Annotated in this window: 52 protein-coding genes and 1 pseudogene (2 of these 53 running past the window's edge); 22 read left to right on the top strand and 31 right to left on the bottom strand. The window is 61.1% G+C overall.

The annotated features are described in order from the left end of the window. Together ACGJAX_RS08050 and ACGJAX_RS08045 are read right to left on the bottom strand one after the other, a co-directional pair. Positions 1-37 carry the 5' end (the start) of a DUF6124 family protein gene (locus ACGJAX_RS08050; RefSeq protein ID WP_247257848.1) on the bottom strand. 227 nt of this gene lie to the left of the window's left edge, so 37 of the gene's 264 nt are visible here — the first part of the coding sequence; its start codon is at positions 35-37; its stop codon lies beyond the left edge, outside the window. Between the two features lie 485 nt (positions 38-522). Continuing rightward, entirely contained in the window at positions 523-1,425 is a 903-nt protein-coding gene (locus ACGJAX_RS08045) for a LysR family transcriptional regulator (RefSeq protein WP_090328284.1), read from the bottom strand. A 119-nt stretch (positions 1,426-1,544) separates the two neighbouring features. Between ACGJAX_RS08045 and ACGJAX_RS08040 the strand changes: the two genes are divergently transcribed. Next, on the top strand, positions 1,545-2,825 hold the full coding sequence (locus ACGJAX_RS08040) for an MFS transporter (RefSeq protein ID WP_390958285.1): 1,281 nt from the start codon (positions 1,545-1,547) through the stop codon (positions 2,823-2,825). Here the strand turns inward: ACGJAX_RS08040 and gspM are convergent. The 23 genes from gspM to ACGJAX_RS07925 form a co-directional block, all read right to left on the bottom strand. Continuing rightward, positions 2,818-3,276: a type II secretion system protein GspM gene (gene gspM / locus ACGJAX_RS08035; protein WP_390958283.1), complete on the bottom strand. Its 459-nt coding sequence runs from the start codon at positions 3,274-3,276 to the stop codon at positions 2,818-2,820. The genes ACGJAX_RS08040 and gspM overlap by 8 nt on opposite strands. Further along, positions 3,273-4,379, bottom strand: a complete 1,107-nt coding sequence (gene gspL, locus ACGJAX_RS08030; RefSeq protein ID WP_390958281.1) for a type II secretion system protein GspL — start codon at positions 4,377-4,379, stop codon at positions 3,273-3,275. Before gspL ends, gspM begins: the two co-directional genes overlap by 4 nt. Next, complete coding sequence (locus ACGJAX_RS08025) at positions 4,376-5,224, bottom strand: type II secretion system protein GspK (protein ID WP_390958278.1); 849 nt, start codon at positions 5,222-5,224, stop codon at positions 4,376-4,378. Before ACGJAX_RS08025 ends, gspL begins: the two co-directional genes overlap by 4 nt. Further along, complete coding sequence (gspJ, locus tag ACGJAX_RS08020; protein WP_390958276.1) at positions 5,221-5,763, bottom strand: type II secretion system minor pseudopilin GspJ; 543 nt, start codon at positions 5,761-5,763, stop codon at positions 5,221-5,223. The genes ACGJAX_RS08025 and gspJ overlap by 4 nt, the downstream gene beginning before the upstream one ends. Next, positions 5,756-6,139, bottom strand: a complete 384-nt coding sequence (gene gspI, locus ACGJAX_RS08015) for a type II secretion system minor pseudopilin GspI (protein ID WP_390958274.1) — start codon at positions 6,137-6,139, stop codon at positions 5,756-5,758. Before gspI ends, gspJ begins: the two co-directional genes overlap by 8 nt. After that, positions 6,132-6,599: a type II secretion system minor pseudopilin GspH gene (gene gspH, locus ACGJAX_RS08010; RefSeq protein WP_390958272.1), complete on the bottom strand. Its 468-nt coding sequence runs from the start codon at positions 6,597-6,599 to the stop codon at positions 6,132-6,134. Before gspH ends, gspI begins: the two co-directional genes overlap by 8 nt. 3 nt (positions 6,600-6,602) lie before the next feature. Next, entirely contained in the window at positions 6,603-6,998 is a 396-nt protein-coding gene (gspG, locus tag ACGJAX_RS08005; RefSeq protein ID WP_247257874.1) for a type II secretion system major pseudopilin GspG, read from the bottom strand. 56 nt (positions 6,999-7,054) lie between these two features. Continuing rightward, positions 7,055-8,263, bottom strand: coding sequence for a type II secretion system inner membrane protein GspF (gspF, locus tag ACGJAX_RS08000; protein ID WP_390958270.1), 1,209 nt, complete (start codon positions 8,261-8,263; stop codon positions 7,055-7,057). Positions 8,264-8,266: 3 nt separating this feature from the next. Next, a complete protein-coding gene (gene gspE / locus ACGJAX_RS07995) occupies positions 8,267-9,748 on the bottom strand; it encodes a type II secretion system ATPase GspE (RefSeq protein ID WP_390958268.1) in 1,482 nt (493 codons plus the stop codon). Then, on the bottom strand, positions 9,745-11,670 hold the full coding sequence (gspD, locus tag ACGJAX_RS07990; protein WP_390958266.1) for a type II secretion system secretin GspD: 1,926 nt from the start codon (positions 11,668-11,670) through the stop codon (positions 9,745-9,747). The genes gspE and gspD overlap by 4 nt, the downstream gene beginning before the upstream one ends. A gap of 8 nt (positions 11,671-11,678) precedes the next feature. Next, positions 11,679-12,209, bottom strand: coding sequence for a type II secretion system protein N (locus ACGJAX_RS07985; protein ID WP_390958264.1), 531 nt, complete (start codon positions 12,207-12,209; stop codon positions 11,679-11,681). A gap of 96 nt (positions 12,210-12,305) precedes the next feature. Beyond that, positions 12,306-13,772 (bottom strand): N-acetylglucosamine-binding protein GbpA, encoded by a 1,467-nt coding sequence (gene gbpA, locus ACGJAX_RS07980; protein WP_390958262.1) that lies wholly within the window; start codon positions 13,770-13,772, stop codon positions 12,306-12,308. 294 nt (positions 13,773-14,066) lie between these two features. Then, a complete protein-coding gene (gene hemE, locus ACGJAX_RS07975) occupies positions 14,067-15,134 on the bottom strand; it encodes a uroporphyrinogen decarboxylase (protein ID WP_090328253.1) in 1,068 nt (355 codons plus the stop codon). 246 nt (positions 15,135-15,380) lie between these two features. After that, positions 15,381-16,799 carry an FAD-dependent oxidoreductase gene (locus tag ACGJAX_RS07970; protein ID WP_090328250.1) on the bottom strand — a complete coding sequence of 473 codons (1,419 nt, stop codon included), beginning with the start codon at positions 16,797-16,799 and terminating at the stop codon, positions 15,381-15,383. Between the two features lie 33 nt (positions 16,800-16,832). Beyond that, positions 16,833-21,278, bottom strand: coding sequence for a glutamate synthase large subunit (gene gltB / locus ACGJAX_RS07965; protein ID WP_090328247.1), 4,446 nt, complete (start codon positions 21,276-21,278; stop codon positions 16,833-16,835). A 349-nt stretch (positions 21,279-21,627) separates the two neighbouring features. Continuing rightward, positions 21,628-23,232: an AAA family ATPase gene (locus ACGJAX_RS07960; RefSeq protein WP_390958259.1), complete on the bottom strand. Its 1,605-nt coding sequence runs from the start codon at positions 23,230-23,232 to the stop codon at positions 21,628-21,630. A gap of 10 nt (positions 23,233-23,242) precedes the next feature. Continuing rightward, complete coding sequence (gene aroB, locus ACGJAX_RS07955; RefSeq protein WP_090328241.1) at positions 23,243-24,343, bottom strand: 3-dehydroquinate synthase; 1,101 nt, start codon at positions 24,341-24,343, stop codon at positions 23,243-23,245. 152 nt (positions 24,344-24,495) lie between these two features. Further along, on the bottom strand, positions 24,496-25,014 hold the full coding sequence (gene aroK, locus ACGJAX_RS07950; protein ID WP_090328238.1) for a shikimate kinase AroK: 519 nt from the start codon (positions 25,012-25,014) through the stop codon (positions 24,496-24,498). A gap of 4 nt (positions 25,015-25,018) precedes the next feature. Then, on the bottom strand, positions 25,019-27,091 hold the full coding sequence (gene pilQ, locus ACGJAX_RS07945; RefSeq protein ID WP_390958257.1) for a type IV pilus secretin PilQ: 2,073 nt from the start codon (positions 27,089-27,091) through the stop codon (positions 25,019-25,021). A gap of 13 nt (positions 27,092-27,104) precedes the next feature. Further along, positions 27,105-27,632, bottom strand: a complete 528-nt coding sequence (locus tag ACGJAX_RS07940) for a pilus assembly protein PilP (RefSeq protein WP_390958255.1) — start codon at positions 27,630-27,632, stop codon at positions 27,105-27,107. Then, complete coding sequence (locus ACGJAX_RS07935) at positions 27,629-28,252, bottom strand: type 4a pilus biogenesis protein PilO (protein ID WP_390958253.1); 624 nt, start codon at positions 28,250-28,252, stop codon at positions 27,629-27,631. The genes ACGJAX_RS07940 and ACGJAX_RS07935 overlap by 4 nt, the downstream gene beginning before the upstream one ends. Continuing rightward, entirely contained in the window at positions 28,249-28,815 is a 567-nt protein-coding gene (locus ACGJAX_RS07930) for a PilN domain-containing protein (protein ID WP_390958251.1), read from the bottom strand. The genes ACGJAX_RS07935 and ACGJAX_RS07930 overlap by 4 nt, the downstream gene beginning before the upstream one ends. Next, on the bottom strand, positions 28,815-29,876 hold the full coding sequence (locus tag ACGJAX_RS07925; protein ID WP_390958249.1) for a type IV pilus assembly protein PilM: 1,062 nt from the start codon (positions 29,874-29,876) through the stop codon (positions 28,815-28,817). The genes ACGJAX_RS07930 and ACGJAX_RS07925 overlap by 1 nt, the downstream gene beginning before the upstream one ends. 214 nt (positions 29,877-30,090) lie before the next feature. On the opposite strand from ACGJAX_RS07925, the gene ACGJAX_RS07920 reads away from it, so the two are divergent. Then, positions 30,091-32,529 (top strand): PBP1A family penicillin-binding protein, encoded by a 2,439-nt coding sequence (locus ACGJAX_RS07920; RefSeq protein ID WP_390959818.1) that lies wholly within the window; start codon positions 30,091-30,093, stop codon positions 32,527-32,529. A gap of 209 nt (positions 32,530-32,738) precedes the next feature. On the opposite strand, the gene ACGJAX_RS07915 is transcribed toward ACGJAX_RS07920, so the two are convergent. From ACGJAX_RS07915 to rpmE, 3 genes are all read right to left on the bottom strand, one after another. Continuing rightward, entirely contained in the window at positions 32,739-34,007 is a 1,269-nt protein-coding gene (locus ACGJAX_RS07915; RefSeq protein ID WP_090328218.1) for a malic enzyme-like NAD(P)-binding protein, read from the bottom strand. Between the two features lie 182 nt (positions 34,008-34,189). Next, positions 34,190-34,978 carry a thermonuclease family protein gene (locus ACGJAX_RS07910; RefSeq protein ID WP_390958247.1) on the bottom strand — a complete coding sequence of 263 codons (789 nt, stop codon included), beginning with the start codon at positions 34,976-34,978 and terminating at the stop codon, positions 34,190-34,192. 35 nt (positions 34,979-35,013) lie between these two features. Beyond that, the gene (gene rpmE / locus ACGJAX_RS07905; protein WP_008047849.1) at positions 35,014-35,232 is read right to left on the bottom strand and encodes a 50S ribosomal protein L31; all 219 of its coding nucleotides are present in this window, start codon (positions 35,230-35,232) and stop codon (positions 35,014-35,016) included. 289 nt (positions 35,233-35,521) lie between these two features. On the opposite strand from rpmE, the gene ACGJAX_RS07900 reads away from it, so the two are divergent. The 10 genes from ACGJAX_RS07900 (at position 35,522) to ACGJAX_RS07855 (ending at position 48,514) form a co-directional block, all read left to right on the top strand. Then, positions 35,522-37,741, top strand: coding sequence for a primosomal protein N' (locus tag ACGJAX_RS07900; RefSeq protein ID WP_390958245.1), 2,220 nt, complete (start codon positions 35,522-35,524; stop codon positions 37,739-37,741). A gap of 212 nt (positions 37,742-37,953) precedes the next feature. Further along, a complete protein-coding gene (gene argS / locus ACGJAX_RS07895) occupies positions 37,954-39,690 on the top strand; it encodes an arginine--tRNA ligase (protein ID WP_090328208.1) in 1,737 nt (578 codons plus the stop codon). A 1-nt stretch (position 39,691) separates the two neighbouring features. Continuing rightward, positions 39,692-40,405 carry an SPOR domain-containing protein gene (locus ACGJAX_RS07890; protein ID WP_090328206.1) on the top strand — a complete coding sequence of 238 codons (714 nt, stop codon included), beginning with the start codon at positions 39,692-39,694 and terminating at the stop codon, positions 40,403-40,405. Between the two features lie 173 nt (positions 40,406-40,578). Next, positions 40,579-41,109: an ATP-dependent protease subunit HslV gene (gene hslV / locus ACGJAX_RS07885; RefSeq protein ID WP_007975582.1), complete on the top strand. Its 531-nt coding sequence runs from the start codon at positions 40,579-40,581 to the stop codon at positions 41,107-41,109. A gap of 55 nt (positions 41,110-41,164) precedes the next feature. Continuing rightward, positions 41,165-42,502: an ATP-dependent protease ATPase subunit HslU gene (hslU, locus tag ACGJAX_RS07880; RefSeq protein ID WP_390958243.1), complete on the top strand. Its 1,338-nt coding sequence runs from the start codon at positions 41,165-41,167 to the stop codon at positions 42,500-42,502. Between the two features lie 204 nt (positions 42,503-42,706). Next, a complete protein-coding gene (locus ACGJAX_RS07875; RefSeq protein WP_090328200.1) occupies positions 42,707-43,087 on the top strand; it encodes a gamma-butyrobetaine hydroxylase-like domain-containing protein in 381 nt (126 codons plus the stop codon). A gap of 261 nt (positions 43,088-43,348) precedes the next feature. Further along, entirely contained in the window at positions 43,349-45,028 is a 1,680-nt protein-coding gene (phaC, locus tag ACGJAX_RS07870) for a class II poly(R)-hydroxyalkanoic acid synthase (RefSeq protein WP_090328197.1), read from the top strand. Between the two features lie 155 nt (positions 45,029-45,183). Continuing rightward, a complete protein-coding gene (phaZ, locus tag ACGJAX_RS07865; protein ID WP_090328195.1) occupies positions 45,184-46,038 on the top strand; it encodes a poly(3-hydroxyalkanoate) depolymerase in 855 nt (284 codons plus the stop codon). 113 nt (positions 46,039-46,151) lie between these two features. Further along, positions 46,152-47,834, top strand: coding sequence for a class II poly(R)-hydroxyalkanoic acid synthase (phaC, locus tag ACGJAX_RS07860; RefSeq protein ID WP_390958240.1), 1,683 nt, complete (start codon positions 46,152-46,154; stop codon positions 47,832-47,834). A gap of 59 nt (positions 47,835-47,893) precedes the next feature. Further along, positions 47,894-48,514 carry a TetR/AcrR family transcriptional regulator gene (locus tag ACGJAX_RS07855; RefSeq protein ID WP_090328189.1) on the top strand — a complete coding sequence of 207 codons (621 nt, stop codon included), beginning with the start codon at positions 47,894-47,896 and terminating at the stop codon, positions 48,512-48,514. A gap of 189 nt (positions 48,515-48,703) precedes the next feature. On the opposite strand, the gene ACGJAX_RS07850 is transcribed toward ACGJAX_RS07855, so the two are convergent. The 3 genes from ACGJAX_RS07850 to ACGJAX_RS07840 all read right to left on the bottom strand — a co-directional run bounded on the left by ACGJAX_RS07850 (position 48,704) and on the right by ACGJAX_RS07840 (position 50,519). Continuing rightward, positions 48,704-49,567, bottom strand: coding sequence for a phasin family protein (locus ACGJAX_RS07850; protein ID WP_390958238.1), 864 nt, complete (start codon positions 49,565-49,567; stop codon positions 48,704-48,706). A gap of 10 nt (positions 49,568-49,577) precedes the next feature. Next, entirely contained in the window at positions 49,578-50,000 is a 423-nt protein-coding gene (locus ACGJAX_RS07845; protein ID WP_390958236.1) for a phasin family protein, read from the bottom strand. Positions 50,001-50,243: 243 nt separating this feature from the next. Next, the gene (locus ACGJAX_RS07840; protein WP_390958234.1) at positions 50,244-50,519 is read right to left on the bottom strand and encodes a polyhydroxyalkanoic acid system family protein; all 276 of its coding nucleotides are present in this window, start codon (positions 50,517-50,519) and stop codon (positions 50,244-50,246) included. Between the two features lie 155 nt (positions 50,520-50,674). On the opposite strand from ACGJAX_RS07840, the gene ubiE reads away from it, so the two are divergent. The 10 genes and pseudogenes from ubiE to ACGJAX_RS07790 form a co-directional block, all read left to right on the top strand. Continuing rightward, complete coding sequence (gene ubiE, locus ACGJAX_RS07835; protein WP_007989286.1) at positions 50,675-51,445, top strand: bifunctional demethylmenaquinone methyltransferase/2-methoxy-6-polyprenyl-1,4-benzoquinol methylase UbiE; 771 nt, start codon at positions 50,675-50,677, stop codon at positions 51,443-51,445. Further along, positions 51,445-52,068, top strand: coding sequence for an SCP2 domain-containing protein (locus ACGJAX_RS07830; protein ID WP_090328177.1), 624 nt, complete (start codon positions 51,445-51,447; stop codon positions 52,066-52,068). Before ubiE ends, ACGJAX_RS07830 begins: the two co-directional genes overlap by 1 nt. Then, positions 52,065-53,669 carry a ubiquinone biosynthesis regulatory protein kinase UbiB gene (ubiB, locus tag ACGJAX_RS07825; RefSeq protein WP_090328174.1) on the top strand — a complete coding sequence of 535 codons (1,605 nt, stop codon included), beginning with the start codon at positions 52,065-52,067 and terminating at the stop codon, positions 53,667-53,669. Before ACGJAX_RS07830 ends, ubiB begins: the two co-directional genes overlap by 4 nt. An 81-nt stretch (positions 53,670-53,750) precedes the next feature. Then, positions 53,751-54,152, top strand: a complete 402-nt coding sequence (gene hisI, locus ACGJAX_RS07820) for a phosphoribosyl-AMP cyclohydrolase (protein ID WP_247257819.1) — start codon at positions 53,751-53,753, stop codon at positions 54,150-54,152. Beyond that, complete coding sequence (locus ACGJAX_RS07815) at positions 54,145-54,477, top strand: phosphoribosyl-ATP diphosphatase (protein WP_090328169.1); 333 nt, start codon at positions 54,145-54,147, stop codon at positions 54,475-54,477. The genes hisI and ACGJAX_RS07815 overlap by 8 nt, the downstream gene beginning before the upstream one ends. 25 nt (positions 54,478-54,502) lie before the next feature. Further along, the gene (locus ACGJAX_RS07810; RefSeq protein WP_090328167.1) at positions 54,503-54,775 is read left to right on the top strand and encodes a twin-arginine translocase TatA/TatE family subunit; all 273 of its coding nucleotides are present in this window, start codon (positions 54,503-54,505) and stop codon (positions 54,773-54,775) included. Between the two features lie 10 nt (positions 54,776-54,785). Next, the gene (gene tatB, locus ACGJAX_RS07805; protein ID WP_390958231.1) at positions 54,786-55,241 is read left to right on the top strand and encodes a Sec-independent protein translocase protein TatB; all 456 of its coding nucleotides are present in this window, start codon (positions 54,786-54,788) and stop codon (positions 55,239-55,241) included. Next, positions 55,238-56,032: a twin-arginine translocase subunit TatC gene (tatC, locus tag ACGJAX_RS07800; protein ID WP_247257817.1), complete on the top strand. Its 795-nt coding sequence runs from the start codon at positions 55,238-55,240 to the stop codon at positions 56,030-56,032. The genes tatB and tatC overlap by 4 nt, the downstream gene beginning before the upstream one ends. After that, positions 56,029-56,736 (top strand): 16S rRNA (uracil(1498)-N(3))-methyltransferase, encoded by a 708-nt coding sequence (locus ACGJAX_RS07795; RefSeq protein WP_247257816.1) that lies wholly within the window; start codon positions 56,029-56,031, stop codon positions 56,734-56,736. Before tatC ends, ACGJAX_RS07795 begins: the two co-directional genes overlap by 4 nt. 113 nt (positions 56,737-56,849) lie before the next feature. Then, positions 56,850-57,671 (top strand): annotated as a pseudogene (locus tag ACGJAX_RS07790) (methyl-accepting chemotaxis protein); its annotated part runs 216 nt beyond the window's last position; the annotation flags it as partial.

The raw sequence follows: 57,671 nt of genomic DNA, 5'->3' as shown, positions 1-57,671 counted from the left end.
GCGGATCGGTGTCCGGTGAGTGTTCTGAATCGGTCATGATTGAGCGTCCTGTAGCAGATCGGGCCGACACCTCATCGCGACTCTTCAAAAGGGTGGCAGCTGTACGCAGGTTAGTAGACCGGACCACGACGAAGCCGGCGCGCCAAATGGCGCCCTGCGCACAGCTACCGTCAAGGGCAGGTACGGACATACCTGCCTATCAGGAGCGCAAATGCGCTTAGTCGAGGTACGGGCTACTAAACCCGATCACTGACCATCAGTGACGCGGATCAAGTTAGCGATAGCCCACGAAGCGCACAAGCCGGCGGATTCTGGAGTAGTTGCAGGCAACGTCGCAAGGCGCTGTAGCCTATCCTGGGTAGTTCAGAAATGTCCCACGGGCAGCGGCGAAAACTCTGATGTGTAGGAGCGAGCTTGCTCGCGATGGTCCTTAACGATGACACGTGCTTCCTGGATGCACGCGGTGTTCTTTAGTCCATCGCGAGCAAGCTCGCTCCTACAGGGAATATTGTGTTCACACCGTCACGGCTTCAACGGCTCAACCTTCCTCGTCAACAACTCCACAAACGCCCTCGCCATCGGCGATTTCTGATCCTTGCGCTGCACCAGCCACACCGCCGACACCGCCGCCGGGTCGAGCAAAGGTCGGTAGACCACGCCATCTATGCGCATCCGCTGGTAGGACGCCGGCAACACCGAGACACCGAGCCCCGCCGCCACCAAGCCGATGATGGTCATCGCCTCGCCGGCCTCCTGGGCGAAGTGCGGGCTGAAACCGGCGTCGCGGGCCAGGCTGAGGAGTTGTGCGTACAGACCACTGCCGTAGCTGCGCGGGAAAAACACGAAAGGCTCCAGGGCAAGGGCCGACAGGAACAAGCCTTCTTCACTGTCCTTGACCAACGGGTGCTTGGCGCTGAGCACCGCCACCAGCGGTTCGCGCATCAGCTCTACCACACTCAGGCAATCCGGCAGGCCCAATGGCCGCATGATGCCGACCTCGATCGATTCGTCCACCAGCGCATCGGCCACTTGGGTGCTGCTCATTTCCCGCAGGTTCAGGTGCACTGCCGGGAAACGCTGGCGAAACGAGAAAATCGCCTGGGGAATGGTCGAGTTGAACGGTGCAGACGAGGTGAAACCGATTTTCAATTCACCCAACTCACCGAGCTGGGCCCGTCGGGCGACATCCGCCGCTTTGTCGACCTGGGCCAGCACCAGCCGCGCCTCTTCGAGAAACAGCCGACCGGCCTCGCTCAGCTCGACCCGACGATTGGTACGTTCGAACAATCGCGCCCCGACCTCCTGCTCCAGTGCCTGAATCTGCTGGCTCAGCGGTGGTTGCGAGATGCCCAGCACCTGTGCGGCGCGGCCGAAGTGCAGTTCTTCGGCGACGGCGATGAAGTAGCGCAGATGACGCAATTCCATGAAATTCCCATTAGGTCGTAGAAGCTATCAAACAGGTCGAACAATATATTGGATTGAATCATTAGCCAGCTATATGCTTTTTTCATTGCCTGACCGGCTGCGCCCCTCCGAGGTCCAACGTGAAAACTGCTGTCGCCCCACTTGCCCATGAAGTTCCACCTGCCGTACAGGACGATGTCGTCGCTGAACTCAAGGAGATCTACATCGAAAAAGGCACGCCGGCGTTCATGCGCACGGTGCTGGCGTTGTTCTGCGGCGGCTTCGCGACCTTTGCCCTGCTGTACTGCGTGCAGCCGATGATGCCGCTGTTGTCCCACGAATATTCGATCAACGCCGCACAGAGCAGCCTGATCCTGTCAGTGGCCACCGGCATGCTCGCCATCGGCCTGCTGATCACCGGTCCGATCTCCGACCGTGTGGGGCGCAAACCGGTGATGGTCGCGGCATTGTTTGCCGCCGCTCTGTGCACCATCGCCAGTTCGATGATGCCCAGCTGGCACGGTGTGCTGCTGATGCGTGCGCTGATTGGCTTGTCGCTGAGCGGTCTGGCGGCGGTGGCCATGACCTACCTGAGCGAAGAAATTCACCCGCAACACATCGGCCTGGCGATGGGCCTGTACATCGGCGGCAACGCCATCGGCGGGATGAGCGGGCGACTGATTACCGGGGTGTTGATCGATTTCGTCAGTTGGCACACGGCCATGCTGGTGATCGGTGGCCTGGCGCTGATCGCAGCGGCGGTGTTCTGGAGAATCCTCCCGGAATCACGCAACTTCCGCGCCCGCTCGTTGCACCCGCGCAGCCTGCTTGACGGCTTCACCATGCACTTTCGCGACGCTGGCCTACCGCTGCTGTTTCTCGAAGCCTTCGTGTTGATGGGCGCGTTCGTCACGCTGTTCAACTACATCGGCTATCGCCTGCTGGCCGAGCCGTACCACATGGAGCAGGCCTTCGTCGGGCTGCTGTCGGTGGTGTACCTGTCGGGTATCTACAGTTCGGCGAAAATCGGCTCGCTGGCCGACAAACTCGGCCGCCGCAAAGTGCTCTGGAGCACCATCGTGCTGATGCTCGCCGGCCTTGCCCTGACGATGTTCACAGCGCTGCCGCTGGTGATCTTCGGCATGCTGGTGTTCACCTTCGGCTTCTTCGGCGCCCACTCGGTGGCCAGCAGCTGGATCGGCCGCCGCGCCACCCTGGCCAAGGGCCAGGCCTCGTCGCTGTACCTGTTCAGCTACTACGCCGGGTCGAGCATTGCCGGCACGGCGGGCGGGGTGTTCTGGCACCTGGGCGGCTGGAACGGCATCGGTTTGTTCATCGGCGGTTTGTTGGTGGTAGCGCTGCTGGTGGCGCTGAAACTGGCGAAGTTGCCGCCGTTGCCGGGCGCCGGCGCGACTATCTGAGCACCAGCCGCGCCTCGAGCACCGCGTCACGCTTTTCCAGGGTCAGCGATTGCAGCGCAATACCGTCACGTTCGATGCCGTCCAGCCATGGCAGCAATGTCATGGCGTCGCCGCTGACGGTCAGGCGCAGCAGGTCGTTGTCGCTGTTCATCTGCTGCAACTCAAGCCCCGCCGTGGCCGCGCTTTCGCTGATGCGCAACGACAGGGGCTGATCGACCGGGCCGGGTACATGGCTGCGCGGTTGCGCCTGTTGCAGTCGGGCCGCCAGCGCCAGTTGCTGTTGATACTGACGCTCGGCCGTTATCAGTCGTTGTTGCGTCGGCTGCCAGACCAGACTGAACGCCGCGACACTCAGGACAAACACACTCAGTCCCCCCAGCAGTCGCTGCTCTCGAATGGACAGACGCTGCCAGCGTTGCAACGTCGCCGCTTTGAACTCGCTGGGTTTCATGCCTCTTGCTCCACCGTCAGCGTCGCCTGCACCCGGTTTTGGTCCTTGCTCGCGTTGTCGATCCGTATGGGCGTTCCTTGTTGCCGCCCCCGCTCGCGCAACAACTCCAGTTCGGCAAAGCTGTTGGCGGTCAGCTGGATTTTCCAGCCGTCGCCCTGGCGAAACTCGATGCGCTGGACGTCGACCGGACTGGCGCCAATGACGTGTTCGACCAGTTTGACCAGGCCGGCGATACGGCTGACCTCTGGCGCCGTACCCTGGTTTTGCAGGGCGCCGAGCTGGGCCGCCAGGTCGACGATGCGTGTCTGCTGCGAATAAAGCGCCTTGAACTGCTGTTCGTTACGACTGTAAAGTTCACGGCCCTGGCTTTCGAGAAAGTGGATTCGCGCTTCACTGGCCCCCCAGTTCAGCGCCAACAACAGTGCCATGGCCAACCCGCCGAGACGCCAGGGCAGACGTTTGCGTTGCCGGGCAAAATCACCGTGCAGCAGATTGATGGCCTGTGGCGACGCCAGGGTCAGCCATTGATCCGCATCGCCCATCTCCTGCCGCTCGTCATGCCACTCAATATCGATGGGCAACCCCGGTTTAAGCAGTGTCAGCCCATCCTCCGTCAACGTCAGACGAGCGGGCAAACCGCCACCGAGCATCCAGCGGCCGAACCACCAGACGCCGAGCGCCTGGTCCTGGGGCAACCGGTCGGCATCGACGAAGACTGAACGCACTTCAATGCCCGCCTCCTTCAACAGCTGAAGCACGGCGGCGAAGCGTTCGCGGTCGATCACCATTACCGGATAACTCCCTTGCGGGTCGCGAGCGCCGACGCTCAGGTGCAGTTTTTCCAGCGGTTCCCCCAGTTGCTCCTCAACGGCGAAGGCGATGGCTTGTGCAGCGGGTCGACGCCTGGCGGGCCAGGGCTCGCTGCGCACCCAACTGCAGAGTTCCATGGGTAACAACAAGTCGACCGCCTGCTCCTGGAGCGCCTGCGCGGCCTGGTTCAACGGCTGGAGTTGGCGTTGGCCGGTCGACGACCAGACACAACAGGGCCAGTCGAGCGACGGCGCGGCCAGGCCTTCGGCCGTCAAGTAGAGCCAGGTTTTCATGGGATTATCTCGTGGGTATTCGACGGCAGCACACGCCGTTGCAAGATCTTCAGTTGGCGTGTTTTGGGATCGCGTTCGACGTCGGTGGCCAGGCGCAAACGGCTTTGCCCTTGGGTTACCTGGACCGTGATCCGGTACCAGCGGCTATCGATGCCCAGGCCGTGGCTGCTCAAGCCCAAACCTTCAAGCATCGGGTCTTGGGTGAAGGCCTGAACGCTCGGCCAAGGCGTTGTCGAGCGCTGACGCAGCAATGCGGTTACCGTTGCCGCGTCGAGGCCATCGATTGAGCGCAAGACTATTTCCGGGGCCGTATTGATATTCAGCGCGGCTTCTTTGGGCAAGGTGGCGATCCAAGGTTCCAGCCGACGCAACCGTTCACCGTCGATACCCGGCAGCAGGCGCAGTTGACTCACTTCTCGCAACGCGCCCACTTGCTCCAATGGCAATGCAGGCAATTCGAGCATCTCCAGCAAGCGATGCCAGCGATTGAGCGTGACCTGATCAATCTGGCCCTGAATCAACAGGGCATTGACGTTGAAACGCCCGGCCAGGTCCTCGACCGCCACCCGTACGTGGGTGTCTTCAATCTCGTAACCACGGACCGTTGCCCAATCCTGAGTCAGGTCGACCGTGGTCTCTGAGGTTTGCCCGGCGTCCTGCAACCGCAGCAACGTCCAGGTTTCGTTGGCCAGGGCGAGTTGCTTCAAGTGCATCTGCTGCAGCTGCTGAGCGCTGCTTTGCAGCAACAGCCGATGGCTGCGCAGCACCCCGCCGATGATCAACAGGGCCAGACTCATGACCAGCAAGACACTGATCAAGGCCACACCACGCTGCTTCGCCCTCATGGCCAGGCCCCCGGCAGCAACAGCACCCGGCGGATCGACTCGAAGCGCCCTGTCGACAGTTGCAGTTCCAGCGCCAGCGGCGCATCGACCGCCTGGCCGGTCGGCCAATCGCTGCGCCAACCGGCCTGGCGATCAAACAGGCGCCAGCTCAAGTGCCGGACATCATCGAGCAGTTTTTGCCGTTGCACGATCGGCGTGCCCTCGCCTTGGCTGTCGCGCCATAGCGCTGTGTTTTCGAGGCGATAGGTCAGCGCTTGTCGTTCGCTGCGCGCTTGATCCAGCGGGTTGCGCCAGTTGCCGCGCTGCACTTGCAGCTGCGTTTGCTCAAGCCTGATCGGGTGTTCGGTGACGTGCAGCAGATCGCGCTCGATCACCGCCACGGCGCGTTGCAGGCTCCTGAATTCAGCTTCATGGGCCATGGTGCTGCGCTGAACGCGCACTACCCCATCGAACAGCGTCCAGCTGGCCAGCCCCAACAGGGCGAAGATCGCCAAGACGATCACCAACTCCAGCAAGGTGAACCCGGCCTGCTTATTCATGGCGATTGGGTATCCAGCCACTGGCGCGGTGCAGCACTTGCTCGCGACCGGCAAGGCTGATCTCGATATCGACTTCCAACAGACGCGGGTCGCTGCCGGCGCGGGCGCGCTGACGGACGACCCAGTCACGACCATCCATGCGCACAAGCCGTTGCAGCGGCCCAATGGCCGGCGTCGATTGCAGGCGCCATTCGGCCAAAGCGTTGTCCGCCACCCAGGCCGCCAACAGGCGCTCTTCGACCACCGCAGCCTGCTTCACGACGTACTGACCAGCCGACAGAACGGCCGTTGCCAGGGTGGCGAATATCGCCAGGGCCACCATGATTTCCAGCAGGGTGAATCCGTCCATGCGAGGCATGATCGACGGCCTAGCCATCGATCACCACCTCACTGATACCGTCGCTGGACAGGCTCAACCAGGCCCTGCCCCTGGTCTCGAACGTCAGGGTGAAGGTGCTGGTTTCATCGCTGCTGAGCATCAGCAATTGCGGGGGACCTTCGTCGGCGCCGAGGCTCACGGAATAACCGTCGTGTTTCAGGCGCAGGCGCAGATTGTCGGGCCAACGATAAAAGGCCGACACCGGCTCCCAGCCGCGCACGCCGAGCCGCATCGCCCGATAGCCATCGGCACTCAGGCGCACACCGTGTTCCTGGCTTTCGAGCACCGCCTGTTGGCGTAGCTGTCGAATCAGGCCCGCGAGCGCATCCGCTTCCTGCCTGGCCTGACGCGCCGGGTTCATGCCGGTAGCGAAACTCACCATGCCCACCAGCACGCCGATCAATACGATCACGATCATCAATTCCAGCAAGGTAAACCCCCGACAGCGACGTGGCATGGCTCACTCACCCCAGTTGCCGATGTCAGCCGCATGCCCTTCGCCACCGACCACGCCGTCGGAACCCAGGGAGTACAGGTCATAGCCGCCATTGGCCGATTTCACACCGGGGTTGAGGTACTGATAGGGCGTGCTCCAGGGATCGACAGGCAGACTTTTCAGGTAGCCCTGAGGGTTCCAGTTCCGCGCGGCCGGCTGCCCGGACGGACGCTTGACCAAGGCTTCCAGCCCTTGCTGGGTCGAGGGGTAGTGGAAATTGTCGAGGCGATACATTTCCAGGGCGGTGGCAATGGCCTGGATATCGACTTTGGCGGCGGTGACCTTGGCTTGATCGGGGCGGCTCATGAACTGCGGCACCACGATGGCCCCGAGAATGCCGATGATGACCACCACCACCATGATTTCGATCAGGGTAAAACCGCGCTGGAAGGTTCTGCGATGTAGGGCGTTCAAGGTCAATTCACCAATTGGTTGAGGCTGAGAATCGGAAGCAGGATGGCCAGCACGATGAGCAGCACGACGCCGCCCATCAGCACGAGCATGGCGGGTTCGAACAGGCTCACCACCAGGGCGATACGCGCTGCCAGGCTGCTTTCCTGTTGTTCGGCGGCGCGGGCCAGCATGCGGTCGAGTTCGCCGGCCCGTTCGCCACTGGCGATCATGTGCAGCATCATCGGCGGGATGTCGCCGCTCAGTTCCAGGCCACGGGTCAGGGTCCCGCCTTCGCGGACCGAGCGGGCCACGTCGGCCATGCGTGCGCGAATGGTCAGGTTGCCGATGACGGCGGCGGCGATTTCCAGGGCGTCGACCAGCGGCACTGCACTTTTACCGAGGATGGCCAGGGTGCTGGCGAACCGCGCGGCTTCCATTGCCCGCAACACTTCGCCGATCACCGGCAGGTTCAGCATCAGGCGATGCCAACGCAGCTGCCAGGTCGGCTGACGCAGGCTCCAACGCCAGAAACCAACCACCATCGCGATCACGCCGAGCAACGTCAGGCCGTGGCTGCGCAGTCCGTCACTGGCGCTGATCAGCGCTCGGGTCAGCCACGGCAATGCCTGACCGCTGTCGACAAAAATCTTCACCACGTCCGGCACCACGTAACCGAGCAGAAAACCGACGATCAGCACGCTGGCCAGCATCAGAATCGCCGGGTAGACCAAGGCCATCTGGATCTTTTGCCGCGAGGCCTGGCGGGCCTGGGTGTACGCGGCCAGTTGCTCCAGCACATGGCCCAGATGACCGGAGCGCTCACCTGCGGCGACCGTGGCGCGGAACAGTTCGGGGAAGGCCTTGGGAAATTGAGCCAACGCCGTGGCCAGCGCATGCCCCTCCATCACTCGACTTCTGACGGCCGATAACAGCCCCGCCACCCGACGCTTGGCACTTTGTTTGGCCACCGCATCGAGGGCTTCCTCCAGCGGCAGACCCGCCTGGACCAACGTAGAGAGTTGCAGCGTCAGCAATGCCAGGTCGGCGGCACTCAAGCGGCCGCTGCCAAGGGACGACTTCGTGCCCCCAGCGACCCGGATTTCACTCACATCACGGGGCCACAAGCCGCGCTCGCGTAACAACTGCCGGGCATGTCGAGGGCTGTCAGCCTCCAGCCGCCCCTTGCAAGGGCGGCCCTGGGCGTCGTCGGCGCGGTAATCGAAAGTCGGCATGCCTTAGTCCTCCCGAGTCACACGCAGTAACTCGTCGAGGCTGGTCAGGCCGTCGATCACCCGTTGCCGACCGTCCTGAAACAGACTGAGCGACGCCTTGCGCGCCTCGCCGAGCAATGCCTGCTCGCTGCCCCCCTGATGAATCAGCGCAGAAATGGCTGGCGTCACACTGATCAATTCGTAGATGCCGATGCGCCCGCGATAGCCGTGCTGGCACTGTTCACAGCCCACGGCCCGGAATAACTGCAAGGGCGCCGTCGCGTCATACCCCAGCCGCCGGCGGGTCGCTGCATCTGCGCGGTAAGGCGTCTTGCAATGCGGACACAAGGCGCGCAGCAGGCGTTGGGCCAGAATGCCCACCAACGAAGACGCCAGCAGGTAGGCGTCGACGCCCATGTCCACCAGCCGCGTGACCGCGCCGACCGCGCTGTTGGTGTGCAATGTCGAGAGCACGAGATGACCGGTGAGCGAGGCTTGCACGGCGATTTGCGCCGTCTCGCGATCACGGATTTCGCCGACCATCACCACGTCCGGGTCCTGGCGCAGGATCGCCCGCAAACCGCGGGCGAAGGTCATGTCCACCTTCGGATTGACCGGCATCTGGCCGACGCCCGGCAGGTGATATTCGATGGGGTCTTCGACGGTGAGGATGTTGCGCGTCTGGTCGTTCAGGCTGCTCAACGCCGCGTACAGACTGGTGGTTTTGCCGGAACCGGTGGGCCCGGTGACCAGCAGGATGCCATGGGGTTTGCCGAGCAGTTCGCGCAGGGCCGCCAGCGTACTGTCCGGCATGCCCAGGCGCGGCAATTCGAGGCGCCCGGCCTGTTTGTCGAGCAGGCGCAATACCACTCGCTCACCGTGCGCCGATGGCAGGGTCGAGACCCGCACATCCACTTCATGCCCGGCCAGCCGCAGGGCCATGCGGCCATCCTGGGGCACGCGCTTTTCAGCGATATCCAGCCGCGCCATGACCTTGATCCGCGACACCAGCAGGGTCGCCAGTTCACGCCGTGGCCGGAGCATTTCGCGCAATTGCCCGTCGACGCGCATGCGCACCGACAGGTACTGCTCGAAGGTTTCCAGGTGCACATCCGAGGCCTTTTCGCGTACGGCTTCGCTGAGCAGCGCGTTGATCAGGCGAATGATCGGCGCATCGCCCTGCTGCTCCAGCAAATCGGCGGTTTGCGGCACCTGATCCACCAGGCTGAGCAAGTCCAGGTCGTCATCCAGTCCTTGGGCGACCTGTTCCGCCGCGCTCTGGCCTTCGCGGTACGCCGCCGCCAGACGTTCGGCAAATACTGGCGGTGGCAACAGTCGCAGCGGCAGTTCCCGAGCGCATAGCCGCTGCGCTTCGGCCAGCGCGGTGAGTGGCGTATCGGCACGCAGCGCCAGCCCCCACTCGTCACCGTCGCGCTCCAGCAAGACGCCGAAACGCCGGGCGAAACCGAACGGCAGCGGCTGGAAATCATCGCTCACGCCGGTCATGGCGTACTCGTCGCAGGCTTGCGCAGATCGAACAGCGGCGCGTCGGAAACCGGTTCGAACAACTGACGCGCATCGGCCGGCAACAGCAACGAGTTGTTGCCCTGCGCCCCACGCTGACTCAAGTCATGCAGCGCGTTGTAACGCTGCCGGCTGACTTCAACCAGGTCTTCCTTGCTGCGCACGATGGTCGGTCGCAAGAACACCATCAGGTTGCTTTTGGTCTGGGTTTCCCGGTTCCAGCGAAACAGTGCGCCGAGGTAGGGAATGTCGCGCAGCAGCGGCACACCGCTTTTCTGTGTGCGCACGCTGTCGCGGATCAGGCCGCCTATCACGATGATTTCGCCGTCGTCGGCCAGGATGGTGCTCTTGAGCGCTCGTTTGTTGGTGATCAGGTCCGAAGAGTCGATGCCCGATACCGAGGGCGCGATGTCGGAGACTTCCTGCTCGACTTCCAGGCGCAAGGTCGAGCCTTCATTGATGTACGGCTTGATCTTCAGGCTGATGCCCACGTCCTTGCGTTCGACCGTGGTGAACGGGTTATCCGCGCCGCTGCTGTTGGTGGCGTAGGAACCGGTTTTGAACGGCACGTTCTGGCCGACGATGATTTCCGCTTCCTGGTTGTCCAGCGTCAACAGGCTCGGCGTGGACAGCAGGTTGCTGCGGGTGTTGCTGGCCAGCGCGGAAATCAATGCGCCGAAACGGTCGCTTCCCAGACGCAATAGCGCACCTTCGGGCGCTGATTTTTTCTCGTCGAACGTCAGGCCGCTGACAATGGGAATGTCGGTGCCGGGGAAGTTGATGAAGCCTTTGGCATCACCGGTATTCAAACCCCACTGCACACCCACGGCTTCGGCGATGTCGCCGGAGATTTCGACGATGGCCGCGTGGATCAGCACCTGTGCCCGTGGTTGATCCAACTGACGCACGATGCTTTCGATGGTCCTGACCTGCGCCGGCTCGGCGATCAACACCAGCGCGTTCTGGCTTTCATCGGCCTTGATCATGAACGTCGCACCGGAGGCCGTTTCTTTGCTGCCGCTCAGGGTCGGCGCGGCTTTGCGGCCCTGGCCCAGGGTTTCCAGAATTTCTGCCAGCTGCCTGGCGTCGCTGTGGCGCAGGCGGATCACCCGGGCGTTGTCAGGCAGCTCGGTGGCCGGAATGTCGAGACGGCGCGCCAGATCGGCCAGGCGTTGGCGAACGGCGGTCGGGCCAATGAGTATCAGGCGATTGGTTCGGCTATCGGCCAGCACCTGGATCGGCATATCGACAGTCCGCTTGCCCAGAGAGGCCTCCATGACCGGAGCCACGTCGCTGGCCAGGGCATGACGCAGTTGAACCACCGCATGCAGGCTGTTCTTTCCGGCATCCAGTTGCCGCACCACTTCGACAATTCGGTGCACATTGGCGGTCGTGTCCGTGATCACCAGCGCATTGGTCGATGCCGAAGGGCCGACATAGCCGTTGACCGACACCAGGGGCCGGACCAGGCCGGCAATATCGTTGGCGCTGCTGGTGTTCAGCTCGATGACCCGGGTGACGAATTGCGAAGCCGTGGCATTTTTTGCCGAGCCGCTGGCGCGGGTCCTGGCCTCGGTCACCGGCGTGATGAGGATCCGGTCGCCCTCGTCGATCACCGTGAAGTTGTGGGCGTCCAACACCGAGTAGAACAACCGGCGAACGCCCTCACGGTCGAGGGCCTGCCGGGACATCACCGTGATACGCCCGGAAACCCTGGGGTCCAGAACCACGGTGGTGCCGAGAATGGATGAGATTTCTTCGACAATGTCGCGCAGCTCGGCGTTGTTCATCGCCAACTGCCACTTTTCTTCCGCGGCCTGAAGTGCACCGGCAAGAGGCGCCGTCGCCAAAGCGACAACGAGAAACATGGAACGCAAGGCTTGCGCGCCAGTGAAGCTGTTCATGGGCTTGATCACTCTGACGGCCCGGCAATCGGGCGTAGATAACGCGTAGAAATAACGGAAGGCTGTGCATCGACGGACGATTCGAATGGGCGCAGCAATCGCGCGGCAGGTGGTTGCAGCATCAACCGCTCCTCGCGCCCCTTGTTCCACAACACCACTTGATTGGCCTCGACGCGGCGCAGAACACTGCCACCGGGCAAGCGATCGCCCACTTGATACATGCGCGAGCCTTGGGCATCGGCCAGCAAGGCACGGGACAGGCCACTGCTGACGACGAAGCTGGCCTGCAGGGTCAGCGGTTCGGCACTGGCGAGCAGCGCGGTTTGGGTCGTCAAGCCGAGCACGGTGGCCACAGCGGTGGCATCGAGAGCATGACCGAGGGTGGCGGGTGCTGGCGTTATGGTGGTCACTGTCAGGGGTGGCCGAGCGAAGAGTTCACGAAAGCGCCACTCCTGCCATGCCAGAAACACGGCGTAGCCCACCGGCAAAAGCAATAGGCCAACGTTGCGCAGGCGCCAGCCGAAACGGGTAACCGTCATCAGTGAAAACGTCACGACTGGTTCACTTGATTTTCCAACGGAAGAGTGAGCCTTCAGACGACCCTCAGGAGGTCGCCTGAAGTACGGCGGCGGGACTTAGAGCTTGTTCCACGCCATGTGCCAGTGCGCACCTACGCCAGGCTCATAGCCGTTGGCGGACGGGCTGAATTGCTTGCAGTAGCCCGACTCCGGGAACGGCTTGCATTCAAAGACTTCGTTGGTCTTTGGCTGCAGCACTTTGGTGCCGGCGGTGTAGCCGCTGATGCCTTCCGGGAACACGAAGTCATAGTCGGCACCGGCGCCTTCACCGGTCAGCTGGGTGGACTGGGTGTCCTGGCGAGTGGTCCGGCCATCCAGGGTGGTGCCCACCAGTGTCAGGGTGTGTTTGCCCGGGTTGCTGCGCACATCCAGGGTCAGCGATGTCGAACCGCTGTCGACCTGTGCCGAAGTGGAGCCGACCAGCTTGTTGTGCTCGTCGTGCAGGGTCGCCTCGACGTTCATCTTGCGGTTGGAAATCATGCTGAACTCGACCTTGGCCTGGCCTTTGTCCAGTACGTATTCCGCCTGCTGTGACGCCACCGACATGCGCGCGGCAGTGTCTTCCCTCATGTCCAGCTGCACTTCGTAGCGGATGACGCCGCTTTCTTTCTGCGCATACAGGCTGTTGTTGCCCTTGACCGGCTCAATCGCGCCGTTTTCATCGCGAACGCCAGCCCGGACCTGTGTGTGAGCCTTGTTGATAGCCTCGGCCAGCTTGAACGACCAATTGTTTGGCGAACCTTCTTCGGCGTTATCGATAGAGATTTCAACGCTGTAGTTCGAGCTCTCGCCGTTGGCGGAGAAGGCACGGGCCTTGACCTTGTCACCCGCCAGCAATGAGGTCGAAGGCGCGATGCTGCCCACGGAAGACCAGCCGCCCGGCAACTCGGCCTCGGCAATGATGTTCACGTCCGCTGCGTTGTAGAACGCCGCATCGGTGTCACCGACGGTCCAGATCGCCAGAATCACGTGGTGGCCGGTTTTGTCGGCGGGGATGTTGCAATTGTGCTTGTCGGTGTTTGACGGCTTCTGATTGCCGCCGTCGATGGTGCAGAACGGCGTGCTTTCGAAGGTGGCGCGTTTCAGCGCTTCGTTCGGGTTCCAGTTGTTGCGGGTAATGAAGTACTCGTGCTTGGTGGCCGGGTGTACGGCCGTGTAATGCCATTGGAAATCGATGTTGCGATCCTTGATTTCCGTCAGGTGCCAACGCGTGGCGGACTGAGCGTCCATGGCAGAGAACAGCGAGTGACCGCCACTCGCGATCTTGCCGTCGACGGGGCCCTGCAAAGGAGCACCGCCGACACCGGCCGGGAAGCCCTTGAAGGTTTCGCCAACACTTTGTGGCTCGTATTGCGCACCGCCACAGTTGGTGTTCAAGCCTTTCTGGCAAGCCAGTGCACGGGAAGGCGGTACTTCCAGATAGCCGTGAGCGGAGGCACTTTGAGACGCCAACATTGCCGATAACAGGATCATTGAGGAGGTGCAGGCAGCCAACGCACTTCCCTTATAAGACGTATTTTTCATCAAATGAATTCCAGACTACTTATCGAAGATCAAGACGCGCAGAACAGGCGCCGATTTTTGCGACATTGCTCAGCGAGGGGCTGGGCAAGGGTCCGAAACCTTACTTGGATAAATTCGTTTGCTATGTAGGGAAAATCGCTGCTTAACGCAGGATCAGTCTCTATAAGCCTCTGTCCGACAAAGAATGAAAAAGCTCTTACAAGAAACGCCCCCTCACTAAACGCAAAGTTGAAAGACATAAAAAAAGCCTGTCCGGCACCAGGCCGGACAGGCTTCTGATCATTGCAGAATCAGTTACTCGTGATACTGCGCCGACAACTCATGCACCGCGCGCAGGAAGGCACCCGCGTGTTCCGGGTCGACTTCCGGCGTGATGCCATGACCGAGGTTGAACACGTGACCACTGCCCTTGCCATAGCTTGCGAGAATGCGCCCGACTTCGGCGCGGATCGCCTCTGGCTTGGCGTAGAGCACGGTCGGGTCCATGTTGCCCTGCAGTGCGACTTTGCTGCCGACACGCTCACGGGCGTTGCCGATGTCGCAGGTCCAGTCCAGGCCCAATGCATCGGCGCCGGCATCGGCAATGCTTTCCAGCCACAGGCCACCGTTCTTGGTGAACAGGATCACCGGCACCTTGCGACCTTCGTGCTCGCGGATCAGGCCGCTGACGATTTTGCGCATGTAGGCCAGGGAGAATTCCTGATAGGCCGCCGCCGACAGGTTGCCGCCCCAGGTGTCGAAGATCTGCACCGCTTGCGCACCGGCCATGATCTGGCCGTTGAGGTAGCTGGTGACCGACTGCGCCAGCTTGTCCAGCAGCAGGTGCATGGCTTGCGGGTTGTCGTAGAGCATGGCTTTGGTCTTGCGGAAGTCTTTCGACGAGCCGCCTTCGACCATGTAAGTCGCCAGGGTCCATGGGCTGCCGGAGAAACCGATCAGCGGCACACGGCCGTTCAGTTCGCGGCGGATGGTGCTGACCGCGTCCATCACGTAGCCCAGGTCTTTCTGCGGATCGGGAATCGGCAGGGCTTCGATGTCGGCCAGGGTGCTGACGACTTTCTTGAAGCGCGGACCTTCGCCGGTTTCGAAGTACAGGCCTTGGCCCATGGCATCGGGGATGGTCAGGATGTCGGAAAAGAGGATCGCCGCATCCAGTTGTGGATAACGATCGAGCGGTTGCATCGTGACTTCGCAAGCGAACGACGGGTTCATGCACAGGCTCATGAAATCGCCGGCCTTGGCACGGCTGGCGCGGTACTCCGGCAGGTAGCGACCGGCCTGACGCATCATCCACACGGGCGTGACGTCTACGGGTTGCTTGAGCAGGGCGCGAAGGAAACGGTCGTTCTTCAGGGCAGTCATGTCGGCATCCGGAAAAAAAGTGCGGGCATTTTCTCAGAGCCGGGCGCAAAAGGCACGGATGCAGGTCAGCCTTTTGTCTATCGGGTCAATTTGTCGCAATGAAATGCAGGCTTTGCAGCAGCACAAAACACTGTGGGAGCTGGCTTGCCGGCGATGCAGACACTTCGGTTTGTCAGGTAGACCGAGGTGATGCTATCGCTGGCAAGCCAGCTCCCACAGGTATTGCAGTGCTGTGTCTAACGCAGCTTAGACGCCCAGGTAATCCAGGATCCCTTCAGCCGCAGTGCGGCCTTCGAAGATCGCCGTCACCACCAGGTCGGAACCGCGGACCATATCGCCACCGGCGAAGATCTTCGGGTTGCTGGTCTGGTGTTTGTACTGGCCTTGTTCCGGGGCCACTACGCGGCCCTGGCTGTCGGTCTGGATGCTGAACTGTTCGAACCACGGCGCCGGGCTCGGACGGAAACCGAAGGCGATGACCACGGCATCGGCCGGGATGATCTCTTCGGAGCCCGGGATCGGCTCAGGGCTGCGACGGCCACGGGCGTCCGGTTCGCCGAGACGGGTCTCGACCACTTTCACGCCTTCGACCTTGTCTTCGCCGACGATGGCGATCGGCTGGCGGTTGTAGAGGAATTTCACCCCTTCTTCCTTGGCGTTCTTCACCTCTTTGCGCGAGCCCGGCATGTTCGCTTCGTCACGACGATAGGCACAGGTCACCGACTTGGCGCCCTGGCGGATCGACGTACGGTTGCAGTCCATCGCCGTGTCACCACCGCCCAGTACCACGACCTTCTTGCCCTTCATGTCGACGAAATCTTCCGGCGACTTTTCAAAGCCCAGGTTGCGGTTGACGTTGGCGATCAGGAAGTCCAGCGCGTCATACACGCCCGGCAGGTCCTCACCGGCAAAGCCGCCCTTCATGTAGGTGTAGGTGCCCATGCCCATGAAGACCGCATCGTATTCTTCGAGCAGTTGCTCCATGGTGATGTCCTTGCCCACCTCGGTGTTGAGGCGGAACTGGATGCCCATGCCGGTGAACACTTCGCGGCGATTGCTCAGCACGGTCTTTTCCAGCTTGAACTCGGGGATACCGAAGGTCAGCAGACCGCCGATTTCCGGGTTCTTGTCGAACACCACCGGGGTCACGCCACCGCGCACCAGCACGTCGGCACAACCCAGGCCCGCCGGGCCCGCACCGATGATCGCGACACGCTTGCCGGTCGGCTTGACCTTGGACATGTCCGGGCGCCAACCCATGGCGAACGCGGTGTCGGTGATGTACTTCTCCACCGAACCGATGGTCACCGCGCCGAAGCCGTCGTTGAGGGTGCAGGCACCCTCGCACAGACGATCCTGCGGGCACACCCGGCCGCAAACTTCCGGCAGGGTGTTGGTCTGGTGCGACAGCTCGGCGGCCTGGAGGATGTTGCCCTCGGCCACCAGTTTCAGCCAGTTGGGAATGAAGTTGTGCACCGGGCACTTCCATTCGCAATACGGGTTGCCGCAACCCAGGCAGCGGTGGGCCTGGTCGGCCGACTGCTGGGGTTTGAACGGTTCGTAGATTTCCACGAACTCTTTCTTGCGTTGACGCAACAGTTTCTTCTTCGGATCCTTGCGCCCGACCTCGATGAACTGGAAGTCATTATTCAGACGTTCAGCCATTGTTAAAACCTCATCAAACTCTTCAGGCGCATATCACTGCGGGTTGGCACGGGTGCTGGAAAGCAACGATTTCAGGGAGGCAGCCTTGGGCTTGACCAACCAGAAACGGCGCACGTAATCGTCGAGGTTTTCGGCGAGTTCACGACCCCACTCGCTGTCGGTTTCCTCGACGTACTCGTTCAGCACGCGCTGCAGGTGGCTGCGGTAGGCTTCCATCGCCTCGCCGCTGATCCGCTGGATTTCCACCAGTTCGTGGTTGACCCGGTCAACGAAGGTGTTGTCCTGGTCGAGCACGTAGGCGAAACCACCGGTCATGCCAGAGCCGAAGTTGTAACCGGTCTTGCCCAGTACACAGACGAAACCACCGGTCATGTACTCGCAGCAGTGATCGCCAGTGCCTTCCACGACGGTGTGGGCACCGGAGTTACGCACGGCGAAACGCTCACCCGCGGTGCCGGCGGCGAACAGCTTGCCGCCGGTGGCGCCGTACAGGCAGGTGTTGCCGATGATGGCACTGTCCTGGGTCTTGTAGACGCTGCCCTTCGGCGGAACGATGACCAGCTTGCCACCGGTCATGCCTTTGCCGACGTAGTCGTTGGCATCGCCTTCCAGGTACATGTTCAGGCCGCCGGCGTTCCACACGCCGAAGCTCTGACCGGCAGTCCCTTTGAAACGGAACGTGATCGGTGCATTGGCCATGCCCTGGTTGCCGTGCTTGCGGGCGATTTCACCGGAGATCCGCGCGCCGATGGAACGGTCGCAGTTGCAGATATCCAGGGCGAACTCGGCGCCGCTCAGGTCGTTGATCGCCGAGGTGGCCATGTCGACCATTTTCTCGGCCAGCAGGCCCTTGTCGAACGGCGGGTTACGGTCAACGCCACAGAACTGAGGCTTGTCAGCCGGCACGTGATCGCTGCCGAGCAACGGGGTCAGGTCCAGGTGATGCTGCTTGGCGGTCTGCCCTTCGATGATTTCCAGCAGATCGGTACGGCCGATCAGCTCTTCGAGGGAGCGCACACCCAGTTTGGCCAGCCACTCACGGGTTTCTTCGGCGACGTAGGTGAAGAAGTTGACCACCATGTCGACGGTGCCGATGTAGTGATCCTTGCGCAGCTTCTCGTTCTGGGTCGCAACGCCGGTGGCGCAGTTGTTCAGGTGGCAGATGCGCAGGTATTTGCAGCCCAGGGCGATCATCGGCGCGGTGCCGAAGCCGAAGCTTTCAGCGCCGAGGATGGCCGCCTTGATCACGTCGAGGCCGGTTTTCAGGCCGCCATCGGTCTGTACCCGGACTTTGCCGCGCAGGTCGTTGCCGCGCAGGGTCTGGTGGGTTTCGGCCAGGCCGAGTTCCCACGGGGCGCCCGCGTATTTGATCGAGGTCAGCGGCGATGCACCGGTACCGCCGTCGTAGCCGGAGATGGTGATCAAGTCCGCGTAGGCCTTGGCCACACCGGCGGCGATGGTGCCGACGCCCGCTTCAGCCACCAGCTTCACCGAAACCAGCGCCTTCGGGTTGACTTGTTTGAGGTCGAAAATCAGCTGCGACAAGTCTTCGATCGAGTAGATGTCGTGGTGCGGCGGCGGCGAAATCAGGGTCACGCCCGGCACTGCATAACGCAGCTTGGCGATCAGACCGTTGACCTTGCCGCCCGGCAGTTGACCGCCCTCGCCCGGCTTGGCGCCCTGGGCAACCTTGATCTGCAGCACTTCGGCATTGACCAGGTATTCCGGGGTCACACCAAAACGGCCAGTGGCGACCTGCTTGATTTTCGAGCTCTTGATGGTGCCGTAGCGCGCCGGGTCTTCGCCGCCTTCGCCGGAGTTGGAACGCGCACCAAGGCGGTTCATGGCTTCGGCCAGGGCTTCGTGAGCCTCCGGCGACAGGGCACCCAGCGAGATACCCGCGGAGTCGAAGCGCTTGAGCACCGATTCCAGCGGTTCGATTTCGCTGATGTCCAGCGGCTTGTCGAGGGTTTTGACTTTCAGCAGGTCGCGGATCATCGACACCGGACGGTTGTCCACCAGCGACGTGTATTCCTTGAACTTGCTGTAGTCGCCCTGCTGCACGGCGGCTTGCAGGGTGTTGACCACGTCCGGGTTGTAGGCGTGATATTCGCCACCGTGGACGAACTTCAGCAGGCCGCCTTGCTGGATCGGCTTGCGCGGGCTCCAGGCTTCGGTGGCCAGGGCCTTCTGCTCGGCTTCGATATCGACGAAACGCGCACCCTTGATGCGGCTTGGCACGCCACGGAAGCTCAGGTTGCAGACTTCCTCGGACAGGCCGATGGCTTCGAACAACTGCGCACCACGGTACGACGTGATGGTCGAGATACCCATCTTCGACAGGATCTTGAGCAGGCCCTTGGTGATGCCTTTGCGGTAGTTCTTGAACACCTCGTAGAGGTCGCCCAGCACTTCACCGGTACGGATCAAGTCACCCAGCACTTCATAAGCCAGGAACGGATAAACGGCAGAGGCACCGAAACCGATCAACACGGCGAAGTGATGCGGGTCACGGGCGGTCGCGGTTTCCACCAGGATGTTGGAGTCGCAACGCAGGCCTTTTTCGGTCAGGCGATGGTGCACCGCGCCAGTGGCCAGGGAAGCGTGGATCGGCAGCTTGCCCGGGGCGATGTGACGGTCACTCAGCACGACCTGGGTACGACCGGCGCGCACGGCTTCTTCAGCCTGATCGGCAACGTTGCGGATCGCCGCTTCGAGGCCGACGCTTTCGTCGTAGTTCAGATCGATGATCGCGCGCTCGAAGCCCGGACGATCGAGGTTCATCAGCGAGCGCCACTTGGCCGGGGAAATGACCGGCGAGCTGAGGATCACGCGCGAGGCGTGTTCCGGCGACTCCTGGAAAATGTTGCGCTCGGCACCGAGGCAGATTTCCAGCGACATGACGATGGCTTCACGCAGCGGGTCGATCGGCGGGTTGGTCACCTGCGCGAACTGCTGGCGGAAATAGTCGTACGGCGTGCGCACGCGCTGGGACAGCACGGCCATCGGCGTATCGTCGCCCATGGAGCCCACGGCTTCGTAGCCTTGCTCGCCGAGCGGACGCAGCACCTGGTCGCGCTCTTCGAACGTGACCTGGTACATCTTCATGTATTGCTTGAGCTGATCGACGTCGTAGAACGCCGAACCGTGGTCGTTGTCTTCCATGGTCGCCTGGATGCGCAGGGCGTTCTTGCGCAGCCATTGCTTGTACGGATGACGAGACTTCAGGCGGTTGTCGATGGCATCGGTGTCGAGGATCTGACCGGTTTCGGTGTCCACGGCAAAGATCTGGCCTGGGCCCACACGGCCCTTGGCGATCACGTCTTCAGGCTGGTAGTTCCAGACGCCGATTTCCGAGGCCAGGGTGATGAAGCCGTTCTTGGTGGTGACCCAGCGCGCCGGACGCAGACCGTTACGGTCGAGCAGGCACACCGCGTAGCGACCATCGGTCATGACCACGCCGGCCGGGCCGTCCCACGGCTCCATGTGCATCGAGTTGTATTCGTAGAATGCACGCAGATCCGGGTCCATGGTCTCGACGTTCTGCCACGCTGGCGGAATGATCATCCGCACGCCACGGAACAGGTCGATGCCACCGGTGACCATCAGTTCGAGCATGTTGTCCATGCTGGAGGAGTCGGAACCAACGCGGTTGACCAGCGGGCCGAGTTCTTCCAGGTCCATCAGATCGTTGGTGAACTTGGTGCGACGGGCCACGGCCCAGTTGCGGTTGCCGGTGATGGTGTTGATCTCGCCGTTGTGCGCCAGGAAGCGGAACGGTTGGGCCAGCGGCCATTTCGGCAGGGTGTTGGTGGAGAAGCGCTGGTGGAACACGCAAATCGAGGTTTGCAGGCGCTCATCGCTCAGGTCCGGATAGAAGGCGGTCAAGTCCGCCGGCATCATCAGGCCTTTATAAATGATGGTCTTGTGGGAAAAGCTGCAGACGTAGTGATCGACGTCGGCGGCGTTGGCCACGGACGAGCGACGACGGGAGGTGAACAGCTTGACGGCCATGTCCTGGTCGCTCAGGCCTTCACCGCCGATGAACACCTGCTCGATCTGCGGCAGACGCTCAAGGGCCAGGCGGCCGAGGACGCTGGTGTCGATCGGCACTTTGCGCCAGCCGACCAGCTGCAGGCCGGCGGCCAGGATCTCGCGGTTCATGTTCTCGCGAGCGGCTTCGGCTTTGACCGGGTCCTGGTTGAAGAAGACCATGCCCACGGCATATTGCTTGGGCAGGTCGACGCCGAACGTTTCCTGGGCGATGGCTCGCAGGAACACGTCCGGCTTTTGAATCAGCAGACCGCAACCGTCACCGGTCTTGCCGTCGGCATTAATCCCACCGCGGTGGGTCATGCAGGTCAGGGCCTCGATGGCCGTTTGCAATAGGGTATGACTGGGCTCGCCCTGCATGTGGGCTATCAGGCCGAAACCGCAGTTATCCTTGAATTCATCTGGTTGGTACAGACCTGCTTTCATAGACACTTTCTCACCAGGCTGCCTCTTGTCGAGGCAAATTTCTTTTCAATTCAACCACTTACCATCCACGCCGAACGTGCGCCGGCTTTGCGGGGGCAAAAGGGAGGTCATTGTACACACCGACACTTAGCCTCACAAATTTGACGACGAAATGTCGCAAATCCATGTCGCATTTGTGAAAGGTTTAAAGCGATCTGCTGTGCTAGTCAAAACTTTTTTAATTTTGACCGCAACGACTCAAAGACTACTGTGACGCAGACACCACAAGGCACGCGGTCTGTAGAGACTGCGCGCACTTGTAGAATTTTGAGGTGCTTGGAGAGGCGGCCTGGGTAAGGCCGCCGAATCTTCAGCGAGTTGTTGCCAGTTCCTGTTGGACGCTGGCGACAGTGCGAGGCCAAGGTTTACCAGCCTGAACCTTCGCTGGCAAGGCCTTGATGGCGGAAACGGCTGCATCACGATTGGCGAAACTGCCGTAGGTGATCACATAGAGCGGCTTGCCGTTGAGGACTTTCTTGAAGTAGCGGTACTCGCCGCCCTGCTCCTTGACGAAGTTTTGCGCGGCCGCTTCGGAGCTGGTGCCGAGGATCTGCACAACGTAGTTGCCTGGAGCCTGGCCTGCATACCAGGTGCCGCCTGCAGCCTTGGCCACGGCGACTGGTTTCTCGGCCGGTTTTTCAACCGGCTTGGCCGCTGGCGCGGTTTTGGCGACCGGTGCCGGAGCAGGTGCAGGCTTGGCGGCCGGAACAGGCGCTGGCTTGGCGGTAGCGACCTGAGTCGGCGCCGGCGTTGGCTTGGCTGCTGGTGTCGGCGCAGGGCCGGCAGGCACGCCCGCAGGCGGCGCGGTGGTGGTCACGGTCGGCGGCGTGGCGCTTGAGCCTTCGACCGGCACACCGTCATCACCCTCGGTAATGCCACCCGCCGCTTCGGCCAGCGGGCCGCGCATGACCGGCTGCGAATTACCGACCAACGGCAATGGCATCGGCTGCGTGTTGCCGGCGAATTCGACGGCCGGCGCGCCGCCGTTGGCTTGCGGCTTGCCCTGACCAAGTGGCAATTGCGCCTGTTCGTTGGCAGGCGCCCCCGTGGTCGGCGCTTTGTTGCGACCCGGCATCAACCAGGCGGCAGCTACCGCGACCACAACGACGGCGGAAATTGCCAATACGTGCTTCTTCGGCATATTGAACCCCATACTTGGACGCTTGACCGCTGTGCGGCTGGCAATCATGGCTTCGATCATGGCATCGCGGGCGACCTGGTTGATGTTGCCAGGCCAACCGTCAGCGCTTTCATGAATATCAGAGATCTGATCCGCGGTAAAAAGTTCGATACCCCGGCCAGCACCTTCGAGACGCTGCTCCAGGTATTCGCGCGTTTCCTCTACGGTGTAAGGCTGAAGTTCGATGACGTGGAAGCGCTCTTCCTCGAGGCTCAACTGCTCCAACTGGGCAATCAGCGACGACTCGCCAAACAGGAACACATGGGGGCGACCTTCCGGCGCGCCAGCCGCCAGGGCCATCAAGGCTTCCAGCGCGGACTCGTCGAGTTGTTCGGCGTCATCCACCAGCAGATAGACTTCCTGACCGGTGAGCGCCAGTTGCACCACCTGAGCCAGAATTGCGCCGATCTCGGCCTGGGCAACGTCCAGCGCCTGGGCGACCTGGCGCAAGATGCCTGCCGAATCGCCGGCGCCACGGGCGGAAACCACCACGCTCTGCACCGACTGTTTGTTGGTGCTGGCCACCAGGGCCTGGCGCAACAGGGTCTTGCCACTGCCTTGGGGACCGGTGACGACCAGCAGCAGCTGGCTGTAACGCGCCAGGTGGTGCAGTTGTCCCAGCACCGGTTTGCGCTGGGCCGGGAAAAACTTGAAGCCAGGCACCCGTGGAGCAAAAGGGTCATGACTCAACTGGTAATGGCCGAGGAAAGCCTCGTCCGCATGCAAACTAGTCATCGCGATCTTATTAACCTTTAAGCTGAGCCAGGGCGCGGTAATCCGCTCCCAGCGTGGCCTGTAAAACCTCTTTCGGATAATCGTCGGTCACCACTGCTTCGCCCATTTGGCGCAGCAGCACCAGGCGCAAACGACCGTCGATCACTTTTTTATCAATTGCCATGTGTTCGAGGAAATCAGCTTCAGTCATCTCTTGCGGCGGGATGACCGGCAGCCCGGCGCGCTGGAACAGGCGAATGCCGCGGTCGCGGTCCTGTTCGCTGATCCAGCCCAGGCGCGCGGACATTTCCAACGCCATTACGGTGCCAGCAGCGACGGCCTCACCGTGAAGCCAGACACCATACCCCATGTGAGTTTCGATGGCGTGGCCGAAGGTGTGGCCCAGGTTCAACGTTGCGCGCACGCCGGTCTCTTTCTCATCGGCGCCGACCACGGCGGCCTTGGCTGCACAGGAACGCTCGATGGCGTAGGTCAGGGCTTGCTGATCCAGGTTGCGCAGGCGATCGACGTTGTCTTCGAGCCAGGTCAGGAACGGCTCATCACAGATCAGCCCGTATTTGATGACTTCAGCCAGGCCGGCGGACAGTTCACGGGCCGGCAGGGTCTTGAGGGAGGCCGTGTCGATGAGCACGACATTCGGCTGATAGAAGGCACCCACCATGTTCTTGCCCAGCGGGTGGTTGATCCCGGTCTTGCCGCCCACCGAGGAGTCGACTTGCGACAGCAGCGTGGTCGGAACCTGAATGAAATCGACACCGCGCTGGTAGCAGGCGGCAGCAAAACCGGCCATGTCACCGATCACACCGCCACCGAGGGCAATCACCGTGGTGCGACGATCGTGCCGCGCGGTCAGCAGGCCGTCGAAGATCAGTTGCAGGGTCTCCCAGGTTTTGAAGGCTTCGCCGTCGGGCAGCACCACGGAAATCACCGAGAACTGCGCGAGGCTGCGGGTCAGACGTTCGAGATAGAGCGGCGCGACGGTTTCATTGGAGATGATTGCCACTTGCCGTCCGCGAATATGCGGGGCCAGCAGCTCAGGCTGATCCAACAAACCTTCGCCAATATGAATCGGGTAGCTGCGCTCGCCTAGATCGACCTTGAGTGTCTGCATGTGTCCCCACAGTGAAGATGGAATCAGGCGTTCCGCCTTGAGTTAACGAATGTCCACGGCCTTTGCAGTTATTGACGCCGTTGGGTCGCCGTTCGCCACAACCTTGAGCGGTTGTGGCAGGACGCCGAGGATAGCGCATTTCGCTCTGCGCATTAACGGGGAGGCAGCTGCTGCAAGCGTTCGAGGATATCGAGCACCACCATTCGTGGCGGTCGCTCATCGGTTTCCACCACCAGATCAGCGATTTCCCGATACAGCGGATCGCGGATCGCCAGCAGATCACGAAGGGTCTTGGCCGGATCGGCGGTGCGCAACAAGGGCCGATTGCGGTCGCGCGACGTGCGGCCGACCTGCTGCTCGACAGAGGCATGCAGATAAACCACCCGCCCACCGGCGCGCAGAGCCCGACGATTGGCTTCGCGCATCACTGCACCGCCGCCGGTCGCCAGCACCACGCCATCGTAATCGCACAGCTCGGCAATCATTGCCTCCTCGCGGTCACGAAAGCCCGGTTCGCCTTCCTTATCGAAGATCCATGGGATATTGGCGCCCGTGCGTAATTCAATTTCCTTATCGGAATCTTTGAATGGCAAGCGCAGCTCTTTGGCCAGCAACCGGCCGATGGTGCTTTTTCCAGCGCCCATCGGTCCTACAAGAATCAAATTTCGCACAGAATCAACGACTCACAGCAATCGCCTGGTTATTCATGATACGCGGTGTGAGAAACACCAACAGCTCGGATTTTTTCTCCGAAACCACGTCACGCCGGAAAAGGCGGCCAAGATACGGCACATCGCCAAGAAATGGCACCTTATCTACAACCTTGCTTTGAGTATTTGAGAAAACACCACCAATGACGATGGTCTCCCCATCGTTGACCAGGACCTTGGCGTTGACCTCGTTTTTCTTGATGGGCGGCACATCCTGGACCTTGTTGAGGTAGTCCGGCTCGTCCTTGGTGACCTTGACCTCCATGATGATCCGGTTGTCCGGAGTGATCTGCGGCGTCACTTCCAGCGAGAGCGATGCCTCTTTGAAAGACACCGATGTAGCGCCGCTGGAGCTGGCTTCCTGATAGGGAATCTCGGTGCCCTTGAGGATTTTTGCGGTTTCCTTGTCGGACGTGACGACCTTGGGTTGCGAGACGATTTCCCCGTTGCCGGTCTTCTCCATGGCCGTCAGTTCCAGGTCCAGCAAGACGTTATCGGTAATGAACGCAATGCCGATCCCTGAGGTGTTGTTCGCCGCCCCCAAGTCGACGAACGGTGAATTGGTGCTGGTGCTACCCGGTGTACCGATGGTCGATGATCCGTTGGCGCCGTTGCTGACCCCGGATGTATTCCAGTTGCCCTTGTTCTGGATCGAACCGCCCCAGCGCACACCCAGGCTTTTGTCGTAATCGACGTTGGCTTCGACGATGCGTGCTTCGATCATGACCTGGCGCACCGGAATATCCAGCTGGGCAACGATGCGTCGCAGCTCGTCGAGTCGCTCCTGAGTCTGGTAGGCAATGATGTTGTTGGTACGCTCATCAACAGTGATGGAGCCCCGCTCGTCGACTTTCGCCTCGGCACTGGTCACCGACTGGAACAGTTTGGCGATATCCGCCGCCTTGGCGTAATTGACCTGCAAAAGCTCCCGCCGCAGCGGTGCCAGATCGGCGATCTGTTTTTGCGACTCCAGCTCCTGACGCTCACGGGCGGCAATTTCGTCGGCCGGCGCCACCAGTAGCACGTTACCGATCTTGCGCTTGTCCAGCCCCTTGGTTTTCAGCACCAGATCCAGTGCCTGATCCCACGGGACGTTCTGCAGGCGCAGGGTAATGCCGCCCTGTACCGTATCGCTGGCGACCAGATTGAGATTGGTGAAGTCCGCGATCAGTTGCAGCACTGAGCGCACGTCGATGTCCTGGAAGTTCAGCGAAAGCTTTTCACCACTGTAGGTGTAGCGGTCGGCGTTACGCTTTTGCAGGTCGTCGGTGGTCACCGGACGGACGCTGACCGTGAGTTTGTTGTCGGTCTGATAGGTCGAGTAGTCGAAGGCGCCACCGCCAGGCTCGATCGTGATGATGGCCCGGTCACCGATGGCGCTGGCGTTGATGAACTGCACCGGCGTGGCGAAGTCCTTCACATCCAGACGCACGCGCAAGGGTTCGGGCAAGTGAGTCCTGGCAAACCCGACGATGATCTTGCCGTCGCGCTCCTGAATATCCGGCGCAATGGACGGGTCAGACAGATCGATCACCACATTGCCTTCACCCTGGGTACCACGCTGAAAGTCCACACCGCCGATAGCCTTGCCCGATGGCACTGGGGGGCGCGCCGGAGCCGGCGCTGCAATGGCGGTCGATCTGGCCGTCGCGTTTTTGCCGCCCTGCCCGACCACCACCAACAGGTTGTTGCCCTCGATTCGCGTGCTGTAGGGGGCCGATTGGCTCAAATTGATGATCAGCCGCGTACGATCCTTGACCTCCACCACCGTCGCGCTTCGGGCATTGCCAGCACCCAGGTCACGGGTTTTGTTCGCCAATTGACTGACGACTCCCGGCAAATCCAGCGCGATCCGCGCCGGTGACGCTGTGGTGTAGCCCTGAGGGGCCGGTGGCGGCTCATCGAATGCCAGCTTCAACTCGACGCGATCTCCCGGCAGCGCCACGACATCCAGTGCCTTGAGGCTGGCCGCTTGTGCCATCGGCGACAACAACGCCATCCATAGCGTCATTCCGATGGCTGAAAAAGTCCTGTTCATTTTTCCGGTTCCACTATGAGTGCTCTTTCAGAGGGATGGTCCGAGGCCGTTCCAGCCAGGCACCTTCCCCGTCGGGAACGATTTCGACCACATCCACTTGTGAGCCGCTGATGGCGACGATCCGCCCATCATTGCGCCCCAGGTAATCACCGACTTTCAGCCTGTGCACCCCGCCAGCCCCGCGCAGCAATGCAAAGGAGCCCGCTGCATTGGAAATCGTGCCGACCATTTCAAACTGCTCGATGTTGAAACCCTCGAGGTATTGCTTGACCCGGTCGGGGTCGGGCCTGACGTTGCGTGAGCCGTGTTTCTGACCGGACAGGTCGATTCTGACCTGCGGAGAAAACGGGCTGCGCAGGTTGGCTGCGTTGTAAGTGAATGACGGGTAAGACCGGATCGTGGGCGTTGGTTCAATCTTGCCCGGTGCGCGCACGCGCGTTTCGTTCAGCCAGGCATCCAGGTCACTGAAGTCATCGCCACTGCCACAACCGGAGAGGACCACTAACAACACAGCCATCGATAAACAACGAATCGGGCTCATTGATGCAAACCCCTGTCGTTGTAGCGATAGGTCTTGGCGAGGATGCTCATGCGCAGCTTCGGGCCGCCGTCGGGATTGGCAGGCACCAGGTCGAAATCATCCAGGGTAACGATGCGCGTTAGCCCCGCCACACCGCTGACGAAGGTGGCCAGGTCGTGATAGGCACCGGTGACGGTGATCTGGATCGGCAGTTCGATATAGAACGGCTGGGTCACCTCCGGTAGCAACTTGATCTCTTCAAACTCCAGCCCGCTACCCAGACCGGTGCGAGTGATGTCTTCCAGCAGGCCGGGCACTTCGGTATCGCTGGGCAGTTGCCGTAGCAGTACACCAAAGGAGTTTTCCATCTCCCTCAGTTGCTGCTTATAGAGCTCCAGATTCGCCGCCATGCGCGCCTTGGTGGCGAACCGTTCCTTGAGAACCGTCTCTTCTTCGCGCTTGAGGTCAAGCCGGCTCAGGACCTCGCTCGTGGAGAAACTGTAACCGAGAGCCAGCACCAGGATCATGACCAACACGCCCACCAGCACCTTGATCGCAGGCGGCCATGAACCCATGTTGTGGGTGTCCAGTTCGTGAATATCGATCCGGCGCAGCCCTTCCAGCCATCCGGAGGGACTCATTGTTCACCTTCCACGGCTGTCGGCTGAGTCTGACGAACGGTCAGCTGGAAGACATTGGCCTGATCCAGCTGACCCGCAGTGGTCGCTTTGACTTCAGTCAGGCTCGGCGCATCGAACCAGTCCGAAGCATTCAGGTTGCGCATCAGGTCGGAAACACGATTGTTCGATTCAGCGGCGCCAGAAATCGACAAGGTTTTGCCCACCCTTTTGACTTCGGTGAAAAACACCCCGTCGGGAAGCGTCCGCGCCAACTGTTCAAAAATACGCCCACTGATCGGGCGATTGCCTTGCAGGTCCTGGATGATGCGCATGCGCTCAAGCAACTGCTGACGACGCGCCTTGAGATCGCTGATCTGTTTGATCCGTTCGTCGACCACGGCAATCTGCTGATTGATGTAATCATTTCGGGCGACTTGCCGTTCGATGGCGCCATTGATGGCCTGGTTCGCAACCAGCACCGCACCCGCTGCCCCCACCAGCACGCCCGCCAGAATCAGTAAAAAACGCTTTCGGCGCTCCTCGCGCAGCGCTTCGCGCCAGGGTAGTAGATTGATCCGCGCCATCAATCGAAACTCCTGAGAGCCAGCCCGCAGGCAATCATCATGGCCGGAGCATCGCTTGCCAGGGCTGCGGCGTTGACCTTGGCGCTCAACGTCATCTCGACAAACGGATTGGCCACCTGAGTCGGTGTTCCCAAATGCTCCTGGATCAACCGATCCAGCCCGCAGATCGAGGCGGTGCCGCCGACCAGCAGGATATGATCGACAGCATCGTATTGGCCGCCAGCGAAGAAAAACTGCAATGAGCGAGCTACCTGCTGCACCAGCGCCTCGCGAAACGGCTGCAACACTTCGTTGACGTAATCATCCGGCAAACCACCCTGCTTCTTTGCCAGCCCCGCCTGTTCAAGGGTCAGGCCGTAGCGGCGCTGAATGTCCTCCGTCAGTTGACGGCCACCGAACAATTGTTCACGGGTATAAATGATGCGGCCGTGGTGCAACACGCTCAGGGTGGTCATGGTCGCCCCGATGTCGACCACCGCCACCAGGCGCTCCTTGGGCACCACCGATTGATTGGCCAGCAACCCGAAGGATCGCTCCAGGGCATGGGCCTCGACGTCAACGACGCGAGCGGTCAGGCCGGCCAGGGCCAGCGCGGCCTCACGGACTTCGACGCTTTCCTTGCGACAGGCCGCGAGCAGCACATCGACCCGCTCTGGATTGCGCGACGAAACCCCTTGGACTTCAAAATCGATGGCGACTTCATCCAGCGGATAGGGGATGTACTGATCGGCCTCGATCTTCAGCTGGTTTTCCATGTCGTCGTCACAAAGTCCGGCATCCATCTCGATGATCTTGGTGATCACCGCCGAGCCAGCCACCGCCACAGCCACGTGCTTGAGGCTGGTTCTGGCCTTGATCAATACGCGAGAGAGCGCCTGGCCCACAGCTTCGAGCTCGGCAATATTTTTTTCGATAACGGCGTTGGCGGGCAGCGGTTCGACCGCATAGGCCTCGACCCGATAACGGGCGCCCTGGCGGCTCAGCGCCAGAAGCTTCACCGAAGTGGAGCTGATGTCGATACCCAAAAGGGTGTCGGGCTTTTTGTTGAAGAGTCCTGGCACTGGCAATTCCCTATGACTATCCGTGAGTTACGGACTCTGTAATGTGTTTTGTGTTCCCTCCGCCCGTCTTGACATCAGCGCAAATGACGCTTCCGGCGGAAAAATGCTTATAATGCCCAGCGTTTTTTTCCGCTTTCTCAAGCGCGGGTCGTTCGCCTTTAGCCTGAACCCTGATGCCTAATTCATTCTTTGCCCTGGATATCCAAAAGCCTTGATTCGTCTGCTGAAATTTTTCGGTTGGTCCATCGTCGCGGTTTTCTGCGGACTGCTCCTGGGTCTGAGCGGGGCGTTTCTCTACCTTAGCCCCGGATTGCCGTCCGTAGAGGCGTTGCGAAGCATCCAGTTGCAGATCCCTTTGCGGGTCTACAGCAGCGATAACAAGTTGATCGCAGAATTCGGCGAAATGCGCCGTACACCGATCCGTTTCGCCGACATTCCCCCCAATTTCATTAATGCGTTACTAAGTGCTGAAGACGATAACTTCGCCAATCACTACGGCGTGGATCCCAGCAGCCTGATGCGTGCCGCGACCCAACTGGTAAAAAGCGGACACATCCAGTCCGGCGGCAGCACCATCACCATGCAGGTGGCGAAGAACTTCTTCCTGACCAGCGAACGCAGCTTCTCGCGCAAAACCACCGAAATCCTCCTGGCCCTGCAGATCGAACGGCAGCTGACCAAGGACGAGATCCTCGAGCTGTACGTCAACAAGATCTATCTGGGTAACCGCGCCTACGGCATCGAGGCGGCGGCGCAGGTCTATTACGGCAAGTCGATTCGTGACGTCAGCCTGGCGCAGATGGCGATGATCGCCGGCCTGCCCAAAGCCCCGTCGCGCTTCAACCCGCTGGCCAACCCGGCCCGCAGTAAAGAGCGTCGCGACTGGATCCTGGGGCGCATGTACAAGCTCGGCAAAATCAGCGAGGCCGACTACACCGCCGCGATCAACGAGCCGCTGAATGCCAGCTATCACGTCCCGACCCCGGAAGTGAATGCGCCATATATTGCCGAGATGGCCCGCGCCGAAATGGTCGGCCGCTACGGCAGCGACGCCTACACCGAAGGCTTCCGCGTGACAACCACGGTGCCGAGCAATCTGCAGGAAATGGCCAACACCGCGGTCCATGAAGGCCTGATGACCTACGACCAGCGCCACGGCTATCGCGGCCCTGAATCGCGCCTGCCGGGCAAGACCCGCGAAGCCTGGGCGACCGAGCTGACCAAGCAGCGCACCATCAGCAGCCTTGAGCCGGCCATTGTCACTCAGGTCGAGAAGAACGGCCTGCAGGTGCTGACCCGCACCGGCAACGAGCACGTCAGCTGGGACAGCATGAAATGGGCGCGTCCGTTCCTGAACACCAACAGCATGGGCGCCAATCCGAAGCAACCGTCCGATGTGGCCCAGGTCGGCGACCTGATTCGTGTGCAGCGTCAGGCGGACAATTCGCTTAAGTTCAGCCAGATTCCGCAAGCTCAGGGCGCGCTGGTATCCCTGGACCCGCAAAACGGCGCGATCCGCGCGCTGGTCGGCGGCTTCGCCTTCGAGCAGAGCAATTACAACCGCGCCTTGCAGGCCAAGCGCCAGCCGGGTTCGAGCTTCAAGCCATTCGTCTACGCCGCTGCGCTGGATAACGGCTACACCGCCGCCAGCCTGGTGAACGACGCACCGATCGTGTTCGTCGACGAATACCTGGACAAGGTCTGGCGCCCGAAGAACGACACCAACACCTTCCTCGGCCCGATCCGCTTGCGCGAAGCGCTGTACAAGTCGCGTAACCTGGTGTCGATCCGCCTGCTGCAAGCGATGGGCGTTGGCAAAACCATCGACTACATCACCCGCTTTGGCTTCAACAAGCAGGATCTGCCGCCCAACCTGTCCCTGGCCCTGGGCACCGCGACCCTGACGCCAATGGAAATCGCCACGGGCTGGAGCACCTTCGCCAACGGCGGCTACAAGATCACCCCGTACATCATCGACAAGATCGAAAGCCGCAACGGCGATACGCTGTTTGTCGCCAACCCGCCGAGCGTACCGAAAGGCGGCGCCGCCAGCGATGGCATCGCCGCCCCGTCCGCCCAGGCCTTCACGGTCAACGCTACGCCGGGCGAAGCGCCGACGACCCAATCGGCACCACAGGCACCGGCCGTGGCTGAACGCATCGTCGATGGCCGTACCACCTACATCCTCAACAGCATGCTGGAGGACGTCATCAAGCTGGGTACCGGCCGCCGCGCACTGGCGCTGGGTCGTCCTGACATCGCCGGCAAGACCGGTACCACCAACGAATCCAAGGACGCCTGGTTCTCCGGTTACAACGCCGATTACGTGACCACCGTCTGGACCGGTTTCGACCAGCCGGAAAGCCTGGGTCGCAAGGAATTCGGCGGCACCGTCGCGCTACCGATCTGGATGAACTACATGGGCGCCGCACTCAAAGGCCTGCCACCACACACCCAACCAGAGCCGGATGGCATCCTGAGCCTGCGCATCGACCCGGTCAGCGGTCGTGCGGCAAGCCCAAGCACACCTGGAGCCTATTTCGAGCTGTTCAAGGCCGAAGACACGCCACCGTCGGTGAATGAAATCGGTAATGGCACTGCACCGGGTAGCCCGTTGCCAGCGGATGAACAGGCGCCAATCGATTTGTTCTAGAGAAGCAGCCTGCAGGCGCGAGCCTGCTCGCGAAAAATGTTCAGACAACGCGGGTATTCAGACCGCCCGCGTCATCGTTGACGACCATCGCGAGCAAGCTCGCTCCTACAGGGTTTGGCAGCGTACACATCTGCGCCATCGACCCTCCAGACAACAAAAAAGCCCCGACTCTCACGAGCCGGGGCTTTCTTTTGAAGCGCTACAACGACTTAGCCGTTGAACACGTCATCCACGCTTTTGAGCGGGTAGTTCTTCGGATACGGCAGGGTGGCCACGCCGGTCTCGATCGCAGCCTTGGCCACGGCATCGGAGATCAGGGTGATCAGACGGGCATCCATTGGTTTCGGAATGATGTACTCACGGCCGAATTCCAGTTTGATGCCGCCGTAGGCGTCGCACACTTCCTGAGGTACTGGCAGCTTGGCCAGTTCGCGCAGGGCGTTGGCCGCAGCCACTTTCATTTCTTCGTTGATGCGCTTGGCGCGAACGTCCAGGGCACCACGGAAGATGAACGGGAAGCCCAGTACGTTGTTGACCTGGTTCGGGTAGTCCGAACGGCCGGTGGCCATGATCACGTCGTTACGAGTGGCGTGCGCCAGCTCCGGGGAGATTTCCGGATCAGGGTTCGAGCAGGCGAAGACGATCGGGTTAGGCGCCATCGACAGCAGGCCTTCAGCGCTCAGCAGGTTCGGGCCGGACAGGCCGACGAACACGTCAGCGCCTTGCAGGGCATCAGCCAGGGTGCGCTTGTCGGTCGCGTGGGCGAATACGGCTTTGTACTGGTTCAGGTCGTCACGGCCGGAGTGGATCACACCGGTACGGTCAACCATGAAGATGTTTTCGATCTTCGCGCCCATGCTGACCAGCAGCTTCATGCAGGAGATCGCGGCAGCGCCGGCGCCCAGGCAAACGATCTTGGCTTCCGCCAGGGTTTTGCCGGCGATTTCCAGGGCGTTGATCATGCCAGCGGCGGTCACGATAGCGGTGCCGTGCTGGTCATCGTGGAATACCGGGATGTCGCACTGCTCGATCAGGGCACGTTCGATCTCAAAGCACTCAGGTGCCTTGATGTCTTCCAGGTTGATGCCACCGAAGGTGATGGAGATGCGCTTGACGGTGTCGATGAAGGCTTGCGGGCTTTCGGAATCGACTTCGATGTCGAAAACGTCGATGCCGGCAAAGCGCTTGAACAGCACGCCTTTACCTTCCATGACTGGCTTGGAGGCCAATGGGCCAAGGTTACCCAGACCAAGAATCGCGGTGCCATCGGAAATGACTGCAACCAGGTTGCCTTTGCCGGTGTATTTGTAGGCCAGTTCAGGGTCGCGAGCGATTTCGCGTACTGGTTCGGCTACGCCGGGGCTGTAGGCCAGCGACAGGTCGCGAGCGGTAGCGGTGGCCTTGGTGAGCTCGACGCTCAGCTTCCCTGGACGAGGATTGGCATGATATTCGAGAGCGGCAGTTTTCAAATCAGACATGGGGGCATTCCGCTTTTACTGTTGGACAGACTGGTCAGCGAGGATACGCGCCTCGCAAAATCCCCACAAGACTGACCGGTCACCCCTGTCAAGCGCCCTGCCCTACGACTTTGGGCCAAGAGCCGCAGAACACAAGGGATAGACTGTTCACAATCGACATAAAAAATGTCTACAATTTTTTATCAGTGCGCGACTTGAAGCATCGCTGGATCGGTCAAAGGCAACATCCAGCGCGCCTGCCCCTCCTTGAGCCCGCCCTTGCGCGAACGATCCAGCACCCAGCCGCGAGCCTCGACTTGCTTGCCTTTGAGGCCGTCAAGGGTGGCAGCCGGGAATCTGTCCAGCAAATTGGGTGCAACGCGCAGTACAACCGAATCCTGCAACTCGATCCAAACCCCGCCGCGATTGCGCTGGACCTTGCTCACACGACCGCTGAGCACGGCAAACCCGGAGGCACTGATCTGATCCGCTTTCAGTACAGGTGACTGGCGCCACACGCCAAGGCCGGCCTGTCGGGCGCTGCGTTCTGCCGCTTGCTGACAGTCGACCAGATCGACATTCGGCGCGATCGCCACTTGAAAGCCGAGGCCTTCGGCGAGCATTTGCGCTTCGAGGTTGGCGCCATCGGTGCCATAGACGTGGGCCAGGGTGCGGCCGTAATGGTCTTTGCCTTCCTTGCCGGGGAGCAATCCGACCCGTCCGTCGCTCGCGGCCACCAAGGCTTCAAGGCGCTTACGCGCCGCTACGGCGAACGGTTCGTCGGAACGGCCTTTCTTGCCCAGCTCCGGCGTATTCAAGCCGATCATGCGCACGCTGCGACCATCCGTCAGGCGCAGCGTGTCACCATCCACAACCCGCTGTACCGCCACCGAGGCCAGACCACTCGGCGCCGGGCAGAAAGCCTGGGCGCCGGACAGCCAAATCGCGGACACAAAAAAGGCGCCCGCGAGGGACGCCTTTTTCATCAGCATGGAAAAACCGAAACGGCTTCCCAAGTTGATCGGCCTTAGGCCTTTTTCGCGCCGAAAGCACCGAAACGGTCTGCGAAACGCTGAACGCGGCCGCCAGTGTCCAGAGTCTTTTGCTTACCGGTGTAGAACGGGTGGCATTCGTTGCAAACGTCGATCGCCAGGGCTTTGCCGAAGGTCGAACGGGTTTCGAACTTGTTGCCGCAGCTGCAGGTAACAGCAACTGCTGGGTATTCTGGATGGATATCAGCTTTCATGGTGTCTTCCTCAGGCTAGCGTGCCGCCACCCAACACTATTGTTGAATACCGCACGTAATTAGGCCGCGGATTCTACCAGACAATGCCAATCACGCAAGCTGTCCCTGAGACCGACCGTCTGCTAGGCTCCCGAGCCAATACGCGATCCCCGGTGGGAGCGAGCCTGCTCGCGATAGCGGTGTTCCAGTCGCGATGAATGTTGACTGACACGCCGTCATCGCGAGCAGGCTCGCTCCCACACGTTATGCGCCTAGCCCTTTTTTTGCCTGTTTATCGAGATCCCCCCGCGTGCCCGACGCCATACTGCGCCTCGCTTTGCCCTCGCCGCTGCGCCGCCTGTTCGACTACCGCGCTCCGGCCGGAGTCCTGCGCGCCCAGTTGCATCCCGGCATGCGCCTGCGGGTGCCGTTCGGCCGGCGGGAGATGATCGGGATTCTGGTGGAGGTCACCGACACCAGCGAAGTCCCGGCGGAAAAACTCAAGCCCGCGCTGGCGTTGCTCGATGCCACGCCGCCGCTGCCACCCGCTCTGTTCAAGCTGTGCCTGTGGACGTCCCAGTATTACCAGCACAGTCTCGGCGACACCTTGAGCTGGGCGCTGCCGGTGCTGCTGCGTCAGGGCGAACTGGCCGAGGCGCGCCAGGAGCGTTTCTGGTCCGCCGCCCCCGGCGCCAGCCTCGATGACCCGCGGATCGCCCGAGCTCCGCGCCAACGTGAAGCACTGGCGACGCTGGCTCAGCACCCCCACGGCGTCGCCCATCAGTTGCTGAGCAAGCTGATGCTGAGCAAAGACAGCCTCGATCTGTTGCTGGCCAAGGACCTGGTGCAGGTCGAGATCCGCAAGCATGCCCCCGGCGCACGCCACGAACACTGGCTGGCGCAGCCCGAACTGCCGCTCAATCCGGAACAACGTGCCGCTTATGAAGCCATTCGCGCCGGGTTCGACAGTTATCACGCGTTCCTGCTGGCCGGCGTCACCGGCAGTGGCAAGACCGAAGTCTATTTGCAACTGATCCGCGAAACCCTGGAGGCCGGTAAACAGGCGCTGGTGCTCATCCCGGAAATCAACCTCGGCCCACAGACCCTGGCGCGCTTCGAACAGCGCTTCAACGCGCGTATCGCCCTGATCCACTCGGCAGTCAACGATCGTGAACGCCTCGACGCCTGGCTCGCCGCCCGTGACGGCGAGGCCGACATCATTATCGGCACGCGCTCGGCGCTGTTCACACCGATGAAGAATCCCGGCCTGATCATCATCGACGAAGAACACGACGGCTCCTATAAACAGCAGGAAGGCCTGCGTTACCACGCCCGCGACCTGGCGCTGGTGCGCGCCCGGCAGGAAAACATCCCGATCGTGCTGGGCTCCGCCACACCTTCGCTGGAAAGCCTGCACAACGCCTACACCGGACGCTATGGTCTGCTGCGCCTGAATGAGCGCGCCGGTGGCGCCAAGCAGCCACGTTTCCTGCGCCTTGACGTGAAAAGTCGTCCACTGGACAGCGGCATTTCCGGGCCGATGCAACAAGCCATCGGCCAGACGCTGGCTGCGGGCCAGCAAGTATTGGTGTTCCTCAATCGCCGCGGCTTCGCACCGACCCTGCTCTGTCATGACTGCGGCTGGATGTCCGAATGCCAGCGCTGCGATGCGCGGATGACCGTGCACCAGCGCCACGGCGAGTTGCGCTGCCACCATTGCGGCTACGTCGAGCGGGTGCCGCGCCAGTGCCCGAAATGCAACAAGGTCGATTTGCGTCCGGTGGGGGCGGGCACTGAGCGGGCCGAAGAGCGCTTGGGGATTCTGTTCCCCGACTACCCGGTTTTGCGGGTCGACCGCGACAGCACTTCGCGCAAAGACGCAATGAATCAGTTATTCGCGACCATCCAGAAAGGCCAGCCCTGCATCCTGGTGGGCACGCAAATGCTTGCCAAAGGGCACCACTTTCCACGGGTGACCCTGGTGTCGATTCTTGACGCCGACGGCGGGCTGTTTTCCGGTGACTTCCGTGCCAGCGAGCGCATGGCCCAGCTGATTGTCCAGGTCGCCGGGCGTGCGGGACGTGCCGAAGAGCCGGGCAAGGTGATCATCCAGACGCATTTGGCCGATCACCCGTTGCTGGTGCAATTGACCGAACAAGGTTATTTCGCCTTTGCCGAGCAAGCCTTGAGTGAACGCCGCGCGGCTGGCCTGCCGCCGTTTGCGCACCTGGCACTGCTGCGGGCCGAAGCGCACAAGCCTGGGCAGGCCGAAGGATTTCTCGACGAGGCGTGCAGCGAGGCCGAACGTCTGCTGGCCGAACAGGGTTTGACCGGCATCGAATTGCTGGGGCCGGTGCCGGCACCCATGGAACGCCGCGCCGGGCGCTATCGTGCACAACTATTGTTGCAGGCCACCGCGCGGGCGCCGCTGCATCGCTTGCTTGCCAGTTGGCTGCTGGTGCTGGAGCAGATGCCAAGCGGGCGGGCGGTGCGCTGGTCGCTGGATGTTGACCCTGTGGATTTGTATTGATGGGGCGACTGCCTTCGCTGGCAAGCCAGCCCCTACAGGGGGCACATCGCGTCATTGCAGGAGCTGGCTTGCCAGCGAAAGCTGGTCGAATTGTCACCACACATCCACATCCTGCCTGCTAAGGTTGGCAAGCCCGTCTTCGCCACGGATAATGCCCAGTTTTTCCACCAGCGCACGATGCGCCGCCGCGCCAGCGGTCGAAAGAGAAGACCATGAAAGACACCATTCGCCAGCTGATCCAACAAGCCATCACCCAACTCGTCAACGAAGGTGTGTTGCCTGAAGGCCTGACGCCGGCGATCCAGGTGGAAAACTCTCGCGACAAGAAGAACGGCGACTTCGCCAGCAACATCGCAATGATGCTGGCCAAGCCTGCCGGCATGAAGCCGCGTGACCTGGCCGAGAAAATCATCGCCGCGCTGCCGGCTGACGAAAATGTCTCCAAGGCCGAAATCGCCGGCCCCGGCTTCCTCAACTTCTTCCAGAACACCCAGGCCCTGGCGACCCGCCTGGACGCCGCCCTGGCCGATGAGCACATCGGCGTACGCAAGGCCGGCCCGGTGCAACGCACGGTGGTTGACCTGTCGGCTCCGAACCTGGCCAAGGAAATGCACGTCGGCCACTTGCGCTCGACCATCATCGGCGACGGCGTGGCTCGAGTGCTCGAGTTCCTCGGCGACGACGTGATCCGTCAGAACCATGTCGGCGACTGGGGCACCCAGTTCGGCATGTTGATGGCCTATCTGCAGGAAAACCCGATCACCAGCGACGAGCTGTCGGACCTGGAAAACTTCTACCGCGCCGCCAAGCAGCGCTTCGACGAATCCGAAGAATTCGCCGACCGCGCCCGCGGCCTGGTGGTCAAGTTGCAGGCCGGCGACCCGGACTGCCTGGCGCTGTGGACCAAGTTCAAGGACATCTCGCTGTCCCACTGCCAGAAGATCTACGAACTGTTGAACGTCAAGCTGACCATGGCTGACGTGATGGGCGAAAGCGCCTACAACGACGACCTGATCAACGTGGTCAACGACCTCAAGGCCGCCGGCATGCTGGTGGAAAGCAACGGCGCCCAGTGCGTGTTCCTCGATGAATTCAAGAACGCCGATGGCGATCCACTGCCGGTGATCATCGTCAAGGCCGATGGTGGCTACCTCTACGCCACCACCGACCTGGCGGCCGTGCGTTATCGCAGCGGCAAGCTCAAGGCCGATCGCGCCCTGTACTTCGTCGACCAGCGTCAGGCCCTGCACTTCCAGCAAGTGTTCGCCGTGGCACGCAAGGCCGGCTTCGTGACCCATCCGATGGAGATGGAACACATGGGCTTCGGCACCATGAACGGCGCTGATGGCCGTCCGTTCAAGACCCGCGATGGCGGCACCGTGAAGCTGATCGACCTGCTGACCGAAGCCCAGGAGCGCGCCTACACCCTGGTCAAGGACAAGAACCCGGAACTGGCCGAAGCCGAGCTGCGCAACATCGCCAAGGTCGTGGGCATCGGCGCGGTGAAGTACGCCGACCTGTCCAAGCACCGCACCAGCGACTATAGCTTCAACTTCGACCTGATGCTGAACTTCGAAGGCAACACCGCGCCGTACCTGCTGTACGCCTACACCCGTGTGGCCGGCGTGTTCCGCAAACTCGGCAAGGACTTCAGCGAAGTCGACGGCCAGATCGTGCTCGAAGCGCCCCACGAACACGAACTGGCGGCAAAACTTGCACAATTCGGTGAAGTGCTGAACAACGTGTCCGAAAAAGGCACGCCGCACATTCTTTGCACTTACCTGTACGACGTCGCCGGCCTGTTCTCCAGCTTCTACGAGAACTGCCCGATCCTCGCCGCCGATACCCCGGCGCAAATGCAGAGCCGCCTGCGCCTCGCCGCGCTGACCGGACGCACCCTCAAGCAAGGCCTGGAACTCTTGGGCCTGGAAACTCTGGAGCGTATGTAAGTTGGCCGCCAAGAAAAAACCTGCACCCAAGCGTGGCGCCAGCCGTTACCAAGCTCCAGCGAAGCAGCCGATTCCGGGCTGGCTGTGGATGGCCATCGGCCTGACGGTCGGTGCATTCATCGTATTCCTGATGAAGCTGGAGCCGGGCAAGGGCAGCGACACGGTCAAACGCGAGAAGGTGGAGCAACAACAGCAGAAAGCCACCAAGATCGCCGAGGCCAACAAGACGCCGCCGAGCCCGACACAACCGGTGAAGCCGAAGTACGACTTCTACACCTTGCTGCCGGAATCGGAAGTCATCGTGCCGCCGGATGCCGTGCCGGAAAAAACCCTGCCGACGCCACAAGTGCCGGCGATTCCGACAACGCCGGTTACGCCAGCGGAAGCGGCGAAAATTGACACCGCCCGCGCTCAGGCGGCGCTGTCCGGAATCACGCCACCACCCGCGCCCCCGGTCACCAAGGCCGCGCCGGTGACCAAGTTTTTCCTCCAGGCGGGTTCGTTCCGCAAGCAAACTGACGCGGACAAGGTTCGCGCGCAGATCATCCTGCTTGGCCAGGCGGTGGCGGTTGAATCCGGCACAGTGAAAGACGAGACCTGGTATCGGGTTCTGGTCGGACCGTTCAGCAACCGCGAACAACTGACCACCGCCCAGAAACAACTGGCCGGTGCCGGCTTCAGCAATTTGTTGTTACAACAACGCCAAAGCCGATAACGCCCCCTGTGGCGAGGAAGCTTGCTCCCTCGCCACTATTGTTACAGCGGCAACCCATCACCATCGCAATACACCGCTCGTCCCCTCTCCCGCCCTACAGTTGAAATCCACTCCACCACCCCCATATGAGTGGGCATAAGGCATTTTCGCCCCGCTGCGTGGAGACTCTTCCCTTGACCACCATCGTTTCAGTTCGCCGCCACGGCAAAGTCGTCATGGGCGGCGACGGCCAGGTATCCCTTGGCAACACCGTGATGAAAGGCAACGCGAAAAAAGTTCGCCGCCTGTACCACGGCCAGGTCATCGCCGGTTTTGCCGGCGCCACCGCTGACGCCTTTACCCTCTTCGAACGTTTCGAAGGCCAGCTTGAAAAGCATCAGGGCCACCTGGTTCGCGCCGCCGTCGAACTTGCCAAAGAATGGCGCACCGACCGCTCCCTGAGCCGCCTCGAAGCCATGCTCGCGGTCGCCAACAAAGATGCCTCGCTGATCATCACCGGCAACGGTGACGTGGTTGAACCTGAAGATGGTTTGATCGCCATGGGCTCCGGTGGCGCTTACGCCCAGGCTGCCGCCAGCGCACTGCTGAAGAAAACCGATCTGTCGGCCCGGGAAATCGTCGAGACCGCCCTCGGTATTGCCGGCGACATCTGTGTATTCACCAACCACACCCAGACCATTGAGGAGCAGGACTGCGCCGAATAAGCCCTTTCTGGCCATCGCGCCACGGCTCATTCTTGCTTGAGGTCCGCCAAATACTATGTCCATGACTCCCCGTGAAATCGTCCACGAACTCAATCGCCATATCATCGGCCAGGACGATGCCAAGCGCGCCGTCGCCATTGCCCTGCGCAATCGCTGGCGCCGAATGCAGCTGCCCGAAGAGCTGCGTGTTGAAGTCACCCCGAAAAACATTCTGATGATCGGCCCGACCGGTGTCGGTAAAACCGAGATCGCCCGTCGCCTGGCCAAACTGGCCAACGCGCCGTTCATCAAGGTCGAAGCCACCAAGTTCACGGAAGTCGGCTACGTCGGTCGCGATGTCGAATCGATCATTCGTGACCTGGCCGATGCAGCGATCAAGCTGCTGCGTGAACAGGAAATCATCAAGGTTCGCCACCGCGCCGAAGACGCTGCTGAAGAGCGCATCCTCGACGCCCTGCTGCCACCGCCACGCATGGGCTTCAGCAACGACGACACCCCGACGCAGGATTCCAACACCCGCCAGCTGTTCCGCAAGCGCCTGCGCGAAGGTCAGCTGGATGATAAAGAGATCGAAATCGAAGTCGCCGAAATCACCGGCGTCGATATCTCCGCGCCTCCGGGCATGGAAGAAATGACCAACCAATTGCAGAGCCTGTTTGCCAACATGGGCAAAGGCAAGCGCAAGAGCCGCAAGCTCAAGGTCAAGGAAGCGCTGAAACTGGTGCGCGACGAAGAAGCCAGCCGCCTGGTCAACGATGAAGAGTTGAAGGCCAAGGCGCTGGAAGCGGTCGAGCAGCACGGCATCGTGTTCATCGACGAAATCGACAAGGTCGCCAAGCGCGGCAATGTCGGCGGCGCCGACGTGTCCCGCGAGGGTGTGCAACGTGACCTGTTGCCACTGATCGAAGGTTGCACCGTCAACACCAAACTGGGCATGGTCAAGACCGACCATATCCTGTTCATCGCCTCGGGGGCTTTCCACCTGAGCAAGCCGAGCGATCTGGTGCCCGAGCTGCAAGGTCGTCTGCCGATTCGTGTTGAGCTCAAGGCGCTGTCGCCGGAAGACTTCGAACGCATCCTCAGCGAGCCGCACGCGTCGCTCACCGAGCAATACTGTGCACTGCTGAAAACCGAAGGCCTGACCATCGAGTTCCAGCCAAGCGGCATCAAACGCATCGCGGAGATCGCCTGGCAGGTTAACGAGAAAACCGAAAACATCGGTGCCCGTCGTCTGCACACGCTGCTTGAGCGCCTGCTTGAAGAAGTGTCGTTCAGCGCCGGCGACCTGGCCAGCGCCCATGACGAAAAGGCGATCCAGATCGACGCTGACTACGTCAACAGCCACCTCGGCGAATTGGCGCAGAACGAAGACCTGTCCCGTTATATCCTGTAGGTCACATTCTGTGTGAGCGGGCTCCTGTGGCGAGGGAGCTTGCTCCCGCTGGGTCGCGAAGCGGCCCCAAAGCCAGCGATGCGGTCCATCAGAAAGACCGCACTCTCTGGACTTACGACTGCTGCGCAGCCGAGCGGAAGCAAGCTTCCTCGCCACTGGATCACCCGCCGACACAGGGCCTCAATAAGACGGAAGACCGGCCCCATGACAACCCAACTCCCCACCGACATCAAACTGCACAAAGCCTCGAAAACCCTGACGCTCAAATACGCGTCCGGCGAGGAATTCACCCTGCCCGCCGAGTTCCTTCGCGTGCACTCTCCTTCCGCCGAAGTCCAGGGACACGGCAAACCCATCCTGCAATTTGGCAAGATCAACGTAGGCCTGAGCAAGATAGAACCGGCCGGTCAGTACGCACTGAAATTGACCTTCGACGACGGCCATGACAGCGGCCTGTTCACCTGGGAATACCTCTATGAGCTGGGGCGACGTTATGACGCACTCTGGGAGGATTACCTTGCCGAGCTCAAAGCCGCCGGAAAAACCCGCGATCCGAACGAGTCCGTCGTCAAGCTGATGCTCTAGCCTGAGCCTCTTGCTCTTTAGAGGGCATTTTCTAATTTCATCTGTTTGAATGCTTGGCCGCGAGGTCAGTCATTGGCCTGCTTGCGAAAAAAATTAAACTCGGGTAACCAATGGAGCTGGCAAGTTCCCTGCAGTGCTCTCTGCGAAATTAAAAGCAGCGATGCAGAATTAACGGTCACCCGAGCAGTAGTACCTGGCATTGGCTGTGTGACTGCACAACCAGGGCCCGGGTACTCGCCTCAGGACAATGGAGCGTCGTAGATGAGTATCAAGAATAACGATGACTTGAAGTATCAGGCCTCGGAAAACACCTTGGGACTGAATCCTGTCGTTGGGCTGCGTGGAAAGGATCTACTGGCTTCTGCTCGAATGGTGCTCAGGCAGGCCATCAAACAACCGGTGCACAGCGCCAAGCATGTTGCGCACTTCGGCCTTGAACTCAAGAACGTGCTGTTCGGCAAATCCGCACTGCAACCGAGCAGCGATGACCGTCGCTTCGCCGATCCGGCCTGGAGCCAGAACCCACTCTACAAACGCTATCTGCAAACCTACCTGGCGTGGCGCAAGGAACTCCACGACTGGATCGATGACAGCAATCTCACAGCCAGTGACGCGGCACGCGGGCACTTCGTGATCAACCTCATGACCGAAGCCATGGCCCCGACCAACACGGCGGCCAACCCGGCGGCCGTCAAACGCTTCTTCGAAACCGGCGGCAAGAGCCTGCTCGACGGCCTCTCGCATCTGGCCAAGGACCTGGTGCACAACGGCGGCATGCCAAGCCAGGTCAACATGGGCGCGTTCGAGGTCGGCAAGAGCCTTGGCGTGACCGAAGGTGCGGTGGTCTTTCGCAACGATGTACTCGAGCTGATCCAGTACAAGCCGATTACCGAGCAAGTCCACGAGCGCCCACTGCTGGTGGTGCCGCCGCAAATCAACAAGTTCTACGTTTTCGACCTGAGCCCGGACAAGAGTCTGGCGCGGTTCTGCCTGCGCAATAACGTGCAGACCTTCATCGTCAGCTGGCGCAACCCGACCAAGGAGCAGCGCGAGTGGGGCCTGTCGACCTACATCGAGGCGCTCAAGGAAGCGGTCGACGTGGTCACCGCCATCACCGGCAGCAAAGACGTGAACATGCTCGGTGCCTGTTCCGGCGGTATCACCTGCACCGCCCTGCTGGGCCACTACGCGGCGATCGGCGAGAACAAGGTCAACGCCCTCACCCTGCTGGTCAGCGTGCTCGATACCACGCTGGAGAGCGACGTCGCCCTGTTTGTCAACGAGCAGACCCTCGAAGCCGCCAAGCGCCACTCGTACCAGGCCGGTGTGCTGGAAGGCCGCGACATGGCAAAAGTCTTTGCGTGGATGCGTCCCAATGACCTGATCTGGAACTACTGGGTCAACAACTACCTGCTGGGCAACGAGCCACCGGTTTTCGACATCCTGTTCTGGAACAACGACACCACCCGGTTGCCTGCCGCGTTCCATGGCGACCTGATCGAGATGTTCAAAAACAATCCACTGATTCGCCCCAATGCACTGGAAGTGTGCGGCACGCCCATCGACCTGAAGCAGGTCACGGCCGACATCTTTTCCCTGGCCGGCACCAACGACCACATCACCCCGTGGAAGTCCTGCTACAAGTCGGCGCAACTGTTTGGCGGCAATGTGGAGTTCGTGCTGTCCAGCAGCGGGCATATCCAGAGCATCCTGAACCCGCCGGGCAATCCGAAATCCCGCTACATGACCAGCACCGAAAAGGCTGCAAATGCCGAGGAGTGGCAAGAAAACTCCACCAAGCACACCGACTCCTGGTGGCTGCATTGGCAGGCCTGGCAGGCCCAGCGTTCGGGTGAACTGAAAAAATCGCCGACAAAACTGGGCAACAAGGCTTATCCGGCGGGCGAGGCTGCCCCAGGTACTTACGTACACGAGCGGTAACTGACACACCCCGCTCTTGCTGTGGGCGCGAGCTCGCTCGCGATGGACGTTAACGAAAACGCGTACTGTCTGAATTAACGCGTTGCCCGGACATTCTTCGCGAGCAGGCTCGCTCCTACAGGGGCGGGGATGAATTCATAAACAGGGCCAGAAGCATGCCGCAACCGTTCATATTTCGTACCGTCGACCTGGATGGCCAGACCCTCCGCACGGCGGTACGCCCCGGCAAGCCTCACTTGACGCCCCTGCTGATTTTCAACGGCATCGGCGCCAACCTGGAGCTGGTGTTCCCGTTCGTCGCAGCGCTGGACCCGGACCTGGAAGTCATCGCTTTCGACGTGCCCGGTGTCGGTGGCTCTTCGACGCCCAGACGGCCGTATCGCTTTCCAAGCCTGGCCAAACTGACGGCACGCATGCTCGACTACCTCGATTACGGGCAGGTCAACGTGATCGGCGTGTCCTGGGGCGGCGCCCTCGCCCAGCAGTTCGCCTATGACTATCCGGAGCGCTGCAAGAAACTGGTGCTGGCGGCCACGGCGGCCGGTGCGGTGATGGTGCCGGGCAAGCCGAAAGTGCTGTGGATGATGGCGAGCCCCCGGCGCTACATTCAGCCGTCGCACGTCATCCGCATTGCGCCGATGATCTACGGCGGCTCATTCCGTCGCGACCCGACACTAGCCGCGAGCCATGCGGCGAAAGTGCGTTCGGCGGGCAAGCTCGGTTACTACTGGCAGCTGTTCGCCGGCCTCGGCTGGACCAGCATCCACTGGCTGCACAGGATCAATCAGCCGACCCTGGTACTGGCGGGCGATGACGATCCGTTGATCCCGCTGATCAACATGCGTTTGCTGGCCTGGCGAATTCCCAATGCCCAGTTGCACATCATCGATGACGGCCATCTGTTCCTGATCACCCGGGCCGAGGCGGTAGCGCCGATCATCATGAAATTCCTTGAAGAAGAACGACAACGCGCCGTGATGCATCCGCACCCGGCGCCATTGGGCGGTTAATCCGCACATTGACGCGCGGCAGGACGCCGCGCCGCGCAACAACCCGTTACAGCGTCTATGGTGTTCTGGTTCGGTTGTTTGTTTTTGGCCTGAAGACGAAGGAGTGTTGACTCATGCGTGACAAACCAGCGCGGGACTCTTTGCCCACTCCCGCCGCGTTCATCAACGCACAGAGTGCGATTACCGGCCTGCGCGGCCGGGATCTGATTTCGACCCTGCGCAGCGTGGCCGCCCATGGCCTGCGCAACCCGCTGCACAGTGCCCGGCACGCCCTGAAACTGGGCGGGCAACTGGGCCGTGTGCTGCTCGGCGAAACCCTGTACCCGACCAATCCGCAGGACAGTCGTTTTGCCGATCCGGCATGGAGCCTCAACCCGTTTTACCGACGCAGCTTGCAGGCGTACCTGGCCTGGCAAAAGCAGGTCAAAAACTGGATCGATGAAAGCAACATGACCCCGGACGATCGCGCCCGGGCGCATTTCGCCTTCGCCTTGCTCAATGATGCCATGTCACCGTCCAACAGCCTGCTCAATCCCCTGGCGATCAAGGAACTCTTCAACTCCGGCGGCAACAGCCTGGTGCGCGGCATCGGTCACCTGGTGGATGACTTGCTGCACAACGATGGCCTGCCCCGGCAAGTCACCAAACAGGCGTTCGAAGTCGGCAAGACCGTCGCCACCACCACCGGCGCCGTGGTCTTTCGCAACGAATTGCTGGAGCTGATCCAGTACAAACCGATGAGCGAAAAGCAGTATTCCAAGCCGCTGCTGGTGGTGCCGCCGCAGATCAACAAGTACTACATTTTCGACCTGAGCCCGCATAACAGCTTCGTCCAGTTCGCCCTCAAGAACAGCCTGCAAACCTTCGTGATCAGCTGGCGCAACCCGGATGTGCGTCACCGCGAATGGGGACTGTCGACCTACGTCGAGGCGGTTGAAGAAGCCATGAATGTGTGCCGGGCGATCACCGGTGCCCGCGAGGTCAACCTGATGGGCGCCTGCGCCGGCGGGCTGACCATCGCTGCGTTGCAAGGGCACTTGCAAGCCAAACGGCAGCTGCGCCGGGTCTCCAGCGCGACGTATCTGGTGAGTCTGCTCGACAGTCAGCTGGATTCGCCAGCGACCCTCTTCGCCGATGAACAGACCCTGGAAGCCGCCAAGCGTCGCTCCTACCAGAAAGGCGTGCTCGACGGTCGCGACATGGCCAAGGTGTTCGCCTGGATGCGCCCCAACGACTTGATCTGGAGCTATTTCGTCAACAACTACCTGCTGGGCAAAGAACCACCGGCGTTCGACATCCTCTACTGGAACAACGACAACACGCGCTTGCCGGCGGCCCTGCATGGCGACTTGCTGGATTTCTTCAAGCACAACCCGCTCACCCACCCGGGCGGCCTGGAAGTGTGCGGCACGCCAATCGACTTGCAGAAGGTCACCGTCGACAGTTTCAGCGTGGCCGGTATCAATGACCACATCACGCCGTGGGACGCGGTGTATCGCTCGACGCTGCTGCTCGGTGGCGATCGCCGCTTCGTGCTGTCCAACAGCGGTCACGTGCAAAGCATCCTCAATCCGCCGAGCAACCCGAAAGCCAACTACGTCGAGAACGGCAAACTGAGCAGCGATCCACGGGCCTGGTACTACGACGCCAAGCACGTCGACGGCAGCTGGTGGACCCCGTGGCTGAGCTGGATTCAGGAACGCTCGGGGGCACTGAAGGAAACCCACATGGCCCTCGGCAACCAGAACTATCCACCGATGGAGGCGGCGCCCGGCACATACGTGCGCGTGCGCTGACACTCAACAACCCACGGCCGAGACCGGCCGTGGCATGACCCGATCACTAAGAAGACTGGATGAAAACCCGCGACCGCATCCTCGAATGTGCCCTGCAGTTGTTCAATCAGAAGGGCGAACCGAACGTTTCCACCATGGAAGTTGCCAACGAAATGGGCATCAGCCCCGGCAACCTCTACTACCACTTCCACGGCAAGGAGCCGCTGATTCTCGGGCTGTTCGAACGCTTCCAGAATGAGCTGACCCCGCTGCTCGACCCGCCATCGGATGTTGAACTGGCACCGGACGATTACTGGCTGTTCCTGCACCTGATCGTCGAACGCCTGGCCCACTACCGGTTTCTGTTCCAGGACCTGTCGAACCTGGCCGGCCGCCTGCCGAAGCTGGCCAAGGGCATCCGTAACCTGCTCAATGCACTCAAGCGCACGCTGGCGTCGTTACTGGCGCGACTGAAAGCTCAGGGGCAATTGGTCAGTGACACCCAGGCACTGGGGCAACTGGTGGAGCAGATCACCCTGACGTTGCTGTTTTCGCTGGACTATCAGCGGATTCTCGATCGCGAAGGTGAAGTGCGGCTGGTGGTCTACCAGATCATGATGCTGGTGGCGCCGCATCTGCTGCCACCAATCAAGGTGGCGACGGAGCAACTCGCGATGCAGTACCTGGAAGAGCACGATTAATGCTGATCACACCTATCCCTGAGGGAGCGAGCCTGCTCGCGATGGCGGTGTGTCAGTAGGCAGTATTTTTGAATGTGATGGCCTCATCGCGAGCAAGCTCCCACATCGGGTTTGTGGTGCTTTCAAAAGGATGCACAAACAAAAACGCCCGACCTTGGCAGGCCGGGCGTTTTTTGAGCCCTGAAAAAATCAGGACTGACTGGTTGGCGTCGATGGTGCTGGCGCGGCAGTCGGGGTTACAGCAGGGGTCGGTGCGGTAGCGGAGTTCGTCGCGCTGACCGGTGCAGCCGGCGTTGCAGGCTTGGCGGCAGCCACTGCTGGTTTTGCTGCGGCAGCCTTTGGAGCGGCCGGTTTTTTCACTGCGGGCTTCTTCGCAGCGGCAGGTTTTGCGGCTGGTTTGGCTGCTGGCTTGGCCGCTGCGGTTTTCGCCGCAGGCTTGGCGGCGGCTGGTTTGGCAGCAGGTTTGGCGGCGGCTTTTGCGGCAACCGGTTTGGCTGCTGGTTTGGCTGCAGCAGGTTTGGCTGCGGCCGTTTTCGCCGCTGGCTTGGCAGCAGGTTTAGCCGCCGCTTTGGCCAGTGGCTTGGCAGCGGTTTTGGCTGCTGGTTTGGCCGCTGCGGTTTTCGCCGCAACAGGCGCAACCTTGGCACCGGTGAGTTTTTCGATCTGCTTGGTCAAGGTATCAACCTTGCTGTGCAGTGCCTTGACTTCGTTGCGGCTCGGTACGCCCAGACGCGAGATGGCGCTGTTCAGACGCTTGTCGAAAGCGCCTTCCAGTTCGTCCCACTTGCCCAGTGCACGGTCTTTCACGCCGCTGATGCGCGACTTAGCCGAAGAAGCGGAGTCCTTGGCGGCGTCGACAGTTTTGCCAACGGCGCTCTTGGTCAGCTTCTCGGCTTTCTCGCCGTCCTTAACCAATGCATCGAAGAGTTTGCTGCCGTCAGTGTCGATCTTCGAGTACACGCCTAAACCCGCCAGCCAGATTTTTCGGGAGTAGTCTTCGACTTTCCCGATCCACGAGCTGCCTTCTTTTTCAGTGTTCTTTTTGCCAGCCATCCCGTTCTCCTTAAGATTTACGCGCGACGCGTTCGAGCAATGCCGTCAGCTCATCGAGCTTAGCAGAGAGTGTCTCAACGTCATGTTTAGACGGAATGCCGATACGATTCAAGGCACTTGCGACACGCGTGTCAAACGCCTTCTCTACCTTGTCGAGTTGATTTTCGACCTTGCCTTTGAAAGTGCGCACTTCACTCTTGGCTTCATCGATCTCGGCATTCGCCGCTTCAAGCTTCTCAGCGACTACTTTTTTGCCTTTCCTTTCAACAGTTTGACCAGCCTTGATCAACTCTTGAAAGTAATCGCTACCCTCTTGGCCAACCTTGGTGTAGGCACCCAGGCCTGCCAGCCAGATCTTGCGGGCATAGGATTTGACGTCGCCGAGGGCGGTGGTCGATGCGTCGATTTTTTTCTTCAAAATAACTTTGGCCATGGTGCACCTCACGCGCAGAAGGTTTGAGGAACTGCCCGCGAAAGTGTCGGGCTCTGGCACAAAGTAGGGAGAAAAATTAGAAACGGCACCCTAACAACTGACATAAACCTCTGGCTTCACACAAAACAAATGTGGGAGCGAGCCTGCTCGCGATAGCGGTGCATCAGCCAGAATCAATGTCGACTGACACTCCCTCATCGCGAGCAGGCTCGCTCCCACAGGGAATTTCGCTTCACCCGAAAATCAGGCCAAGGCTTTATCCAGCGCCTTTTCGATTTCCGATTTGATCATGCCACTCATGGCCGACATCATCAGGCCCAACTCCACATCGACCCTGATCGAATCTTCACTGACGTGCACGGCACCTTTCACGCCTGAGCGCTTGAGGTTCAGGGTGTCGCCAGACCACTGCGGCTCCAGGCCATAATGATCGGAGAGTTTCTGCGCCAGCTTGTCGGCCTTCTCGCGAGCCGCTTCCTTACCCAGGCCGTGGGCACGCTCAACACTAATATGGGCCATCGAATGACTCCTGCTTTATGAATGCTTGTTCGGTGAATCTTGACCACTGATGCGGCAAAACGTCCCGAGGGTGATCCATCTTACCTTCAGCCTTGCCAAGACAAAGCATCCCTTGGGGATTAGAATGTTGCGCATTCTATTTTGGTGACAGCGATATGACTGATCAGCGCAAAGGCAGCGATGCCGAACCCACCACTCACTTCGGCTTCAAAAACGTTCCGGAAAGCCAGAAAGCGGAAAAAGTCGCTGAGGTTTTCCACTCGGTAGCCGCCAAGTACGACTTGATGAACGACCTCCTGTCGGGCGGCATGCACCGTCTGTGGAAGCGTTTTGCGATCGAGCTGTCGGGTGTACGCACAGGCAATCGCGTGCTGGACATCGCCGGCGGCACCGGCGACCTGACCCGCAAGTTCTCGCACCTGGTAGGCCCGACCGGCCAGGTGGTGTTGGCCGACATCAACGAATCCATGCTCAAGGTCGGTCGTGACCGCCTGCTGGACCTGGGTGTGGCCGGTAACGTCGAATTCGTCCAGGCCGATGCGGAAAAACTGCCGTTCCCGGACAACCACTTCGACTGCGTGACCATCGCCTTCGGCCTGCGCAACGTCACCCACAAGGAAGACGCCCTGCGCTCGATGCTGCGTGTACTCAAGCCAGGCGGCCGCCTGCTGGTGCTGGAGTTCTCCAAGCCGACCAACGCGCTGATGTCAAAAGCCTACGATGCCTACTCGTTCGCTTTCATGCCGTTGATGGGCAAGCTGATCACCAACGATTCGGAAAGCTATCGCTACCTGGCCGAATCGATCCGCATGCACCCGAATCAGGAAACCCTGAAGTCGATGATGGTCGAGGCCGGTTTCGACCGCGTGACCTATCACAACATGACCGCAGGCATCGTCGCCCTGCACCGCGGCATCAAGCCCTGATGCTGCTCGCCGGCCTGCTCGCCAGCGTTGAACTCGGACTGAACCGGGTGCTGCGCCTCGACAGCACGGCGCTGCCGCGGCTGGCGCATTTAAGCGGCAGGGTAATTGCCGTCGATTGCCGCAGCCCGGCATTGCAATTGTTCATCCTGCCCAGCGATGAAGGCCTGATGCTGGCTTCCCAGTGGGAAACCGGCGCCGACTGCACCTTGCGGGCCCCGGCTTCAAGCCTGTTGAAACTGGCGATGAGCAAGGACAAGACGTCGGTCCTGCATGGGCCTGAAGTCGAGCTCGAGGGTGACAGCGGCGTACTGCTGGAGCTGGCGGCCATCCTTCAGGACCTGGAGCTGGACTGGGAGTACGAACTCTCGCGCTGGCTCGGCCCTGTCGCCACGCAACTGGTCGGTGGTCATCTGCGCAGCCGCGCCCGCTGGTATCAGCAAGGGTTCGCCAGCCTGGGCCAGAACCTGGGCGAATACCTGGCCGAAGAATCGCGCACCCTCGTCGGTCAGCGCGAAGCCGAAGCCCGATTCAGTGAACTGGACCAGATCAAGCTTGATCTGGAACGTCTCGAGGCGCGTTTCGAGCGCCTTTCCCGATCCCTCGACCCAAGCGATAACGCATGAAGCTGCTTGCCGTCCGCCGTTTGTTGCGCATCCAGCGCGTCGTGATCCGCTACCGCCTCGATGACCTGCTGTTCGCCCTGCCGCTGCCCTGGTTCCTGCTGGTGCTGCGCTACGCCCTGCCATGGCGCTGGTTCCCGCGCAAGACACTGGACCTGAGCCGAGGCGCGCGACTGCGCCTGGCGTTGCAGGACCTGGGGCCGATTTTCATCAAGTTCGGCCAGATTTTGTCCACCCGCCGTGACTTGCTGCCCGAAGACATCGCCGATGAGCTGATGAAGCTGCAGGACCGCGTTCCGCCGTTCGATTCACAGCTGTCGGTCAAGCTGATCGAAGAGCAGTTGGGCAAGAAAATCAGCGAAGTCTTCAGCCGTTTCGACGTCGAACCCCTGGCCTCGGCCTCGGTGGCGCAGGTGCACGCCGCACAACTGAAAACCGGCGAAGAAGTCGTGGTCAAGGTGATTCGTCCAGGCCTGAAACCGGTGATCGCCCAGGACTTGGCGTGGCTGTTCATCCTCGCCCGCGCCGCCGAAAAAGTGTCGGCCGATGCGCGCCTGCTGCACCCGGTGGACGTGGTCAGCGACTATGAAAAAACCATCTATGACGAACTCGACCTGCTGCGTGAAGCCGCCAACGCCAGTCAGTTGAAGCGCAACTTTGAAGGTTCGCCGCTGTTGTACGTGCCGCAAGTCTATTGGGACTGGTGCCGCCCGAAAGTCCTGGTGATGGAGCGCATCTACGGCATTCAGGTTACCGATCTGGCGACCCTTGCCGACCAGCGCACCGACATGAAAATGCTGGCCGAGCGCGGCGTGGAAATTTTCTTCACCCAAGTGTTCCGCGACAGCTTCTTCCACGCCGACATGCACCCCGGCAACATCTTCGTCAGCACCGTGAATCCGTGGAGCCCGCAGTACATCGCGATCGACTGCGGCATCGTTGGCAGCCTGACCCCGGAAGACCAGGATTACCTGGCCCGCAACCTGTTCGCGTTCTTCAAGCGTGATTACCGTCGCGTGGCGCAACTGCACATCGATTCGGGCTGGGTGCCGGCGGAAACCAAGCTCAACGAGTTCGAAGCGGCGATCCGTACCGTGTGCGAGCCGATTTTCGAAAAACCGTTAAAAGATATTTCCTTCGGCCAGGTGCTGATGCGCCTGTTCCAGACCGCGCGGCGCTTCAACATGGAAGTGCAGCCGCAACTCGTACTGCTGCAAAAAACCCTGCTGAACATCGAAGGCCTGGGCCGTCAGTTGTACCCGGAGCTTGATCTGTGGAACACCGCCCAGCCGTTCCTGGAACGCTGGATGCGCGAGCGCGTCAGTCCCAAGGCCTTGCTCGGCAACGTGCAGAGCCAGTTCGAGCAGATCCCGCACCTGGCCAACATGGCCCGCGACCTGCTCGAACGCATGTCCCAGCCCCACGCCAATGACCCGCCACCGCCGTGGCATCGAGCTCGCGACGACTGGTTCCTGCGCCTGCTAGGTACCGCGCATCTGGCCGGTGGCGCCCTTCTCGCCGCCGGCGGGCCGTTGAACCAGTTGGCGTATTGGCCGGCAGGCATCATGATGGCCGTGGGCTTGTATCTGGTCGTTCGCCGATAGCCAGTTGCGTGAACGACTGGCACACTGTTTGAACGCTTGGGTTCGACTAATGAAGTGTCGGGCCCGCTGTCGGAGTCGAAGATGAAAAACTGGCTGGACGAGATCAAGTGGGACGCCGATGGCCTGGTGCCGGCAATTGCCCAGGATCACAAGACCGGGCGCGTCCTGATGATGGCCTGGATGAACCGTGAGGCACTGGAGCTGACCGCTGCCGAGAACCGCGCCATTTACTGGTCGCGCTCCCGTGGCAAGCTGTGGCGCAAGGGCGAAGAGTCCGGCCACGTGCAGACCCTGCACGAGATGCGCCTGGACTGCGACGCAGACGTGATCATCCTGATGGTCGAACAGATCGGCGACATCGCCTGCCATACCGGCCGCCAGAGCTGCTTCTATCGCGTCTTCGAGAACGGCGACTGGAGAACCGTCGACCCGGTCCTGAAAGATCCCAATGCCATCTATTCCTCAGGACACAAACATGAGTGACACTCTGACCCGTCTGGCTGCCGTACTGGAAGAGCGCAAAGGCGCCGCCGCCGATAGCTCGTATGTCGCCAGCCTGTATCACAAGGGCTTGAACAAGATTCTGGAAAAAGTCGGCGAAGAGTCAGTCGAAACCATCATTGCCGCCAAGGATGCCGCCGTCAGCGGCGACTGCAGCGATGTGATCTACGAAACCGCCGATTTGTGGTTCCACAGCATGGTCATGCTCGCCCAACTAGGGCAGCATCCACAGGCTGTACTCGATGAACTGGACCGTCGCTTCGGTCTGTCCGGACACGCCGAGAAAGCCTCGCGCCCGTCCGCCTGAATAACTATTAGAGAGGAGCAGCAGCATGGGCATTTTTGACTGGAAACACTGGATCGTCATCCTGGTTGTCGTGGTACTCGTATTCGGCACCAAGAAACTGAAGAACCTCGGCACGGACGTTGGCGAATCGATCAAGGGCTTCCGCAAAGCCATGAACGATGACGAAAAGCCGGCCGACCCGAGCGCGACTCCGGCCCAACCGGTTCCGCCCGTTCAGCCACAGGCCTCTGTGAACCAGCCGCACACCATCGATGTGCAGGCGCAAAAAGTCGAAGAGCCGATCCGCAAAGACTCGTGAGCACAGACTAATGTTTGGTATCAGCTTCTCTGAACTGCTGCTCGTCGGCCTCGTCGCCCTGCTGGTACTGGGCCCCGAGCGTCTGCCGGGCGCTGCGCGCACCGCCGGCCTGTGGGTCGGGCGTCTGAAGCGCAGCTTCAACGCGATCAAACAGGAAGTTGAACGTGAAATCGGTGCCGACGAGATCCGTCGGCAACTGCACAACGAGCACATCCTGTCGCTTGAGCAGGAGGCACGGAAGATCTTCACGCCGACCCAGCAGGAGCCGACGCCGGTGGAGCACGTGGGTGAGCAGTCAATTCACACACCCGCCGCACCGACCCCAACACCTGCGCCGGCTACCGTTGTCGCGACAACCGAAGCGGCGCCCGTTGTGGCGGCACCTGCGGTTGAACCTGTTGCTCCAGCCGCCGCGCCTGTCGCGCCGGCTCCTCATGACCCAACACTGCCGCCGCGAGCCCCATGAGCGATCTTCCTGAAAACGACCAGCACATGCCGCTGGTTTCGCACCTCACCGAGTTGCGTACCCGCCTGCTGCGCTGCGTAGCGGCGATTTTCATCATCTTCGCCGGGTTATTCGCCTTCACCCAGCAGATCTACACCTTCGTCTCGACACCGCTGCGCGCCTACTTGCCAGCCGGCGCGACGATGATCGCCACCGACGTGTCGTCACCGTTCCTGACGCCACTGAAGCTGACAATGATGGTGTCGCTGTTCCTGGCGATCCCGGTGATCCTGCACCAGATCTGGGGCTTCATCGCACCAGGCCTGTACAAGCATGAAAAGCGCATTGCAGTACCCTTGCTGATCTCCAGCATCATGCTGTTCTACACCGGCATGGCGTTCGCCTATTACCTGGTGTTCCCGCTGATCTTCAAATTCTTCGCCTCCGCCACGCCGGCCGGCGTGGAAATGATGACCGACATCACCAGCTACCTCGACTTCGTCATGACGCTGTTCTTCGCGTTCGGCGTGGCGTTCGAGATTCCGGTGGCCGTGGTGCTGTTGGTGTGGATCGGCGTGGTCGACGTCAAATACCTGAAGAAAATCCGCCCGTACGTGATCATCGGCTGCTTCGTGGTCGGCATGATCCTGACGCCACCGGACATCTTCTCGCAGACCCTGCTGGCCGTACCGATGTGGCTGCTGTTCGAGATCGGCATCCTGTTTGGCAGCCTGGTCAGCAAGCGCGGCGAACATTCGGACGACCAACCGGCTGACGATCACAACGACCAGCCGCCAGCGACCCAAGCGTGAACCTGCTGCTCCTCGAATCGGCCGACTTCATTGCGGCCGACCGGGTGATCCTGCGTGATCGCCGGTTGACCCACATGCAGGACGTTCACCGCTGTGAAGTCGGTGACAGCATGCGTGTCGGACGTCTAGACGGGCTGATGGGTTCCGCCGAGGTGCTGCGCCTGGACGCCACTGAAGCGGAATTGCGCGTCAACCTCGACCAGCCTCCCCCCGCCAAGCTGCCATTGACCCTGGTACTGGCCCTGCCACGGCCCAAAATGCTGCGCAGGGTTTTCCAGACCGTGGCGGCCATGGGTGTGCCACGGATCGTGCTGGTCAACAGCTATCGCGTCGAGAAGAGCTTCTGGCAGACCCCGTTCCTGGAGCCTGAAGCGATTCGCGAGCAGTTGATCCTCGGCCTCGAACAGGCCCGGGACAGCGTGCTGCCGGAAGTGGTGATCGAGAAGCGCTTCAAGCCGTTCGTCGAAGATCGCCTGCCGGCCATCGTCGAAGGCACCCTCGGCCTGGTAGGCCATCCCGGCCAATACCCGCCCTGCCCTCGCGCCCTGAGCGAACCGGTGACCCTGGCCATTGGTCCGGAGGGTGGCTGGATACCTTACGAGATCGACCTGCTGGGCAAGGCCGGGTTGCAGCCAGTGCAACTGGGCGAGCGCATCCTGCGGGTCGAAACCGCCGTCACCGCCCTTTTGGCCCGCCTCTTCTAGATCCCGCCCCCTGTAGGAGGGAGCTTGCTCGCTCCTACAGTTCATCATCCCCCCACACATCGGGCGCACCTACAGAATCGCACTCGCCTGCCGATACATCCCCCATAAAACCAATGTGTGGTCCGGGGAGTTGCAGCATGTACCAATGGCTAGCCGATAAGCTGGGAAACGTCAGCGTCAAACGCAAACTCGGAATCGGTTTTGGTCTGGTGTTATTGCTGACCCTGCTGATCACCTTCACGGGCTGGAGCGGTCTGGACAACGTGACCAGTCGTGGCGATAAGCTGGGCTTCATTTCCGATATCAACGGGGTGACCAAAGACCTGCGCATAGCACGCCTGGATTACGAAATGCGTCGCGGCGAACAAGGCCCTGGTGCCGTCAACGAGCAATTGAGCAAACTCGAAAGCGACCTGAAAACCGCCCGTAGCCTGATCGAGCAACCCGCTGACGTGGCACTGGTCGATCAACAACTGGCCGCTGTCGCCGAGTACCGTCGCGCGTTCAGTGATATGACCCAGGCCGGCGCTCAGCGTGAAGACGCCCGCAGCAAACTCGGTGCCACCGCCGACAACGCCGTGGCCCATGTCGCCGAAGTGGAAAAATCCATGCTGCAAGGTGACAGCGTGACCGCCTTCAATAGCGTCATCGACTTGAGCAAATTGATCCAGCAGGCCCGCTTCCAGGTGCGCGGCTACACCTACAGCGCCAAGAGCGAGGCCGAGCAGCCAGCCCTGGACGCCATCGACAACGCCCTGAAAAACCTCGAAAGCCTGCCGGCCAAACTGCCCGAGGAACACATCGCCAACCTGAAGCAGGCGACCGACTCACTGAAGGCTTACCGTACCGCCGTCAGCCAGTTCCGCGATTCCCAGGTCGCCAGCGCCAAAGCTCTCGAGCGCATGGCCGCCCAAGGCGAGATCCTGCTGGACGTC

This window comes from Pseudomonas moorei (genome assembly GCF_042846945.1).
Taxonomy (GTDB): Bacteria; Pseudomonadota; Gammaproteobacteria; order Pseudomonadales; family Pseudomonadaceae; genus Aquipseudomonas; species Aquipseudomonas moorei.
The sequence above is the reverse complement of the archived record's forward strand: the minus strand, read 5'-3'. Positions and strand labels throughout refer to the sequence as shown.

Bases quoted from the DNA above. Each gene is read 5' to 3' on its own strand.
- ACGJAX_RS07875 (WP_090328200.1), top strand. From the start codon at position 42,707: ATGACAACCCAACTCCCCACCGACATCAAACTGCACAAAGCCTCGAAA.
- gspL (WP_390958281.1), bottom strand. From the start codon at position 4,379: ATGAAAACCTGGCTCTACTTGACGGCCGAAGGCCTGGCCGCGCCGTCG.
- ACGJAX_RS07815 (WP_090328169.1), top strand. From the start codon at position 54,145: ATGAGTGACACTCTGACCCGTCTGGCTGCCGTACTGGAAGAGCGCAAA.
- gspM (WP_390958283.1), bottom strand. From the start codon at position 3,276: ATGAAACCCAGCGAGTTCAAAGCGGCGACGTTGCAACGCTGGCAGCGT.
- hemE (WP_090328253.1), bottom strand. From the start codon at position 15,134: ATGACTGCCCTGAAGAACGACCGTTTCCTTCGCGCCCTGCTCAAGCAA.
- ACGJAX_RS07830 (WP_090328177.1), top strand. From the start codon at position 51,445: ATGCTGCTCGCCGGCCTGCTCGCCAGCGTTGAACTCGGACTGAACCGG.
- ACGJAX_RS07915 (WP_090328218.1), bottom strand. From the start codon at position 34,007: ATGTCTGATTTGAAAACTGCCGCTCTCGAATATCATGCCAATCCTCGT.
- rpmE (WP_008047849.1), bottom strand. From the start codon at position 35,232: ATGAAAGCTGATATCCATCCAGAATACCCAGCAGTTGCTGTTACCTGC.
- hslU (WP_390958243.1), top strand. From the start codon at position 41,165: ATGTCCATGACTCCCCGTGAAATCGTCCACGAACTCAATCGCCATATC.
- phaC (WP_390958240.1), top strand. From the start codon at position 46,152: ATGCGTGACAAACCAGCGCGGGACTCTTTGCCCACTCCCGCCGCGTTC.
- tatB (WP_390958231.1), top strand. From the start codon at position 54,786: ATGTTTGGTATCAGCTTCTCTGAACTGCTGCTCGTCGGCCTCGTCGCC.
- gspD (WP_390958266.1), bottom strand. From the start codon at position 11,670: ATGAACAGCTTCACTGGCGCGCAAGCCTTGCGTTCCATGTTTCTCGTT.
- ACGJAX_RS07850 (WP_390958238.1), bottom strand. From the start codon at position 49,567: ATGGCTGGCAAAAAGAACACTGAAAAAGAAGGCAGCTCGTGGATCGGG.
- ubiE (WP_007989286.1), top strand. From the start codon at position 50,675: ATGACTGATCAGCGCAAAGGCAGCGATGCCGAACCCACCACTCACTTC.
- ACGJAX_RS07960 (WP_390958259.1), bottom strand. From the start codon at position 23,232: ATGACTAGTTTGCATGCGGACGAGGCTTTCCTCGGCCATTACCAGTTG.
- gbpA (WP_390958262.1), bottom strand. From the start codon at position 13,772: ATGAAAAATACGTCTTATAAGGGAAGTGCGTTGGCTGCCTGCACCTCC.
- phaC (WP_090328197.1), top strand. From the start codon at position 43,349: ATGAGTATCAAGAATAACGATGACTTGAAGTATCAGGCCTCGGAAAAC.
- ACGJAX_RS08045 (WP_090328284.1), bottom strand. From the start codon at position 1,425: ATGGAATTGCGTCATCTGCGCTACTTCATCGCCGTCGCCGAAGAACTG.
- ACGJAX_RS08025 (WP_390958278.1), bottom strand. From the start codon at position 5,224: ATGAGGGCGAAGCAGCGTGGTGTGGCCTTGATCAGTGTCTTGCTGGTC.
- hisI (WP_247257819.1), top strand. From the start codon at position 53,751: ATGAAAAACTGGCTGGACGAGATCAAGTGGGACGCCGATGGCCTGGTG.
- gspH (WP_390958272.1), bottom strand. From the start codon at position 6,599: ATGCCACGTCGCTGTCGGGGGTTTACCTTGCTGGAATTGATGATCGTG.
- ACGJAX_RS07810 (WP_090328167.1), top strand. From the start codon at position 54,503: ATGGGCATTTTTGACTGGAAACACTGGATCGTCATCCTGGTTGTCGTG.
- gspI (WP_390958274.1), bottom strand. From the start codon at position 6,139: ATGGCTAGGCCGTCGATCATGCCTCGCATGGACGGATTCACCCTGCTG.
- gspF (WP_390958270.1), bottom strand. From the start codon at position 8,263: ATGCCGACTTTCGATTACCGCGCCGACGACGCCCAGGGCCGCCCTTGC.
- pilQ (WP_390958257.1), bottom strand. From the start codon at position 27,091: ATGAACAGGACTTTTTCAGCCATCGGAATGACGCTATGGATGGCGTTG.
- gspE (WP_390958268.1), bottom strand. From the start codon at position 9,748: ATGACCGGCGTGAGCGATGATTTCCAGCCGCTGCCGTTCGGTTTCGCC.
- ACGJAX_RS07970 (WP_090328250.1), bottom strand. From the start codon at position 16,799: ATGGCTGAACGTCTGAATAATGACTTCCAGTTCATCGAGGTCGGGCGC.
- ACGJAX_RS07845 (WP_390958236.1), bottom strand. From the start codon at position 50,000: ATGGCCAAAGTTATTTTGAAGAAAAAAATCGACGCATCGACCACCGCC.
- ACGJAX_RS07855 (WP_090328189.1), top strand. From the start codon at position 47,894: ATGAAAACCCGCGACCGCATCCTCGAATGTGCCCTGCAGTTGTTCAAT.
- argS (WP_090328208.1), top strand. From the start codon at position 37,954: ATGAAAGACACCATTCGCCAGCTGATCCAACAAGCCATCACCCAACTC.
- tatC (WP_247257817.1), top strand. From the start codon at position 55,238: ATGAGCGATCTTCCTGAAAACGACCAGCACATGCCGCTGGTTTCGCAC.
- ACGJAX_RS07985 (WP_390958264.1), bottom strand. From the start codon at position 12,209: ATGACGGTTACCCGTTTCGGCTGGCGCCTGCGCAACGTTGGCCTATTG.
- ubiB (WP_090328174.1), top strand. From the start codon at position 52,065: ATGAAGCTGCTTGCCGTCCGCCGTTTGTTGCGCATCCAGCGCGTCGTG.
- ACGJAX_RS07840 (WP_390958234.1), bottom strand. From the start codon at position 50,519: ATGGCCCATATTAGTGTTGAGCGTGCCCACGGCCTGGGTAAGGAAGCG.
- gspG (WP_247257874.1), bottom strand. From the start codon at position 6,998: ATGGTGGTGGTGGTCATCATCGGCATTCTCGGGGCCATCGTGGTGCCG.
- ACGJAX_RS07935 (WP_390958253.1), bottom strand. From the start codon at position 28,252: ATGAGTCCCTCCGGATGGCTGGAAGGGCTGCGCCGGATCGATATTCAC.
- phaZ (WP_090328195.1), top strand. From the start codon at position 45,184: ATGCCGCAACCGTTCATATTTCGTACCGTCGACCTGGATGGCCAGACC.
- gltB (WP_090328247.1), bottom strand. From the start codon at position 21,278: ATGAAAGCAGGTCTGTACCAACCAGATGAATTCAAGGATAACTGCGGT.
- gspJ (WP_390958276.1), bottom strand. From the start codon at position 5,763: ATGAATAAGCAGGCCGGGTTCACCTTGCTGGAGTTGGTGATCGTCTTG.
- ACGJAX_RS07940 (WP_390958255.1), bottom strand. From the start codon at position 27,632: ATGAGCCCGATTCGTTGTTTATCGATGGCTGTGTTGTTAGTGGTCCTC.
- ACGJAX_RS07930 (WP_390958251.1), bottom strand. From the start codon at position 28,815: ATGGCGCGGATCAATCTACTACCCTGGCGCGAAGCGCTGCGCGAGGAG.
- ACGJAX_RS07910 (WP_390958247.1), bottom strand. From the start codon at position 34,978: ATGCTGATGAAAAAGGCGTCCCTCGCGGGCGCCTTTTTTGTGTCCGCG.
- aroB (WP_090328241.1), bottom strand. From the start codon at position 24,343: ATGCAGACACTCAAGGTCGATCTAGGCGAGCGCAGCTACCCGATTCAT.